The organism is Streptomyces sp. NPDC085596, assembly GCF_044541565.1.
Lineage (GTDB): Bacteria > Actinomycetota > Actinomycetes > Streptomycetales > Streptomycetaceae > Streptomyces.
Genome location: NZ_JBITTC010000008.1, coordinates 1 through 54186 on the forward strand (window position 1 = coordinate 1; position 54186 = coordinate 54186).

Here is a 54186-nt window from a genome sequence, read left to right on the forward strand (position 1 = left end):
GGGCCCCCCCCCGACCCCGGGTGGGGGGCCCCCGCGGGCGCCCGGGGGGCCCCCCGGGGCACCAACGCCCGCGGTGGGGGGGGGGGCGCGCGGGCGGTTTGCCCGCCCCGCCACCAAAAGGGGTGAACGGTCGTAACTTTCGCGGGCGAGCCGCGTTCCGACACGCTAAGAGATCGCGTGGTGACGGTCCGCACGCGAAACGTTACGCCGGGGCGGGCTCCCGCCGGGCCGCCCGGCGCCGGGCGGCCACCTCGGGGTCCAGGGCCGGTACGGCCGCCAGGAGTTGCCGGGTGTACGGGTCGCGCGGGGCCTCGTACACCTCGTCGACCGGGCCGGTCTCGACGATCCGGCCACGGCGCATGACGGCGACCCGGTCGCTGACCTGACGGACCACGGCGAGGTCGTGCGCGATGAAGACGAGCGCGAGCCCGAGCTCCCGGCGCAACTCGTCCAGCAGGGCGACCACTTGGGCCTGGGTGGTGACGTCGAGCGCGGAGACGGGTTCGTCGCAGACGATGACGCGCGGGTCGGCGGCGAGGGCCCGCGCGATGCCGACGCGCTGGCGCTGTCCGCCGCTGAACTCGTGCGGGTAGCGGTCGTGGTGGGCCGCTTCGAGCCCGACCCGCTCCAGCAGTCCGGTCACCCGCTCCCGGACCACCTTGTCGTCCCTCTCCCCCTTTGCGCGCAGCGGGTCGGCGATCGAATCGCCCACTGTGCGGCGGGGGTTGAGGGAGGACGCCGGGTCCTGGAACACCATCTGCACGGACGGATCGACCCCGCGCTGTGCGCGTCCGTCGTACCGGACGGCGCCCGAGGTCGGCTCCAGCAGCCCGACCAGCATGCGGCCCAGGGTGGTCTTGCCGCTGCCGCTCTCCCCCACGATCCCGAGGGTCTCGCCCCGGCGCAGGGTCAGCGAGACGTCGTCCACGGCGGTGAACGCCCCTCGCCCGCGCCCGAACTCCCGCCGCAGGCCGACCGCTTCGAGCACGGTCTCCCCCGCCTCCTCGGCGGGCGCGGTACGGGGTGCGTCCACGCGCGGTACGGCGGCGAGGAGTTCACGGGTGTACGGCTGCTCAGGAGAGGCCAACACCCGCTGCAGCGGCCCGTGTTCGACCGCGCGTCCGTGCCGCATCACCAGCACGTCGTCGGCGCTCTCGGCGGCGACGCCCACGTCATGGGTGACGAGCAACAGGCCGAGCCCGTTCTCCTGGCGCAGGGTGTGCAGCAGGTCGAGGATCTGGGCCTGCACGGTGACGTCGAGCGCGGTGGTCGGCTCGTCCGCGATGAGCAGCTCCGGTTCGCACGCCAACGCCATGGCGATCAGCGCCCGTTGGCGCATGCCGCCGCTGAACTCGTGCGGCCGGGACCGGGCGCGCCGGGCGGCGTCCGGGATGCCGACCCGGTCCAGCACCCGGGCGGCACGCGCGCGTGCGGCCCGCCGGGAGGCGCGGGTGTGCACGCGGTACACCTCGGCGATCTGGTCGCCCACCGCGTAGTACGGGTCGAGGGAGGACAGCGGGTCCTGGAAGACCATGGCGGCCTTGGCCCCGCGCAGCCGCCGTAGCTCGGCGTCGGAGGCGGCGGTCACGTCGGTCCCGGCGACCAGGACCGAGCCGCCGACCCGTGCCCCGGTGTCCCGGTGCAGCCCCAGCAGGGCGCCGGCGACGGTGGACTTGCCGGAGCCGGACTCCCCCACGAGGGCCAGCGCGGCCCCCTTCTCCAGGGTGAAGGAGAGTCCGTCCACGGCGCGCAGGGCGCCGAACTCGACGGTGAGGTCGGTGACTTCGACCAGGCTCATGCGAGGACCACCCGGCGGTCGGCCAGCGCGTACAGGATGTCCGCGACGGCGTTGGCGATGACGACGAAGAAGGCGACGACCAGGACCATGCCGACGACCACGGGCAGGTCCACGACCTTGACCGCGTGCACCAGCTCCTGGCCGATGCCGGGCAGCCCGAACAGGGTCTCGGTGAGGACGGCGCCGCCGATGGCGGAGCCGACGTTGTTGGCGTTGAGCGCGATGACGGGGGCGAGCGCGCCGCGCAGGGCGTGCCGTCCGACGATGGCCCGCTCGCCGACGCCGTAGGCGCGGAAGGTGCGGATGTGGTCCTCGGCGAGGGTCTCCAGCATGGCGGAGCGGGTGAGCCGGGCGAACGCGGCGGCCTCGATCAGGGCCAGCGAGAGCCAGGGCAGCAGCAGGTTCCACGCCCACTGTTCGGGGTCGTCGGCGAAGCGCACGTACTGCGGGAAGGGCAGCAGCTGGAGTTCGCCGCAGACCACGATCATCAGGACCAGGCCGAGCACGAACACGGGCGTGGCCCAGCCGGCCAGGGTGAGTACGGTCAGCACCCGCTCGGAGAGCCGGCCGCGCCGCCAGGCGGAGAGGACGCCGGTGCCGACGCCGATGACCAGCCAGAGCACCATCGCGCCGAGCACCAGCGACAGGCTGACGGGCAGCTTGGTCAGCAGCAGCGCCAGCACCTGCTGGTCGCTCTGGTAGGAGAGCCCGAGGCAGGGCGCCGCGCAGTGCTCGACCGAGGTGCCGGTGGAGTAGTCCTGGCCGGCGAACAGCCCTTCCAGGAAGTGCCAGTAGCGCAGGTACAGCGGGTCGTCGAGCCGGAGCTGGGCCGCGACCTGGTGCACCTGCTCCGGGGAGCAGCGCGGGCCGCAGGTGATCTGGGCGACGTTGCCGGGGGTGGCGTAGAAGACCACGTAGACCAGGACCGAGACGGCGAGCAGGGTGATGGCCGTGCCCGCCGCGCGGCGCAGCAGGAATCCGCCGAAGCCGTTCACGCGGCGTCCTCCTTCCGGGCGCGGCCGGTGCCGATGCGCAGGCGGGAGGCCGCGCGGGGGTCGAGTGCGGTGCGGACGCCGTCGCCGAGGACGGTGAGGGCGAGCACGGTGGTGAACAGGGCGCCGGCCGGGAACAGCAGGTACTGCGGCGCGGCCTGGTACCAGACGTCGGCGGCGGTGATCATCTGTCCCCAGGAGGGCGTGGGCGGCTTCACCCCGACGCCGAGGAAGGACAGGGCGGCCTCGGCGGAGATGTTGGTGGGCACGAGCAGCGCGGCGTAGGTGATGACGGGCGCGGCGAGGCCGGGCAGCAGCTCGCGGCGGGCCACGCGCACGGCGCCCCATCCGCTGAGCCGGGCGGCGGCCACGTAGTCGAGCCCCTTGAGGGTGAGCGTCTGGGCGCGCACGATCTTGGCGACGTTGCCCCAGGCGATCAGGCCGATGACGAGGGCGACCAGCACCGGGCGGGGGAAGCCCGCCGGGACGATGGCCAGCAGCGCCAACGCCATGATCATCAGCGGCAGGGCGACGATGATGTCCGTGACGCGGCTGAGGAGCTGGTCCAGCCAGCGGCTGCCCATGGCGGCGGCCACGCCGACGGTGACGCCGATGAGGACCTGGATGAGGGTGGCCGCGAAGGCGACGCCGAGCGAGACGCGGGCGCCCTCCACCAGCCGGGCGAACAGGTCGCGGCCGGTCTGCGGTTCGACACCGAGCCAGTGCTCGGCGCTGATCCCGCCGAGCGGCCCGATGGGCACACCGCCGCGCGCGGAGTCGATGAGGCCGGGGTGGTACGTGGTCGGGTCCTGCCCCTCGATCGCGGTGAGCAGCGGCGCGGCGAGCGCGACCAGGACGAGGAGCGCGACGACGGCCGCGGCGACCAGGGCGGCCCGCTGCGCGCGCAGCCGCCGCCAGAACTGACGGGCCCCCGAGGCCGCCGGGGCGGTGATGTCCGCCCCGGCGGCCTCGACGGCGACGAGTGCTTCACTCACCGGGTCACTTCACCGAGACCTGGGAGATGTCCAGCACGCCGGTCCAGTCGCTGATCACGATGTTCTTGACGTCCGAGCCGTACAGGCGCTTGTAGACGGGGTGGAACAGCGGGACGACGAGGGCCTGTCCGGCGATCTTCTTGTCCAGCGCGCCCCACCGGGCGGCGGCGGCGTTCAGGTCGGTCAGCTTGTTGATGGCGTCGATCTCGGAGTTGACCGACTTGTCGTTCAGCAGACCGGTGTTGAAGTTGGCGCCGTCCTTGACGATCTGGCGGCCGTCGAAGATCGGGGCGAGGAAGGGGCCGCCGGAGGGCCAGTCGGCACCCCAGTGGGCGAGGAAGAAGCCGGGCTCGGTCTTGATGCTGTGGATCTTGTCCCGGTAGTCGTTGTCCTCAAGTCCCTGGAGCTTGACCGTGATCCCGGCCTTCTTCAGGGCGTCCTGGAGGGCGGTGGCGATCTCCGGGCTGGTCTCGAAGTCCTTGCTGTTGGAATGGGTGAGGGTGACGGTCAGCCCCTTGGCGTGCCCGGCCTCCTTCAGCAGCTCCTTCGCCTTGGCCGCGTTGCCGGACCTGCCCGCCGGGAACAGGTCGTGCGGGGTGTATCCGAAGGACTTCTGGTCGGGCAGGAAGGTGGTGGCCGGCTCTGCCAGGGCGGAGCCGCCGGCCGCGTTGATCACCGAGGAGCGGTCGACGGCGTACGAGATCGCCTGGCGCACCTTCGGGTCGTCGAACGGCTTCACCTTCGGGTTGAAGGCGATGTAGTCGGTGTAGCCGAAGTGGCCGGTGCCCACACGCGCGGCGAGGCTCTTGTCGCCGCTGACGCGGGCGAGTTCGGCCGGGCCGAGGTTGGTGTCGGTGGTGACGGCGGCGGAGTCGGTGCCCTGGGAGGCGGCGAGCCGCTGGTTGATGACGGAGGAGTCGAGCCCGGAGCGCACGTCGACCTTGTCCGGGTACGCCTTGCGCTCGTCGTCACCGCTCCAGTGCGGGTTGCGCTCCAGCAGGACGCGCTCGCCGTCGTTCTGGTTCTTGACGACCTTGTACGGGCCGGAGGAGACCGGGTGCTGCTCGTACTTGGTGCCGGTGTCCTTGGCCCTCGGCACCGGCGCGAACTGCGTCTGGGTGGCGAGGAACGGGAACTCGCCCTCGGGCTTGTTGAGGTGGAAGACGAGGGTCCGCTCGTCCGGCGTCCCGATCGCGGAGAGACCCTTCTTGTCCTTGTACGGGCCCTGGTAGTCGGCGGCGCCGCTCAGCCAGTCCCGCAGGTAGGGCGCGCCACCGGAGAGTTCGGGGGCGAAGGACCGCTCGATGCCGTACTTGATGTCGGCCGAGGTGATCGGCGTGCCGTCCTCGTACTTCAGCCCCTTCTTCAGGGTGTACGTCCACACGGTCGCGTCCTTGTTGGGGCGGCCGGTGTCGGTGGCGAGGTCGGGGACCACCTTGGCGCCCGCGGCGCCGTTCTCGCGGTTGCGGGTGGTCAGGGTGCGGAAGACCAGCGAGGGGACGTTGCCGCCGCCGGAGGTGTAGAGGCGTGCCGGGTCGAAGTCGGTCTGGGCCTCGGCGTTCAGCACGGTGAGGGTGCCGCCCTTGTGGGGCGTGGAGTCGCCACCGGCGCCCTTGGCATCGTTGTCCTCAGGACCGCAGGCGGCGGCGCCCGCTGCCACGGCCAGGCTGACGGATGCCGCTGCCACGCGGCGCGCTATGACGGACGGTTGACGCATCGGAAATGACGACCTCTCGGGGAACCCTCCGGGATTTCCCGAGGGGTGAGACAGGGGTACGAGGAGTGAGACACCTGCGGACAGGTGCCGGCCCCGGCGTCAGTCGTCGAGAGGGCCCGCGACAGAGGTCACGGGCGGCAGGGAGAAAAGGGCACGCATCGACGCGGACGCCAGGGAGGCGGCGTCAGCGACAGTCGATGTCGGCCACGCAGAGGGCGGTCACACCGATGAGCGCCAGCTCGATGGCGGCGCTGCGGAAGACGGCGTGACGGGACCACATGCGCAGAAATATGAACGAACTTGCGACTCATGTCAATGTGACACGAGTCGGCCCCCGTCGCCTCCTGCGTCAACTCTCGCGTCAACTCTTAGGGTACGGCCAGGCGTTGGGCAGGCAGTGGATTCCGTCGTGGTCGAGGAACTTGGTCTGCTGCTGCATCACCGGGGCGATCTCGCCGTCCTTCTCGCACGTCACATGTCCGTGCCCGAGCCGGTGGCCGACCTCGTGGTTGATGAGCATCTCGCGGTAGGCGTAGATCTTTGCGTCCCCGTAGGTGACGCTGCCCTGTGCCCAGCGGTACGCGTTGATCATCACGCGCTCGGTGGCCGCCGAGTCGCAGGAGACGTTGTCCTCGGTGGTGTCCAGGCCCGACTTGGCGCACCACTCGGCCGTCGTACCGGGGCTGGCCAGCGTGATCACGAAGTCCGGCTTGCCGGAGGAGACCCGCTCGAAGGTGCGCTCACCGCCGTGGGCCCAGCTCCGGTCGTCGTTGAGGGTGCGCTGCACGGCGTCGGCGAACAGCACACCGTCCAGACCGAGTCCCCGCTCGACGTCGACCCGGTAGGTCATCCTGGTGCCCTTGCCGGGCGCCTTGGCCGAGCCGGGCACGGTGTCGAACTTCCCGGAACCCTTGAGGGTCGCCCCCAGGGGATAGAGACGGCCCATCTTCTGGGCGTACGTCAGCGGGACGGCGCTCGGCGCGCTGGAGGGGACGGCCTGGGCACCGGCCGGCAGACCGCCGGTGGCGGCCTGGGCCCGTGATTCGCCCTGGGCGCGGCCGTCGGCAACCTGTCCGGCGACGACGACCGCGAGCACGGTGGTCACGGCGGCGGCCGCGACCCCGGTGAAGGCCCGCCCCTTGCCGCCGTGCCGGGGCACGGGCACGGCCGCCGGAGGCGCCCCGCCCTCGCCCGGCGCGGTCCTCGGCTCCGGCACCTCGGCACGCCGGGGCGCCTGCGGTACGGCGCCCTCCGTGAAGGCGTCCAGGTACTCCCTGCGGGGGCCGGGACCCACGTCCACCGGCTCCGCGCGCCGCTGCCGCGGGAACGGCATCGCGGCGGGACGCCGCCCGGGACCCTGAGCGCTCTGGCCCTCGAACTCCCCCCAGCCGCCGCCCACTTCACGCTGCTCGGGGTGACCGCCGCGCGCCTGCCCGAACCCCTCGGCGAAGGCACCCGGCGCCCGGCCACGGGCCCCGTCGCCCTCGCCCCGGTCCCGGCCGGGCGGGACATGCCGTCCGGCACCGCTCACGGTGGCGCCGAAGGCACCCGGACCCTGATGCCCGGCACTCCACGACTCGCCGCTCTGCGGACCCCGGCCACCCGGCCCGGTGCCCCAGGCGTCCTGACCGCCGCCCGGGGGACGCCCCCGCGCGGCGAAGTCACCCGTCCCGGTGACGCCCTCGGTGGTCCCGGTCGCCGTGTTCGTGCCCTCTATGGCCGAGGCGTCCCCCTTGGGAGCCGGTCCTCGGCGGCTGTGTCGTCCCACCCCTGCCCTCAGTTCTCCGCGTTCGTGGCGCCCGATACGGCGCTCTCCGCGAGAAGTTCGCGGAACGCCCTGGCCACCAGCTCCGGATATTCCATCATCGCCACGTGCCCGGCGTCCGGCAGGGACAGCAGACGCGAGTCCCTGAAGGAGCGGGCGGCCTTGGCGGCCATACGGAAGCCGACGAGTTGGTCACGGCCACCGTAGACCAGCAGGGTCGGCGCGAGTACCCGCTCGGCCTGCCGCCACAGCCCCTGCTGCCCGCCCAGGGTGTACGCGTCGACGATTCCGCGCGCCGAGCGGGTCATCGCGTCCCAGAAGTACGGCAGCCTCAAACGCCGTTCCAGTTCCTCCACCGCGTACTGGACCGCCTCCGGCGACACGCTCGCGGGATCGCCGTAACAGAGGGCCATCACGCCGTGCACCCGCTGCTCGGCGGTCCACTCCCTGGTGAACCGGTTGAACAGCGCGGCCACGCCGGGCACGCCCAGCAGCGCCGTGGGGGCCGCGCTGCGCTGGATGCGCAGCTCCGGCAGGGCGGGCGAGACCAGCGTCAGGCTGCGGACGAGGTCCGGGCGCACGGCGGCCACGCGCGTGGAGACCGCGCCGCCGAGCGAGTTGCCGAACAGGTGGACCGGGCCGCGTCCGGCCGCGTCGAGATGGCGGATGACGGCACGCGCGTGCCCGGTGACGGAGTAGTCGCCGTCGTCCGGCGGCGGGGAGTCGCCGAAGCCCGGCAGGTCGACGGCCTCGCCGTCGACGACGCCGTCCAGCTCGGCCATCAGCGCGGACCAGTTCTGCGAGGAACCGCCGAGGCCGTGCACGTACAGCGCGGGCTCCAGGCCCTCCCGCGCGGGCGGCCGGGACCGGACCGTCAGGGTGACCCCCGGCAGTCGCACCGACCTCATCCGCTCGCCCTCGCCCACCCTTACGGGTGCGACCCGGGGGAGCACGCTCGCGGCCGGCACGGAAGGTGACTCGGTCGAAGACATGCGGCAATGTTACGAGACGATCACACCGCGCCTCATGTGTTCGCCCTCACAAGGAGGGGCAGCGGGGACGGGCGTCCATGTCGCTGATGGCGTGGCGTCGCCCTGGGCCGTCTCCTAGGCTCGTATGACAGCGCACCCGCGGGGTACCCGCCCGACCCAGAGGTTCCTGGACGGATGCTGGAAGGAAGGGAGGCCGTCATGGCCCATTACCCCATCGAGCCGGACGAGATCGAGAGCCCCGACGACGGCGACGAGCCGCAGATCGCCGTCGAGGCCCCCGAGCACGACGCCGTCGAGCAGCGCGTCCCCCTCACGGAGGAGCGGGACGAGCCGTTGAGCGAGGTGGACCCGGACCGGGGCAGCGAGGGCGATCTGATCGAGCAGGCACGCGTGGTCAGCACCGACGAGGATGACTACCGCTGACCGAGCGGGCACCGGGCCGGGGGCCACGGCTTTCGCCGTCGTCCGGTACGTGAAATTCTGCGCTCGCACCGCGCACACCACGGTTACCGAAAAGTACGATGGCCGCGCGGCCGACACCGCATGAGGGACGACTAGGGAGGCGGCGTGACAGCCATCGAGCAAACAGAGGCAGCACGCCCGCGCGGCACCCGTCTGCCGCGCCGAGCCCGGCGCAACCAGTTGCTGGGCGCTGCCCAGGAGGTCTTCGTCGCCCAGGGCTATCACGCGGCCGCGATGGACGACATCGCCGAGCGCGCCGGAGTCAGCAAGCCGGTGCTCTACCAGCACTTCCCCGGCAAGCTCGACCTCTACCTCGCGCTGCTGGACCAGCACTGCGAGGCGCTGATCCAGGCCGTGCGCGCCGCGCTCGCCTCGACGACCGACAACAAGCAGCGCGTACGGGCGACCATGGACGCCTATTTCGCGTACATCGAGGACGACGGCGGTGCCTTCCGCCTGGTCTTCGAGTCGGACCTGACGAACGAGCCGGCCGTGCGTGAGCGCGTGGACAAGGTGACCAACGAGTGCGCCGAGGCGATCTGCGAGGTCATCGCCGAGGACACCGGCCTCTCCCGCGCGGAGTCCATGCTGCTCGCCTCCGGCCTCGGCGGACTCGCCCAGGTGGTGGCCCGTTCCTGGCTGCACAGTGACCGCAGCGTGCCCCGCGACCAGGCGGTGCAGCTGCTCGCCTCGCTGGCGTGGCGCGGCATCGCCGGTTTCCCGCTGCACGGCACCGACCACCACTGACGCGGCGTGTTCGCTGATGGCGTTCCCGCCGGAAGCATGCGCGTCCCCTCACCGGGCTAATGTGTGCAGCGTACGGCGCGGCAGATCGCGCACATCACTGACCGTCGGAGGGACATAGCCGTGGAGGTCAAGATCGGCGTGCAGCACGCGCCCCGCGAGATCGTTCTGGAGAGCGGTCAGAGCGCCGAGGAGGTCGAGCGCGTCGTCACCGACGCCCTGGCCGGAAAGTCGCCGCTGCTGAGCCTCGAGGACGAGCGCGGCCGCAAGATCGTGGTCCCCGCGGACCGTCTGGCGTACGTCGAGATCGGCGCGCCGTCCGTTCGCAAGGTGGGCTTCGGCACGCTGTAGGCGCGACACCCGTGAAGGGCCCGGTGGCACTGTGCCGCCGGGCCCTTCACGTGTGCGCGGCGCGCACAGCTCGCGTACACACCGGGCACAGGGGAGGATTGCGACGCGCAGGTCACGGGTATGTCGGGCTGTGACCGTTTGACCACGCCGACGTGGGAGGGACCCCTCGATGATCCTGGAAGTGCTCGGTTCGGCCGCGCTCGGCCTCGTCCTCGCCTTCGCGGCCGCGCACCGTCTGCCGCACCGGCTGCCCACCCGCCCGCTGGTCTTCGTCACCGCGGTCGCGGGCGCTCTTTTCGGGGACTTCGTCACGCACAGCGCCCTGGGCCCGGCCCCGGTCCTGCTCAGCCTGCTCGGCGCGGCCGTCGTGTCCGCCGCGTCCCTGTCGCTGTTGCTGCGCCCGGCCGGGCGGCTCCGCCGGCGATCCGCGCCCGCGTAGCCGCCCCTGACCGGCAGTCAGGCCGCGAGGCCCAGTGCGGCCATCCGCTTGGTGTGCGCCTCGGTGATCCGGGTGAACATCCGGCCGACCTCCGCGAGGTCGAAGCCGTCCGCGACCCCGCCGACCAGCATGGTGGAGAGCGCGTCCCGGTCCGCGACGACCCGCTGCGACTGCGACAGCGCCTCGCCCATCAGCCGCCGCGCCCACAGCGCGAGCCGCCCGCCCACGCGCGGGTCGGCGTCGATGGCCGCGCGGACCTTCTCCACGGCGAACTCCGCGTGCCCGGTGTCGTCCAGGACGGCGAGGACCAGCTCGCGGGTGTCGGTGTCGAGGCGGGCCGCGACCTCCCGGTAGAAGTCGCTGGCGATCGAGTCGCCGACGTACGCCTTGACCAGGCCCTCCAGCCAGTCCGAGGGCGCCGTCTGCTTGTGGAAGCTCTCCAGCGCGGCGACGAAGGGGTCCATCGCGGCGGTGGGCTCCGCGCCGATGTCCGTCAGCCGGTTGCGCAGCCGCTCGAAGTGGTGGAACTCCGCCGAGGCCATCTTGGCCAGCTCCGCCTTGTCCGCGAGGGTCGGCGCCAGCTTGGCGTCCTCCGCAAGCCGCTCGAACGCCGCCAGCTCGCCGTACGCGAGCGCGCCGAGCAGGTCCACGACAGCCGCGCGGTACTGCGGGTCCGCCGCGGCTTGCGCCCAGTCCTGGGCGGCGACACCGGTGGGGCCGTCGGTGGCGGCGCCTGCGTTCTCAGGGTTCTCAGGCTTGTCAGAGCTAGTCATGAGGCGCACAATAGCCCGCTCACCCTGTCCCGGAAGCCCCTGGTCAACCACTGTGACCACCACTACGTGACCAATTCGGCCATCGCGTGTGCGTCAATCCGGGGTATGGTGGTATTGCGCCTGCTGAGCGCGCCGACAGTGTTCGGCATGCTCGGTGCCTTCTGGTAGCGGCGCACGCATGAGGATGCCCGGTCGGTGGCCCGATCGGCTCCGACCTGACAGCCCTCCCCGTCCGTACGGCACCGCGCGTACGACGATCCGGAGGGACATCCTTAGCGGTTCGAGCGCTAGAGCGTCGGCAGAGGTCCCGTGTCATACGGCTTGCCCCAGTTGGTTCGCCCGTGCGGCGACCGACGTCACCGGCACGGTCAGACATGATCCCCGCGCTCGCCTCGTGCCGCGCACACAGAAGAGGCAAAAACCCTGACTACGACATTTCGTGATCTCGGCATTCTTTCCGAGACCGCCGAGGCGCTGGAAGCCGTCGGCATCATCAATCCCTTCCCCATCCAGGAGATGACGCTCCCGGTCGCCCTCTCGGGCAACGACGTCATCGGCCAGGCCAAGACCGGTACGGGCAAGACCCTCGGTTTCGGCCTGCCGCTGCTGGAGCGCGTCGTCGTCCCCGCCGACGTCGAGGCCGGCCGTGCCGCCCCGGAGGCACTGACCAGCGCGCCGCAGGCGCTCATCGTCGTGCCCACGCGCGAGCTGTGCACCCAGGTCACCAACGACCTGCTGACCGCCGGCAAGGTGCGCAACGTACGCGTCCTCGCCATCTACGGCGGCCGTGCCTACGAGCCGCAGGTCGAGGCCCTGAACAAGGGCGTCGACGTCGTCGTCGGCACCCCCGGCCGGCTGCTCGACCTCGCGGGCCAGAAGAAGCTGGACCTCAGCCACGTCAAGTGCCTCGTGCTCGACGAGGCCGACGAGATGCTCGACCTGGGCTTCCTGCCCGACGTCGAGAAGATCGTCAACATGCTGCCGGCCAAGCGCCAGACCATGCTGTTCTCGGCCACCATGCCGGGCGCGGTCATCGGTCTCGCCCGCCGCTACATGTCCCGCCCCACGCACATCCGCGCCACCGCGCCGGACGACGAGGGCGCCACGGTCGCCAACATCAAGCAGTTCGTCTACCGCGGCCACTCCATGGACAAGCCGGAGATGATCGCGCGCATACTGCAGTCCGAGGGCCGCGGTCTGGCGATGATCTTCTGTCGTACCAAGCGCACCACCGCCGACATCGCCGAGCAGCTCGAGCGCCGCGGCTTCGCCTCCGGCGCGGTCCACGGCGACCTCGGCCAGGGCGCCCGCGAGCAGGCGCTGCGCGCCTTCCGCAACGGCAAGGTCGATGTGCTGGTCTGCACCGACGTGGCCGCGCGCGGCATCGACGTCGGGGGCGTGACCCACGTCATCAACTACCAGTCCCCCGAGGACGAGAAGACGTACCTGCACCGCGTCGGCCGCACCGGCCGCGCGGGCAACAAGGGTACGGCGATCACGTTCGTCGACTGGGACGACATCCCGCGCTGGCAGCTCATCAACAAGGCGCTGGATCTGGGCTTCAACGAGCCGGTGGAGACGTATTCGACGTCCCCGCACCTCTTCTCCGACCTCAACATCCCGGCGGGCACCAAGGGTGTCCTGCCGCGCTCGGAGCGCACGCGCGCCGGACTCGGTGCGGAGATGGTGGAGGACCTCGGCGAGACCGGTGCCCGTGGTGCGCGCGGCGGCCGGTCCGGCCGTGGCGGCCGCCCCGAGGCCGCGCCCGAGCAGGAGCGCTCGGAGCGTACGGAGCGCACCCCGCGCCGCCGTCGCCGTATGCGTGGCGGTGCCGCGGTGGAGGCCGGTGTCGCCGCCCCGGCGGAGACCACGGCCGTCGAGGAGCCGCAGGCGCCCCGCACCCCGCGCCGCCGTCGCCGTACGCGCGGCGGGACGCCGGGCGAGCCGGTGACGGCCGCCGTGGAGACGGTGGCGACGCCGGAGGCCCCGGCGGTGCTGGACGCTCCGAAGCAGCCGCGTCGCCGTACGCGGAGCGGTGCGTCGGCCGAGGCCGTCGAGGCCGCTGTCGTCACGGCCGAGGTCACCGAGGCCGTCGTCGAGGCTCCGGCCCAGCCGCGTCGTCGTACCCGTAAGCGCGCGGAGGCGGCTCCGGTCGTGGCCGAGGCCGTCGTCGAGGCTCCGGTCGTGGAGCCGGTCACCGAGGCGCCGGCCCCGAAGCGCCGCATCCGCAAGGCGGCCGCCGCCGTCGAGGCGGTCGTGGACGCCGTGGAGGCCCCCGTGGCCGAGACGAAGCCCCGCCGCACGCGGAAGACCGCCGCCGCCGCCGTCGACACGGCGGAGGTGGCGGAGACCAAGCCGCGCCGCACCCGCAAGGCCGCCGTCGCGACGGAGCCGGTCGAGACCCCCGAGGCCGAGGCCAAGCCCCGCCGCACGCGGAAGACCGCCGCCGCCGCTGTCGACACGGCCGAGGCGACGGAGGCCAAGCCGCGCCGTACGCGCAAGACGGCTGCCGCTGCCGAGGACACCGCGGAGGCCAAGCCGCGCCGCACCCGCAAGGCCGTCGTCGCGGCGGAGCCTGCCGACGCCGCCGAGGCCGAGGTCAAGCCCCGCCGCACGCGCAAGACGGCTGCCGCCAAGGCCGTCGCGACGGAGATCCCGGCTCAGGCCAGCGAGGAGCCGGAGGCCAAGCCGCGCCGCCGCGCCCGCAAGGTCGCCGCCGTGGAGCCCTCCGAGGCTTAAGCGGAACCCGCACCAGCCAGGAAGGCCCGGCCCCCGTCGAAAGGGGGCCGGGCCTTCCTGGCTGTCAGTACTGCGTCTGCAGGTGTTCCCAGAACCCGTCCCGCAGGGACCGGCGCAGGTCGGCCTGGCCGCGCAGGGAGTACTGGAGCAGCCCCTCCGCCTCCACCAGGAGGTCCTGGTCGACCGAGCCGGGCAGGTACGGGTGGCCGGGGAGGAGTTCCATCAGGCTGTCCCGGCCCCGGGAGACCAGCCACTTCGCCGCGATCTGGGCGCCGACGAAGCGCACGTCCTCGCGGGTCGGCCGGTTGCCGGGCGTGGCCTCGTAGGAGGCGGACGTGCGGCGGGAGACGTACGGCTTGCAGAACTCCAGGTCGAAGGTGCGCTGGCTGTCGACCTCCCACAGCAGCGGCTCGGCCTGGTTGCGTCCCTCGGGCGCCTCGATGCCCCACAGGTGGACGCGCGCGCCGTACCCCTGTGCCGCCTCGACCGCCGACACCAGGTCCTCGTCGCCGCCGAGGAGTGCCGCGTCGCTGATCGCGCGGTGGCGGGCCAGGGACTCCAGGTCGGTGCGGATCAGGGAGTCGACGCCCTTCTGCTGGTTGTGGGCGTTGAGGTTGCCGAGGCGGACCTTGACGTCGGGCAGCTCGGCGATCGACTGCTGCTCGGCGGTGTGGATGCGGCGCCGGGCGCCGTCGTACCAGTACACGCGCAGCAGACGGCTGTCGGCGAAGATCGAGCGGGCCTTGTCGATGAGCGCGTCGATCAGGCCCTCGGCGTCCAGGTCGAAGGCGCGGCGGTCCTCGGTACCGGCCACCAGCCGGCCGGCGGCCGCGTACAGATAGCCCGCGTCCACGAAGATCGCGTGGGTGGAGGGTGTTTTCGCCACCTCAGCGAGCATGCGTTGTAGCAGTTCGTTGGTGTGGTCGATGCGGGCACCCAGAGCCGCCAGGTCGTCGTTCATCGGGTCCATTGTCCCGGCCGTCACGCTGCGAACACAACCGGTCCCCGTCAGTCCCGCTGCGAGGTCTTTTTACCGGACAGTAATTAGCCCGTGAAAAAATTTCCTTAGCGTAGGGAATGTTTGCCGTAGGCCGTTCGTTGTCTACACATGTGACACCGCGACAACACGTCGCACACCAGTAGTTCTCCGCAGGAGGATGACCAGACGAAGGGAGAAGCCATGCGCTTCGAGATCATGCGACTCGACGAGGTCGACGGCAGCACCGTGGACAGCACCGTCGTGGACGCCGCCTCCGTCAACCGGATCGTGCAACAGGCGGCCGCCATCGGCCAGCGCCTGTGGATCCGCCCGGCCGACAGCCCGGCCTCATAGGGCGCACGACACACTCAAGCTTTCCGGGGGTGCCGAGGCCGGGCCTCAGCTCCCCCGGATCACCTGAGTGATTCCGTTGATGATCTGCTGCACGGCGATCGCGGAGAGCACCATGCCCGCGAGCCGTGTCACCAGGACGACACCGCCGTCCTTGATGACCTTGATGACCAGCAGCGAGTAACGCATCACCAGCCACAGCACGACATGGATGGCGAGGATCGCCGACCAGACCGAGACCTGCGTGGCGACACTTCCGGCCCTCTGTACGGCCAGGATCACCGAGACGATCGCGCCGGGCCCGGCGAGCAGCGGCATGCCCAGCGGGACGAGGGCGACATTGACGTCCTTGGTCTGCTTGGGCTCGTCGGTCTTGCCGGTGAGCAGATCGAGCGCGATCAGCAGGAGCAGCAGGCCGCCCGCGATCATCAGCGCCGGAACCGAGACGTGCAGATAGTCGAGGATCTGGTGGCCGAGGACGCCGAAGACGGCGATGACCCCGCCCGCCACACAGACGGCCTGGAAGGCCATCCGCTTCTGGACCTTGGCGGGCCGCCCGGCGGTGAGGGCGAGGAAGATCGGGGTGATCCCCGGCGGGTCCATGATGACGAAGAGGGTCAGGAACAGGGAGCCGAAGACGGCGAGGTCGAACATCGTGTGCCTTGCGTGATGGAGCTACCGCCACAGGACGCCCTGAGCCCCCCAGGGGCAGGAATCGGGCGCGCACGGCGGACGGTGCGGGTGATCGGGTGAGGGGAGAAGCAGAGGTGAGGGGAGAAGCCGAGGGGTGGCGCGGGCGCCGGGGGCTCAGGCTCCGCCGGTGCCGGGGACGGGGAACGCGCCGGTCGCCCGGCGGATGATCTCCCCGTAGACCTCGGGGTCGGTGGTGTTCTCGCCGAGGGCGACGGTCTTGCGGGTGCCGTGGTAGTCCGAGGAGCCGGTGACCAGCAGGTCCAGGTCGCGGGCGAGGCCGCGCAGCCGGGTCCGGGTGGCCTGGTCGTGCTCGGTGTGATCGACCTCGAGGCCGTCGAGTCCGGCGGCCGCCATCGCGGCGATCGCGTCCGGCGGCACCGTGCGGCCGCGCTTGGCGGCGGCGGGGTGGGCGAGGACGGTCACGCCGCCCGCGCTCTTCACCAGCCGGATCGCCTCCAGCGGATCGGTCTCGTGCTTGTCGACGAAGGCCCGCCCGCCGTCGGCCAGCCACTCGGGCGTGAACGCGTCGCTCACCGTCGGGACGACACCCAGCTCCACCAGTGCGGACGCCAGATGCGGGCGGCCCACCGTGCCGCCGGCGGCGATCCGCTCGACCTGTTCCCAGGTGACCGGTACGCCGAGCGTGTTCAGCTTGGCGATCATCGCGTGGGCGCGCGGCACCCGGTCGTCCCGGACCAGCTCGCGCTCGGCGAGCAGGGCGGGCTCCTCGGGGTCGAAGAGGTAGGCCAGCAGATGCAGGGAGACGCCGTCGGTCCGGCAGGAGAGTTCGGCGCCGGTGACCAGGGTGAATCCCGCAGGAAGCGCGGCAAGGGCGGCCCGGGCCTCGGCGTGTCCGCGGGTGGTGTCGTGGTCGGTCAGCGCGACCACGTCCAGTCCGGCCCCGGCGGCCGCGCGCATCAGCTCGGCCGGGCTGTCCGTGCCGTCGGATGCGGTGGAGTGGCAGTGCAGGTCGATGCGCACGGCTACTCCAGACAGCTGAGGGGACGGCAGGGAACACCTAAGGGCGGGGAACACCTAAGGATAGCCGCGCGAACGGCATGCCCTGTCACCCCCGCACCCGGGGAGCGCCCCCTACAGCCCCCTAAGGGTTCAGGGGCGCATCAGCCGGGGCGAGAGCGCCCCGCAGGGGACCAGGTCGACCTCGGGGCCCGCGTCCCGCAGATCCGTCAGCACCAGTTCGTCGTACATCAGCAGGCCGGACTGCGCGGGCCAGGTGACCGCCCACAGCCAGACACCGAGGGCCTCGCCGGCGAAGACGGCACGGTCGTCCGGGGTGCCGCTGACATGCCAGAGCGGGGTGGGGCGGCCGGAGGCCAGCACCTTGACCTGCGCCGGTTTCTCGACGTCCAGGCTGGGGCCCGGATCGGGGCCGTCCAGCCCCGCGTACCGCGCGCCGAGGCCGACGCCCAGTTCCTCGGCGACCAGGATCAGCTCGCCCGGACCGCCGAGCGGGCTGGGGCCGGAGCAGGCCACGACGGTGGCCCGGCCGCCGCCGGGGGCGTCCCCCGCGTAGGCGACGCCGGTGAACAGCCAGCCGACCGGCAGCGGCCACGGCATCCACAACGGGACGTCGGTGCGCTGCACCACGGCGGTGAGGGCCTCGACGCTGGGCGGGATCACGGGCTGCAGCGGGTACACCGCGCCGTGCGCGTCGCACTGCCACGTATCGGCGAATAGGCCGGGAGCCCGGACCCGGCCACCACACCTCGGGCAACTGGGTTCGCCCCTCATAGAGCCCCACGGTCCTACCCCGGCCGCCGCACGTCAAGGACGATCACCCGTACGGCCCCGGACCATCACCCGTACGCCCCCCAGGGAGCCGTCAACTGCCCTTGTGTTCAAGGCACTTGGTGAACTTGCTCACTCCGGCGCCGGGCCGAGCGCGACGGAGACGCGGGTGGGGTCGCGCAGGTCGGTGCCGCCTGCGAGCCAGCGCTCCTGGAGCGCCCCCGCGCCGTGCACCCGCTTCCAGGCGGCCTCGTTCGGTGTCATCGGCAGCAGCGGCAGGAAGCGCACGGCATCCAGCGGGGCGTCCAGCTCCAGGTCCTCCACCAGTCCGCCCGGTTCTCCCACCAGTACCGAGGTGAAGGGCGCGCCGGGCCACAGCGGCTCCCCCACGTCCAGCGAGGCACCGGGTGCCACGACCACCCCCTCGACCTGCGGGGACGCGGCGAGCACGGCGAGCGGCCGGAGCACCGGGCCGGTGTCGGTGACTCCCGCACGGACGGAGAGGACCAGCTCGGCACGCGGCCCCTCAATGGGGTCGGCAACCATGGCCGTGGGGTCGGTCATGGGGCGCGCCGACATGCCCAGCGTGGCGTAGCGGACCACGTCCCCCTCCTGGAAGCGGAGCACCTCGATGCGGTCCGCGCCGAGGAAGGTGACCGAGGCACGCGCGTCCGGTTCACCGAGCGCCGAGTTCAGCCGCGCCTCGACCAGAGGAAGAACATCAACCATGCGGTGAGCATAGAACTCGTCAGCGGCGGGCAAAGCCGCGCCTTGACATGATGGGCTGCTGCTACGCTGAGCCGGTGGTTCGGGGCCGCGTGCACATGCTCGCCGTCGAGTCCCCGGCGCCGATGAGACTCCCTTACGAGGGACCGGCCGGAGGAGGTGGGGCTGTCATGGATCGAAGTCGACCGTGCAGTACCACTCGCTCTTCCGGCTGTTGATGTCATTCCTGGCTGGCTGCCACCTTCACGTTCGCTTCGCCGTCCGGAAGAGCACTTCGTTTCGCTTTGCCTGATCTGCCTGATCTGACTCAGTCCTGCATCAGTAGCGAAGTCGCCACCGCGACGGTGCGGTGCTCCCCGCTTTGTGGACGTGCCAAACGCATGCAGTCCGAACGTCCCCATTCCGGGTAGTTCCACCCGTCGCAGGCGCACTTTCGTTGCCCGCCCGCGAAGGAGCCTGCCCATGTCGATGATCCGCGACCTGCGAGCCGTGGTCCGACCGTCCTCCCGCCCCGCCCCGCGCAAGGAGGCGGCCGCTCCTTTCGAGACCGACACCACCACGTCCTCGGCCGTGGTCGACTGCGCCGTCTACCGCGACGGTTCCCGCGTGGAGAGCGGACGCCCCCTCAGCCCGCAGGAGGCGATGCGCGAGGTGCGCCGCGACGGCGGGTTCGTGTGGATCGGCCTGCACGAGCCGACCGAGGCCGAGTTCGCCGGTATCGCGGGCGTGTTCGGGCTCCACCCGCTGGCCGTGGAGGACGCGGTCCAGGCCCACCAGCGACCCAAGCTGGAGCGGTACGACGACTCGCTGTTCACCGTGTTCAAGACCGTCCACTACGTCGAGCACGACCAGCTCACCGCCAGCAGCGAGGTCATCGACACCGGTGAGGTCATGTGCTTCACCGGCCGGGACTTCTTCATCACCGTGCGGCACGGCGGACAGGGTTCGCTCCGGGCGCTGCGCCACCGGCTCCAGGACGACCCCGAGCTGCTCGCCAAGGGCCCCTCGGCGGTGCTGCACGCCATCGCCGACCATGTGGTGGACGGCTACATCGCGGTCGCGGACTCGGTGCAGGACGACATCGACGAGGTGGAGACGGAGGTCTTCTCCCCCGGCCGCAACGGCGGTGTCTCACGCGGTGTCGACTCGGCCCGGATCTACCAGCTCAAGCGCGAGGTACTGGAGTTCAAGCGCGCGGTCGCCCCGCTGCTGCGTCCGATGCAGCTGCTGAGCGAGCGGCCGATGCGGCTCATCGACCCCGACATCCAGAAGTACTTCCGCGACGTCGCCGACCACGTGGCCCGTGTCCACGAGCAGGTCATGGGCTTCGACGAGCTGCTGAACTCCATCCTCCAGGCCAACCTGGCGCAGGCGTCCGTCGCGCAGAACGAGGACATGCGCAAGATCACCGCCTGGGCAGCGATCATCGCCGTGCCCACCATGGTGTGCGGGGTCTACGGCATGAACTTCGACCACATGCCCGAGCTGCACTGGAAGTACGGCTACCCGGTGATCATGTGCGTGACGGTCGCCCTCTGTCTGGGCATCCACCGCACGCTGAAGCGCAACGGCTGGCTCTGAGCGCTCCTGGATAGGCTGGGCGCATGACCAGCGAGCCGCCCGCCCGGGCCCTCTTCGACCAGGCCCTCATCGAGGAGGCCACCAAGAAGTCCGGCCTCATCTGGGTCCGGGGGGCGGACGCGCCCGCCGCGCGCCCGCTGTGGCACGTCTGGCACGAGGGCGCGGCCCTGCTGGTCGGTGACGGTGCCGGTGAGCAGCCGCTGCCCGGCCTCACCGACGGCGGTGCGGCCGAGGTCGCGGTGCGCAGCAAGGACAAGGGCGGCCGGCTCGTCACCTGGCGGGCGACCGCGCACCGGCTGGACCCCGGGTCGGCCGAATGGGATTCGGCGGTCGCGGAGTTGAAGGGCAAGCGGCTCAACGCCCCCGGCGCCGAGGAGATCCCGGCCCGCTGGGCCCGCGAGTGCACCGTGCTGCGCCTGGTCCCCACCGGGGCCGTGGAGCCGCCGCCCACCGGCAGCCTGGCCGAGCCCCCGCTGCCCACCCCGGCCACCACCCGCGAACCCGTACCGCCCGCGCTGCCCAAGCTGCTGGCCAGGCGGCGCAAGCGCGGCTAGGACCCCGGCAGTTGGCCGCCGTAGTCGACCGTTTCGGACTTGGCGGGTTCGGCTGCGGGGAAGTCCTTGCCCCATTCGGAGAAGGTGAGTGTGCCGGCGCCGCCGCCGCGCACCAGGCGCAGCGGGTAGGGCTTGCCCTCCAGGGAGACGTCCAGGGTGCCGCCGGGGCCGCCGTCGCCGGTGACGCGGATCGTGCGGGTGCCGGCCTGTTCGTGGTGGCCGGCCGTGGCGAGCTTGCCGTGCAGGGTGAGCAGGGCGGGCAGCAGCACGTCCTTCTCGGTGAAGCCGCTGAACTTCTTGTACGCCGGGTCCTCCTGGGGGACCTTCACGTACTTGCCGGCCAGCTTGCCCGCGGCCGAGGTGTCCCCGCCGTGGTTCCAGAAGGCGGCGTCGGCCTTCAGATACAGCTCGTCGCCGACCCGCAGCAGCTGGAAGCTGGAGTCCTTGGAGGTCACCGAGCCGCTGCCGCCGCCGGACTTCAGCCGCATGTCCAGCTTGAAGGCGACGCCGCCGGTGACCACGGTCCCGGCCAGGTGCACCGCCGGGGCCGCGTCGGCCGCCGCCCGGCTCTGTGTCCGGATCTTCTGCGCGGGCAGCCGGCCCACCCCGTTGGTCCCGGCGTCCGGGTCCTCCTCGCCGCATCCCGTCAGCATCGTCAGCGCCGACACGGCCAGCACGCACAGCGCGGTCACCCGCACGGCTCGCGCTGCTCTCCAGGTGTGTGCCTGGGGAATCGCAGTCACAGGTGGGGCTGCCTCTCTGCCGGTGCCGAATGGGCGTACGGCAGCGTACCGGGGGCACGCGCCCGGAGCGGAGCCCGTCCGTCCGGACCGCCCGCCGGGGCGTTTCCGATCGGTACGGGCTAGCCTGAAGCGCACACACGTGGCCATATCGGAGCGAATCCGCACCAATCCCGACGCATCCCGAGCACGGCAAAGGAAGCACAGATGGCAGCCGGAGTTCCCCGGATCTTCGTCTCGCACCTCGCCGGGGTCCCCGTCTTCGACCCGGCGGGCGACCAGGTCGGCCGGGTCCGCGACATCGTCGTCATGCTGCGCGTCGGCCGCCGCCCGCCCCGCGTGCTCGGACTGGTCGTGGAGCTGTCCACCCGGCGCCGGATCTTCCTGCCCATGACCCGGGTGACCGGCATCGACTCCGGCCAGGTCATCTCCACCGGTGTGGTCAACGTCCGCCGCTTCGAGCAGCGGCCCACCGAGCGCCTGGTCTTCGGGGAACTGCTGGACCGCCGGGTGAAGCTGGTGGAGACCGGCGAGGAGGTCACCGTCCTCGACCTCTCCGTGCAGCAACTGCCCGCGCGCCGCGAGTGGGAGGTGGACCGGGTCTACGTCCGCAAGGGCAGGAAGGGCGGCGCCTTCCGGCGGGCCAAGGGCGAGACGCTGACCGTGGAGTGGTCGGCCGTCACCGGGTTCTCCCTGGAGGAGCACGGGCAGGGCGCGGAGAACCTGCTCGCCACCTTCGAGCAATTGCGCCCCGCCGACCTCGCCAACGTCCTGCACCACCTCTCCCCCAAGCGGCGCGCGGAGGTGGCCGCCGCCCTGGACGACGACCGGCTCGCGGACGTGCTGGAGGAGCTGCCGGAGGACGACCAGATCGAGATCCTCGGCAAGCTCAAGGAGGAGCGCGCCGCCGACGTCCTGGAGGCCATGGACCCCGACGACGCCGCCGACCTGCTCGGCGAGCTGCCGGAGGAGGACCAGGAGCGCCTGCTGAGCCTGATGGAGCCCGAGGACGCGGCGGACATGCGGCGTCTGATGTCGTACGAGGAGCACACCGCGGGCGGGCTGATGACCACCGAGCCGATCGTGCTGCGCCCGGACGCCACGGTCGCCGACGCGCTCGCCCGGGTCCGCAACCCCGACCTCTCCCCCGCGCTCGCCGCCCAGGTCTACGTCTGCCGCCCGCCGGACGAGACCCCGACCGGCAAGTACCTGGGCACCGTGCACTTCCAGCGGTTGCTGCGCGACCCGCCTTACACCCTGGTCAGCTCGCTGGTCGACGACGACCTGCTGCCGCTCGACCCCGACGCCGCGCTGCCGGTCATCGCCGGGTTCTTCGCCACGTACGACATGGTCGCCGCGCCCGTGGTGGACGAGTCCGGGTCGCTGCTGGGCGCGGTCACCGTGGACGACGTACTGGACCACATGCTGCCCGACGACTGGCGCGAGACGGAGTTCCACCTGGACGAGGTGCCGGAGGAGGGCGCCGCGGGCGCCGGGCGGGGGGCGGGCACGCATGGCTGAGCGCGACGGCGGCCGCGAGGGCCGCGACCGTTCCCCGGCGGGCGCCACGGCCTCCCGGCCGCGCGGGTTCCGGCTGGACCAGCCGCGCCCGCCGCGCCGCCGGGTGGTGCCGGAGTGGGACCCGGAGGCGTTCGGCCGGCTGTCGGAGAGGATCGCCCGGTTCCTGGGCACGGGACGCTTCATCGTCTGGATGACGGTCGTCATCATCGTCTGGGTGGTGTGGAACATCGCGGCACCGGACGTGGTGCGCTTCGACTCCTACCCCTTCATCTTCCTGACGCTGATGCTGTCCCTCCAGGCGTCCTACGCGGCGCCGCTGATCCTGCTCGCGCAGAACCGGCAGGACGACCGCGACCGGGTCAATCTGGAGCAGGACCGCAAGCAGAACGAGCGGTCCATCGCGGACACCGAGTACCTGACCCGCGAGATCGCCGCGCTCCGGGCGGGCCTCGGCGAGGTCGCCACCCGCGACTGGATGAGGTCCGAGCTGCAGGATCTCGTCCGGGAGCTGGAGGCGGACCAGCGCACCGACGGCGGGCCGGGCCGGGCCGCTCAGCGGGCATTCCCGGTGGAACGGACAAGCCGCCCGCCGGGGCGTGACGCAGACGACCGCTGAGGGGCTACCCGCAGGCCCCCGGCAGCGCCGTACCATCGTCCTATGGCTACGGAAGACGCGGTGCGCGAGGCGCTGTCGACGGTGAACGACCCCGAGATCAACCGACCCATCACCGAACTCGGGATGGTCAAATCGGTGGAGATCGGTGCGGACGGAGCGGTCGCGGTCACGGTCTATCTGACGGTCTCCGGCTGCCCGATGCGCGAGACGATCACCCAGCGGGTGACCGACGCGGTCTCCGGCGTCGAGGGCGTCACCCGGGTCGACGTCACGCTGGACGTGATGAGCGACGAGCAGCGCAAGGAGCTGGCCAGCGCGCTGCGCGGCGGGCAGGCCGAGCGTGAGGTCCCGTTCGCCAAGCCCGGCAGCCTCACCCGCGTCTACGCGGTCGCCTCCGGCAAGGGCGGCGTCGGCAAGTCCTCGGTGACGGTGAACCTGGCGGCCGCGATGGCCGCGGACGGCCTGAAGGTCGGTGTCGTGGACGCCGACATCTACGGGCACAGCGTGCCGCGCATGCTGGGCGCGGACGGCAAGCCCACCCAGGTCGAGAACATGATCATGCCGCCGTCGGCGAACGGCGTGAAGGTCATCTCCATCGGCATGTTCACCCCCGGCAACGCCCCGGTCGTCTGGCGCGGCCCGATGCTGCACCGGGCGCTCCAGCAGTTCCTGGCGGACGTGTACTGGGGCGACCTGGACGTGCTGCTGCTGGACCTGCCGCCGGGCACCGGTGACATCGCCATCTCGGTGGCGCAGCTGATCCCCAACGCGGAGATCCTGATCGTCACCACCCCGCAGCAGGCGGCGGCGGAGGTCGCCGAGCGCGCGGGCTCCATCGCGGTGCAGACCCACCAGAAGATCGTCGGCGTGGTCGAGAACATGTCCGGGCTGCCCTGCCCGCACTGCGACGAGATGGTGGACATCTTCGGCACCGGCGGCGGCCAGCTCGTCGCGGACGGCCTGACCCGCACCACGGGCGCCACGGTCCCGGTGCTCGGCAGCATCCCGATCGACGTGCGGCTGCGCGAGGGCGGCGACAACGGCAAGCCGGTCGTGCTGACCGACCCGGACTCCCCGGCGGGCTCGGCCCTGCGTGCCATCGCGGGCAAGCTGGGCGGCCGTCAGCGCGGCCTGTCGGGGCTGTCGCTGGGAATCACCCCGCGCAACAAGTTCTGAGCCCGGGTACGACGAGAGGGGGCGCCGGCGGATTCGCCGGCGCCCCCTCTCGCGTGTCTCAGGCGTAGGCGCCGATGTCCTTGACGACGGCGAAGCCAAGACCGTAGGCGCTCATGCCCCGGCCGTACGCGCCGACATGGACGCCCGCCTCGGTGGCACCGGCGAGCACCCAGCCGAACTCCGACTCCCGGTAGTGGAAGGGCGTCGCCACGCCGTCCACGGGCAGGGAGAGCCTGGACCACTCGGCGCCGTCGAGGTCGTCGGCCAGCGCCCACGCGGTCTCGGTCTGCTGGTCCAGCCAGTCGTCGCGCAGGGTGTGGTCCATCTGGCCCGGCCAGGTGACGGACAGCAGCCCCACCCCGGCCAGCCAGGCCGCCGAGGAGACCGAGGTGGCCTCCAGCAGCCCGGTGCCGTCCGCGCTGCGGCGGGAGGGGTTCGCCGGCACGGTGACGACGACGGCGAACTTCTCCCTCGGCTCGTCCGAGGAGTTCGCGCTGTGCTCGCCCCGCACGGAGGGCTCGTCGCCGTGCCCGATCGAACCGTGCTCCACCGCTCCGTCGGCCGCCAGGCCGACCTGGAGCAGCCAGCGGGGGCCCGTGAACGCCTCGTCGAGGCCGTACCAGGGGAAAGGCGCCCGCAGATAGCCGTCGACCGTCCGGCCGCCGAGGTGGCCGCGCCGGCCGCTCTCGTTGGCCGGCGTCTGCGCGCTTACCCGACTTGTGGTCTCCATCTGCCCGGACGCCTCCTCGTTCTCGTCGGACCGGGGCAAGGCCCGCCCCCCTTCGGGCGTACGCGCCCGGTCCGCACAACAACTCGGCAGCATATCCACACCGCTGAGGGCAGCCGGGAAGGCGGCGGGCGCGTGGGGCGCCGGGGACGGCCGATCACGCGATGTTCGGCAGGTACGCGCGACGAAACCCGCCCAGTGAGGCGGGTTTCGGGGCGTGTCGTGATCTGTGGCCGCTGCCGGAGCGCGGCGGGGCCGACCGGGTGACGCGGAGGCTGTCCGGTACGGGCGTCAGGTGGCGTCGGCGTCGAAGGGCGGGCGCTCGTCCTTCGGCGGCTCGGGCTTCTTGGTCATGTCGACCCGGCCGCCGGACGCGGCGGGAGCGGACGGGGCCGAGGAGGTCGGCCCGGGCAGGGCCGGCGCGGTGTCGTGGCCGTTCACGGAGTCCGTCAGCTCGGCCATCTCGCGCTTCAGGTCGAAGGTGCTGCGGATGTCCTTGAGCCCCAGCTCGTCGTTGTCGAGCTGCTTGCGCAGGAATGCCTTGGGGTTGAGGTCCTCGAACTCGAAGTCCTTGAACTCCGGGCCCAGCTCGCTGCGGATGTCGTGCTTGGCGTTGTCCGAGAACTCCCGGATCTTCCGCAGCGTGCGCGTCACGTCCTGGATGAACTTGGGGAGCTTGTCCGGACCGAAGACGAGCACGGCGAGGACGATGAGCGTGACCAGCTCAAGCGGCCCTATGTCATTGAACACCTGAAAGCTCCTTGCGTGTCCTCGGTCGCTCAACGGTACCCGGCACACCCGCGGGACCGGTACCGCCCCGAGGTGAGACTTGCGTCAGTTCTGTCCGGACGCCCCCAGCTTCAGCGTGACGGTCCGCTCGGCACCGGCCCGCCCGACGGTGAGGCGGAGCCGGTCGCCCGGGCGGTGGGCGCGGATCTTGACGATGAGTTCCTCGCCCGAGTGCACGGGATGCCCGTCGACTCCGGTGATCAGGTCACCCGGCTTCAGCCCGGCCCGGTCGCCGGGGCCGCCCTCGAGCACCGCGGAGCCACCCGCACCGCCCTTGGCGTCGATACGGGCGCCGTCACCCGCGTAGTCCATGTCGAGGGTCACGCCGATCACGGGGTGGGTGGCGTGCCCGGTGTCGATCAATTCCTCGGCGACCCGGCGGGCCTGGTTGACGGGGATGGCGAAGCCGAGGCCGACGGAGCCGGACTGGCCCTCGGTGGAGTCGGCGTCCCGGCCGGCGGAGCGGATGGCGGAGTTGATGCCGATCACGCGCGCGTGGGAGTCGAGGAGGGGGCCGCCGGAGTTGCCGGGGTTGATCGGCGCGTCGGTCTGGAGCGCGTCGACATAGCTGACGTCGGTGCCGTCGCCCTTCTCGCCGCCCGCCGTGATGGGGCGGTCCTTGGCGCTGACGATGCCCGAGGTGACGGTGTTGGCCAGGTCGAAGGGGGCGCCGATGGCCACGACCGGGTCGCCGACCCGTACGCCGTCGGAGTTCCCGAGGGGCAGTGGGGTGAGGCCCTGGACTCCCTCGACCTGGACGACGGCCAGGTCGTAGCCGCTGTCCCGGCCGACGACCTCGGCCTCGGCGGTGTCGCCGCTGCTGAAGGTCACGGTGATGTCGCCGCCTCCGGAGGCGGGGGCGACGACGTGGTTGTTGGTGAGGATGTGCCCCCGGCCGTCGAGCACGAAGCCGGTGCCGGTGCCCGCCTCGTCCGCGCCCCGCACATGCAGCGTGACCACGCCGGGCAGCGCGCGGGCGGCTATCCCGGCCACGCTGTCCCTCGCCCGTCCGTCGGGCACGGCCCCGGCCTGCGGCAGCCGCACCTTGGTGGTCCCCTCCCGCTCGATCCAGGCCCCGGTGAACCCCCCGATCCCGCCCGCCAGGAGCGAGATGCCCAGGAAAGCGGCGGCAAGAGTCCCCGAGGCACGCCGCTTGCGCTGCTTCTCGGTGAGGGCGAGGGGGGCGCCCGTGTTCTGGAGGGGTGCGACCTGCTGGGAGGGGGGCGCGGGGTTCCAGGGGTCGTAGCGGGGAGTGGGAGGCGCGGCGGGGGTCTGCTGGAGTGCCGGGTCGGGGGCGGCTTCCGGGGACTGGGCGGGGGCCGGGACGGTGGGCTCCGCCGGGGCGGGCGGTACGGCTCCGGACGGGCTCGGCGGGGCCGGTACGGGCGCCTCCGTGAGGGGCGTGCCGTGGGCCGGGGTCGCCATGGGGTGCTGGACGGGCGGCGCGGGGGCCCAGGGGCCCGGCCCGCCGTAGGGAGGGGTGCTGTAGGGGTCGGGGTCGTGCAGCGGCTTGGAGCGGCCGGTGGCGGCTTCGTCCGTACGCGGGTCGGCTGGACGGGCGTCGGCGACACCGCCCGCCTCGGGCCCGGTCACGTCGGCGGCAGCCGTCGGCCTGGCCAGTTCGAAGTCGCCGTCGGTCCCGGCCGGGGACGGGTCCGGCGTCGGGTTCCCCTCGTTCATGCTCTCCCCAGTCGCGTGTGTCGCGGCCGTGCGGGCACGACCTCACAGGATTCAACCAGGGATCGGCCTGTCAGGGGGCCGAGGCGGAGGGGGAGTTCGTCGGCGCGGCCGCCGCGGTGGTCTCGGCGGCCGGTGGCGCGAGGGGCCAGGAGTCCAGGGAGAAGGGGGTGGTCTCGCCGAGCGGGCGTATGAGCGGGGAGACGGCGGCCGCACCGGCCATCACCGGCATGGCCAGGTCCCGCGCGGTGTCCTGCACCGTTGCGTCGACCGGGGCCGGAATGCCCGGCAGCAGGGGCGCCGAGGCGGAGACCGGAGCCGCCGGGGTGCGGTTGACCGCACCGCCGCCCTGCGCGAGCAGCGGGGAGGCCGAACGGCGGCGCTGGGTGTCGGGGGCGGCCGTGCCGGTGGCGGTGCCCGTGCCCGTGCCCGCCGAGCGGGACGGCGCGACATTGCTCCCGGCGCCGGAGCCGCCGCGGGCGTCGGCGGTGAGGTCGCCCGGCAGGGCGGTGGTGACTCCGCCGAGGGCGACGGCCGCGAGGGACACCGCTCCGGCGGCCGCGGCCGCGAACCGCAGCCCGCGCGAGGAGGGGCGGTCGGCGACGGGGTGGATACGGAAGCCGCGCTGCTCGGGGGCGTGCGCGGAGGCGGCCGGGACATGGCCGAACGCGAACCGCTCGCCGTCGCGCACGCCGAAGACGCCGTCGCCGGAGCCGCGCCCGAAGGGGCCGTCGGCGTCGCCGCCGGGGAGGCCCTGGAGGCGGGCGAGGAAGGACTCGGAGGGCGGGGGCGGGGCGGCCTCCGCGAACACGTTCTTCAGCCGCCGCTGCGCGTCCGCCTCGGCCCGGCACCGGCAGCAGGTGGCCAGGTGGGCGAGGACGCGGTCGCGCGACTCATGACCCAGTTCTCCGTCCACCAGGGCGGAGAGCCGGTCTCCCAGATGCTGTTCCGCGAGGTGGGTCTCCGCGGGGTTCGGTCCGGTTCCACTCACGCGGGCGAGCCCCCTCCCCCCAGCGCGGGCACCCGGGGCATGAACGAACGGCGTTCGGCCTTGCGGGCCTCGGGAGAACGGTGGGCGAGGGCCTTGCGGAGCTGCGAACGGCCCCGGTGGATACGGGAGCGGACGGTGCCGAGCTTGACGCCGAGGGTCGCGGCGATCTCCTCGTACGACAGCCCCTCGATGTCGCACAGCACCACGGCGGCGCGGAACTCGGGGGCGAGGGTGTCCAGGGCCTGCTGGACGTCGGCGTCGAAGTGGGCGTCGTTGAAGACCTGCTGCGGGGACGGCTCGCGGCTGGGCAGGCGCTCGGCCGCGTCGTCGCCCAGGGCGTCGAAGCGGATGCGCTGCTTGCGCCGGACCATGTCCAGGAACAGGTTGGTGGTGATGCGGTGCAGCCAGCCCTCGAAGGTGCCCGGTGAGTACGTCGACAGCGAGCGGAAGACGCGGACGAAGACCTCCTGGGTGAGGTCCTCGGCGTCGTGCTGGTTGCCCGTCAGGCGGTAGGCGAGGCGGTAGACGCGGCCGCTGTGGGTGCTGACGATCTCCTCCCAGGTGGGCGGAGTCCACGCCTGCCCGTCCGCGTCGGTGGCGAAGGTCGCGGTCTGGGCCTCGCCTGCGGCGGGAGCGGTGGCGTGGTGGTCAGCAGCGGTGTCGGTCACGGATTTCGGCCTGCCCGACCCGAGAAAGCGCCGCAGCACTCCTCCTCGGTCCTCGGGTGCGGCCGCACCTCCCCTGTCGGCTCTGGTGGTGTCCAGTGGAGCCCCTACCATAGCCACCTCGCCCGTTAGCTCCGGATAAGCGGTTTTACGAAAATTTGACACGCGCTGAGCCGGCTCATCCGCCCGCGTCAGCTTGTGCTCCACACCCTGCGTCACCCCTTACCCCCCGTCCTGTGCCCACCGCGCCGCCCGGCGTCGGCTCTCCCCTGTGAACGCTCGGTCCCATCAGCGGGTTCCCGGCGCAACGGATACAGTCACGCCGAGGCAATCACGGGGACAGGAGAGGGTCATTACCGGCAACCGGCAGACGAGCTGGGCGTTCGCCGACGCCTTTGTCGCCGAGGACGAAGCACTGCGCTGGGCCCGTGACCGTGCCCGCGACGCGGGGCTGCGCTCGGTGGCGCCCAGCACGGGCGCCGCGCTGCGACTGCTCGCCGCCTCCGTGGACGCCAAGGCGGTCGCGGAGATCGGTACCGGCTGCGGGGTGTCCGGAATCCATCTGCTGCACGGAATGCGCCCCGACGGCGTGCTGACTACCGTCGATCCGGAGCCGGAGCACCAGCAGTTCGCCCGGCAGGCGTTCCGCGCCTGTGGCTTCGCCAGCAACCGGGCCCGCTTCATCCCGGGCCCCGCCCTCGACGTACTCCCCCGGCTCGCGGACTCCGGCTACGACCTCGTCTTCTGCGACGGCGACCGGCTGGAGTACTCCGACTACCTCGCTGAATCGTTGCGTCTGCTGCGGCCGGGCGGGCTGGTGGTCTTCGAGGGCGTCTTCGCCAGCGGCCGCACGGTCGACTCCGGCCCGCAGCCCACCGAGGTGGTCCGGCTGCGCGAGCTGCTGCGCACGGTGCGCGAGAGCCCGGAGCTGGTGACCTCGCTGCTGCCGGTCGGCGACGGCCTGCTCTGCGCCGTCAAGCGCTGAGCCCGTACGCCCGCGAGCCGAGCCCGTACCCCCGGCCCACCGGCCCACCGGCCCACCGGCCCACCGGAAAGATCACCGGACACGCGACTGCCCCGGCACCTCGCGGGTACCGGGGCAGTCGGGAGGAAAAGATCGCTGCGCGTCAGACGACGACCTTCTTCAGGGCGTCGCCGAGTGCCTCTGCCTCGTCGGGGGTCAGCTCGACGACGAGTCGACCGCCGCCCTCGAGCGGAACGCGCATGACGATGCCCCGCCCCTCCTTGGTCACCTCGAGCGGGCCATCACCCGTCCGCGGCTTCATGGCCGCCATGCTCGTACCCCTTCCTGAAACCAGGCTCATCGTCTGCCGACGACCCCACGAAGGGCACCCGCGGTCCAGGAGGGACACGCGACACCGGCATCGAACACATTGCTTCCAAGCCATTATCCCGCATCTCAGGACCCGATGACCAACATCGGTCCGCATCGCTTGGGCAACGCACGCGAGCAAAACCACTCAATTCGGGGATGTGCCTGCGATACTGCGCCACCCTCGGCACATCTACCGGCCGGCTTCGTGCCGCATTTGTTAGACGCAGGTCACACGTCCGGTGCGACTGCCGGGCCGAGATCTCCGCCATGCTGTCCCCGGACAACGGCGTACCGACCGGTACGTCATCAGCCGCGAAACGGAGGGGAAGCGCCATGGCCGACACCGTGCTCCACGAGGTGAACGACGGGCTCGCCACGATCACCCTGAACCGCCCGGAGGCGATGAACGCGCTGGACATCGCCACCAAGAACGCCCTGCGCGAGGCGGTCGAGGCCGCGGCGGCGGACGACGCGGTGCGGGCGATCCTGCTGACCGCGGCGGGCGAGCGGGCGTTCTGCGTGGGCCAGGACCTCAAGGAGCACATCGGGCTGCTCGCCGCCGACCGGCAGGGCGAGGGCGGCGGGAAGACGATGAGCACCGTCAAGGAGCACTACAACCCGATCGCGCGGGCGCTGGCCGGGGCGAAGAAGCCGGTGATCGCGGCGGTCAACGGCGTGGCGGCCGGGGCGGGCTTCGGCTTCGCACTCCTCGCGGACTACCGGCTGGTGGCGGACACGGCCGCGTTCAACACTTCTTTCGCGGGCGTGGCGCTCAGCGCGGACTCCGGCATCTCCTGGACGCTGCCCCGCGTGGTCGGCCCGAGCCGCGCCACCGACCTGCTGCTCTTCCCCCGCACCATCGACGCCCGCGAGGCGCTGGAGCTGGGCATCGCCAACCGGGTCGTCCCGGCCGCCGAGCTGCGCGCCGAGGCCGAGAAGGTGGCGCGGGCGCTGGCCGAGGGGCCGACCGTGGCGTACGCGGCGATCAAGGAGGCGGTGGCCTACGGGCTGACGCACTCGCTGGAGGAGTCGCTGGAGAAGGAGGACGAGCTCCAGGCCCGCGCGGGCGCCTCCGAGGACCACACCATCGCCGTGCAGGCGTTCGTGCAGAAGGAGAAGCCCACGTACCTGGGCCGCTGACCTCTCCGAACGGCCGGGCGGGGCAAGCCTGTTGGGCCCCGCGTCGGCCGGTCACCTCAGCCGCGGGCGCCGGCGCCCCGGCTGACGCAGGCTTCGAGGTGGTCGTCGACCAGGCCGCACGCCTGCATCAGCGCGTACGCCGTGGTGGGGCCGACGAACTTGAGGCCCCGCTTCTTCAGCGCCTTGGACAGCGCGGTGGACTCCGGGGTCACCGCGGCCACGTCGGCCAGCACCTTCGGCACGCTCCGCCCGGCCGGGTCGGGGGCGTGGGACCAGATCAGCTCGTCCAGCTCGCCCTCGGACCATCCGGCGAGCACGCGCGCGTTGGCGAGCGTGGCGTCGACCTTGGCGCGGTTGCGGATGATGCCGGGGTCGGCGAGAAGGCGCTCGCGGTCCTCGTCGGTGAAGGCGGCGACCTTCTCGATCCGGAAGTCGGCGAACGCGGCCCGGAAGGTGGGCCGGCGGCGCAGGATCGTGATCCAGGACAGGCCGGACTGGAACGCCTCCAGGCTGAGCCGCTCGAAGAGGGCGTCGTCGCCGTGCACCGGGCGGCCCCACTCGTCGTCGTGGTACGCGACGTAGTCCTCGGTGGAGAGCGCCCAGGGGCAGCGCAGCGCGCCGTCCGACCCGGCGAGGGCCTCCCCGGTGCTCATCGGCCGTCCTCCGCGCCGGGCTCGTCCGGCCGGGGGTGCGCGGCGCGGGCACCGGCGAGCGCGCTCTGGAGGTCCGCGATCCGGGCGTCCCGCTCGCCGAGCTCGGCGGCGAGGCGGCTGAGCGCGTCGTCGACGTCGGCCATGCGGTAGCCGCGCGCGGCGAGGGGGAAGCGCAGGCTCTCCACGTCGAGGCCGTGCAGCGGGCGGTCCGCGGGCAGCGGGTCCTGGAGCCGCTCGGGCGCGGCGTCCTGGAGCGGGGCGCTCTCGCCGCCGCCCACCACGGCGAGTGTCACCGCGCCGACCACGACGGCCAGTGCGAGGACCAGGAACAAGAACATCAGCATCGCCAGGGTTCCCCAAGCTCGATGTGCCGGACGCCGGCCCCTTCGGACCCCGCGTCCGGAAGCCGGATGTGTCTGGGTCCGATCGTGCCATGCGAGGCTGACAGTCCGGGCCTTGAGGCGCCGGACGTCCGAGGTACGAGGAGAGGTCACGAGGGATGCTCAGGCTGGGCAAGCGGGAATTCGGGGCGCGCGAACCGGTGATCATGGCGATCGTGAACCGGACCCCGGACTCCTTCTACGACCGTGGGGCGACGTTCGCCGACGACGCCGCCCTCGCGCGCGTGGAGCGGGCGGTGGCCGAGGGCGCGGCCATCGTCGACATCGGCGGGGTGAAGGCCGGGCCGGGCGAGGAGGTCACCGCCGAGGAGGAGGCCCGGCGCACGGTCGGCTTCGTGGCGGAGGTCCGGCGCCGCTTCCCCGATGTGATCATCAGCGTGGACACCTGGCGGGCCGAGGTCGGCGCGGCGGTGTGCGAGGCGGGCGCGGACCTGCTGAACGACGCGTGGGGCGGTGTGGACCCCGGCCTGGCGGAGGTCGCCGCGCGCTACGGGGTGGGCCTGGTGTGCACACACGCCGGCCGCGCCGAGCCCCGTACCCGCCCGCACCGGGTGGCCTACGACGACGTGATGGCGGACATCCTCGACGTGACCGTGGGGCTGGCGGAGCGGGCGGTGGCGCTGGGGGTGCCGCGCGAGTCGGTGCTGATCGATCCGGGGCACGACTTCAACAAGAACACCCGGCACAGCCTGGAGGCGACCCGGCGGCTGGACGAGATGGTGGCGACGGGCTGGCCGGTGCTGGTGTCGCTGTCCAACAAGGACTTCGTCGGGGAGACGCTGGACCGCCCGGTGAAGGAGCGGCTGATCGGCACGCTGGCGACCACGGCGGTGTCGGCGTGGCTCGGGGCGCAGGTGTACCGGGTGCACGAGGTCGCGGAGACCCGGCAGGTGCTGGAGATGGTGGCGTCGATCGCGGGCCACCGGCCCCCGGCGACGGCCCGGAGGGGTCTCGCCTGACAGGGGTTCCGCCTGACAGGGGTTCCGCCTGACAGGGGTTCCGCCTGACAGGGATTTCCCCTAGGGAGCGGCCGTCGGGGGCCGTCCCCTAGGGGAAACAGCCGGGCCTTACCGAGCCGCTTCCTTGGAGACCAGCACGACCGCCTCGTCCACGTCGTCCGTCACGTGGAACAGCAGCAGATCCTTCTCGTTCGCCTTGCCCTGGGCGACCAGCGTGCCCCGCAGCCAGTCCATCAGCCCGCCCCAGTACTCGCTGCCGAACAGCACGATCGGGAAGCGGGTCACCTTCTGGGTCTGCACCAGCGTGAGCGCCTCGAACAGCTCGTCCAGCGTGCCGAGCCCGCCGGGCAGGACGACGAAGCCCTGCGCGTACTTCACGAACATCATCTTGCGGACGAAGAAGTACCGGAAGTTGAGCCCGATGTCGACGTACTGGTTCAGCCCCTGCTCGAAGGGCAGCTCGATGCCGAGGCCGATCGAGAGGCCGCCCGCCTCCAGCGCGCCCTTGTTGGCCGCCTCCATGGCGCCGGGACCGCCGCCGGTGATCACCGCCCAGCCGGCCTCGACCAGTCCGCGCCCGAGCCGCACGCCCGCTTCGTACTCGGGCGAGTCCACCGGGGTCCGGGCCGAGCCGAACACGCTGATCGCGGGCGGGATCTCGGCGAGGGTGCCGAAGCCCTCGATGAACTCCGACTGGATGCGCAGCACCCGCCAGGGGTCGGTGTGCACCCAGTCGGTGGGGGCACGCTCGTCCAGCAGCCGCTGGTCCGTGGTGCTGGACTGGACCTGGCCCCGTCGCCGGAGCACCGGGCCGAGACGCTGCTCGTCCGGTGGGCGCTTCTTCCCCTCGGGGTTTCCGGTAGCCATGTGCGCTCCCTCCGCTTGCCGGTAGTTCGTCCTCAGCCTAGATCCGCATCCGTTACGGAGGGGGGACGTGAGCATGTCCGGAACGCGGCGCCGCGTGGTGCGGGCATCACGCGGTGAGCCAGGCGCGCAGCCGCTCCTCGCCCGCGAGGACCTTCGCCACCTCGACCCGCTCGTCCCGCTTGTGCGCCAGGTGGGGGTTGCCGGGGCCGTAGTTGACGGCCGGGATGCCGAGGGAGGCGAAGCGGGAGACGTCCGTCCAGCCGTACTTGGGCATCGGGGTGCCGCCGACCGCCTCGATGAAGGCCGCGGCGGCCGGGTGGGACAGGCCGGGCAGGGCGGCGCCGCTGTGGTCGTCGATCACGAACTCCTCCACCCCGCAGTCCGCGAACACCTCGCGGACGTGCGCGACGGCCTCCTCCTCGGTGCGGTCGGGGGCGTAGCGGAAGTTGACCGTGACCACGCACTCGTCCGGGATGACGTTGCCGGCCACTCCCCCGCCGACGCGGACCGCGTTCAGGCCCTCGCGGTACTCCAGTCCGTCGATCACCGGCCACCGGGGCTCGTAGGAGGCGAGGCGGGCGAGGATGGGGGCGGCGGCGTGGATGGCGTTGGAGCCCATCCAGCCGCGCGCGGAGTGGGCCCGCTCGCCCTTGGTCTTCAGCAGCACCCGGAGCGTGCCCTGGCAGCCGCCCTCGACCTGGCCGTCGGAGGGCTCCAGCAGGACCGCGAAGTCGCCCTGGAGCCACTCCGGGCGGGCCTCGGCGAGGTGCTTGAGGCCGTTCAGCTCGGCGGCGACCTCCTCGTTGTCGTAGAAGACGAAGCTCAGGTCGCGGTTGGGCTCGGGGACGGTGGCCGCGATGCGCAGCTGGACCGCGACGCCGGCCTTCATGTCGCAGGTGCCGCAGCCCCACAGCACGCCGTCCGCGTCGAGGCGGGAGGGGACGTTCTCCGCGATCGGGACGGTGTCGATGTGCCCGGCGAGGATGACGCGTTCCGTGCGGCCCAGCCGGGTGCGGGCGATCACGTTGTTGCCGAAGCGCTCCACCGTGAGGTGGGGCAAAGCGCGCAGGGCGGTCTCGATCGCGTCCGCGAGGGGCTTCTCCGTGCCGCTCTCCGACGGGATGTCCACGAGCCGGGCGGTCAGCTCGGCGGCGTCCAGCGTGAGGTCAAGGGTGGTGTCGGCCATGCTGGTGACCCTAACGCCCGCCCGGCCGGAGCCCGCCGCACCACCGGGCGCGGGCCCGCGGCGGGGGCGATCCCGGGCTCCAGTACCTTGTACGCGTGCCAGAGCCGTCCCCTCGCCCCCAGTCTCGCCCCAAGCGTCGCGGCCGTGTGTTCCGGATCGGTGCGGCCCTGCTCGTCCTCGCCGGTGTCGGCGCGTACCTCGTGGTGCAGTACGTCACCGGAGGCGTCGGCACGCGCGGCTGCACGGTGGTCTCCGCGCGGGACGACACCAAGTCGTACGAGTTCACGCCCGAGCAGGCCGTGAACGCGGCCACCATCGCGGCCGTCGGCACCGGGCGCGGCATGCCCGAGCGCGCGGTGACCATCGCGCTCGCCACCGCGCTCCAGGAGTCGGGGCTGCGCAACATCGAGCACGGGGACCGGGATTCGCTGGGCCTGTTCCAGCAGCGGCCCTCACAGGGCTGGGGCACCGAGCGGCAGATCATGGACCCGGCGTACTCGGCGGGCATCTTCTACGCGCACCTGGCCCGTGTGCCGGACTACTCCGGACTCCCGCTCACCGTCGCGGCGCAGAAGGTGCAGCGCAGCGGCTACCCGGAGGCGTACGCCAAGCACGAGCCGGACGCCGTGCTGCTGGCCGCCGCCCTCACCGGCCGCTCGGCGGCCACCCTGACCTGCGAGGGCCGCCCGTCGCGCACCGCCGAGGCGACCGGTCCGGACGCGGTACGGGCGGCGCTGGTACGGGACTTCGGGCGCGACGCGCTCCAGGAGACCGGCGCGGTGGTGGGCGGTACGGCCGTCCCCTCGCCCTCTCCCTCCCCCAGCGTGACCGCCACGGCGCACGGGCGGACGGTGACCGTGCCGGTGACGCGGGGCGCGAAGGGGGGCACGGCCGGGAGCACCGAGCGGGAGCGGGGCTGGCAGCTGGCGCAGTGGGCGGTGGCCAACTCCTCGGCGCTGCGCATCGCCCGGGTGGCGTACGAGGGACGGGAGTGGACCGCGTCCAACGGCGGCCACGACTGGCACTCCGTGCCGAAGAGCGGGGCGTCCGGGGCGGGCGGGGCCGAGCGGTCGGCGGGGTCCGTCCGGATCGTCACCGGGCCCACCAGGCCCTGAGATCCCTACCCCGAGGCCCCTCAAGGGGGTACCGGACAGCAGTGCGGGGGTGCCCCCGTAAGGGTTGCGGGGGCGTGCGCGGGGCGGTTTCCGGGACAGAGTGGGGCCGGGGGTCGGACGGCCATGGGAATCAAGGGACGTAAGGATTCTGCTGGCAGGGTTCTGGACGGTCTTTGCCCGTTTTTATCCACACCTGATAATGCGATGCGTTATCCAGTCTTTACCTTCCGCGTCCGCAACCTTCGGCGGGTTCGAGCGGTAGTCACGGCGTCCGGGCTCGGACACCACACCGTTCTCTCCTGTCGAATGGAGCATCATGTCCCTCCCCCTGACTCGTCGGATCGCCCGCGCCGCGCTGCTCGTCGCCGCGGGGGCGGCCGCCGGGGTCGGCGCCGCCGGCACCGCCGGTGCGGCCACCAACCAGCCCGCCGTGCCGGACCTCGGCGGGCTGACCAAGCTGGACGGCGCGACCCACGTGGACAAGACCGTGGGCGGGCTGGCGGGCAGCAAGGCCGTGAAGAAGGCCGTGCCGGCGCCTGCGGCGGGCAAGGCGGCGGGGAACGTCCTGGGCGGACTCCCGCTGAAGGGGCTCCCGCTGGGCTAGTCACCGCATGACGAAGGGGTCCAGGGCGCTGCCCTGGACCCCTTCGTCATGTACCTACGCGGTCAGACGCGCGACCGCTTCATCGATGCGCTCGTCCGTCGCCGTCAACGCCACGCGGACGAACTTCTCCCCCGCCTCGCCGTAGAAGTCACCCGGTGCCACGAGGATGCCGAGGCCGGCGAGGTGGGCGACGGTGTCCCAGCAGGACTCGTCCCGCGTGGACCAGAGGTAGAGGCTGGCCTCGCTGTGCTCGATACGGAAGCCGTGGGCCAGCAGGGCCGCGCGCAGCCGCTCACGGCGGCCGGCGTACCGCTCGCGCTGGAGGCGTACGTGCTCGTCGTCGCCGAGGGCGGCCACCACCGCGGCCTGGGTCGGCGCGGAGGTCATCATGCCGCCGTGCTTGCGGATCTCCAGCAGCGGCATCAGCACCGCCGGGTCACCCGCGAGGAAGGCCGCGCGGTAACCGGCCAGGTTGGACCGCTTGGAGAGGGAGTGGACGGCCACGATGCCGTCGTAGGAGCCGCCGTTGACGTCCGGGTGGAGGACCGAGACGGGTTCGGCCTCCCAGCCGAGTTCGAGGTAGCACTCGTCGGAGACGATCAGCACGCCGTGCTCGCGGGCCCAGGCGACGATCCCGGTCAGCTCCTCCTTGGAGAGGACCTTGCCGGTGGGGTTGGACGGCGAGTTGAGCCAGAGCAGCTTCAGGTTCGCGGGGTCCAGGTCGCGCGGGTCGTCGTAGACCTCGTAGTCGGCGCGGGCGAGGCGGGCGCCGACCTCGTAGGTCGGGTAGGCCAGGCGCGGGTAGGCCACCTTGTCGCCGGGGCCCAGGCCCAGCTGGGTCGGCAGCCAGGCGACCAGTTCCTTGGAGCCGACGATCGGCAGGACATGGCGGTGGGTGACGTCCCGGGCGCCGAGGCGGCGCTCCAGCCAGCCGGTGATCGCGTCGCGCAGCGCCGGGGTGCCCCAGACCGTCGGATAGCCCGGCGAGTCGGCCGCGTCGACCAGCGCCTTCTGGATCAGCTCGGGCACCGGGTCGACCGGAGTGCCGACCGACAGGTCGACGATGCCGCCGGGATGCGCGGCGGCGGTCTTCTTGTAGGGCTCCAGCTTGTCCCAGGGGAAGGCGGGGAGCCGGTCGGAGACTGCGGACACGGGACTTGCTCTCTTTCCTGGCTGAGGCACTGAGTACGGCAAACGCCTCGGTCCCGTACGGCGACGATCAAGACGATCGGGGCGTACGGGACCGAGGCGGCGCGCTCATGCGGGCCGCTGGACCGTCTGGACGGTCACTCGCCCTGCGGCGGCAACGCGGCGATGAAGGGGTGGTCGCGCTCGATCAGACCCAGCTTGCTGGCGCCGCCGGGGGAGCCCAGCTCGTCGAAGAACTCGACGTTCGCCTTGTAGTAGTCCTTCCACTCCTCCGGAGTGTCGTCCTCGTAGAAGATCGCCTCGACCGGGCAGACCGGCTCACAGGCTCCACAGTCGACGCATTCGTCCGGGTGGATGTACAAGGACCGCTGGCCCTCGTAGATGCAGTCGACCGGGCACTCCTCGATGCACGCCTTGTCCTTGACGTCGACACAAGGCTGCGCGATGACGTAGGTCACGCTGTCGTTCCTCCTCGATAGGGCGCCGGCGGGCCTCCTCAGGCTCCGCCGCCTGGCGCGCGGGAGCGCGGCGTCGTCGATGCCCGCACCTAGTATCTCCGTTCCGGAGCGTGATCCGAACAGGAGGGGTGGAGCGACCCGTGGAAATCTCGGTGACAGGACTGCTCAAGGTCCTCATCACCCCAGCAGACGTGGGCAAAAGGGTATCTGTACGGCAGTTGACGGGGTCGGGTGCGGCGGGCGAGAAGTTCACCGACACGGTAGGCGTTCTCACATCCTGGGACGACGACGGCGTGCTCATGATCACACGACGGGATGGCCGGGTGGTCAGGGTAGAGGCGTCGTCGCTGGTCGCGGGCAAGGTCGTCCCGTCCGCCCCGGCGCGTCGCCGTGGTCCGACGGCGGGGTACGAGGAGCTGGCGAAGGTCGCCGCGCGGGCATGGCGGCCGCTGGAGAGCGAGCGGCTCGGCGAGTGGGAGCTGCGGGCGGCGGGGGGCTTCACCCGGCGCGCCAACAGCGTGCTGCCGCTCGGTGAGCCGGGGCTTCCGCTCGACGCGGCCCTGACTTCCGTAAGAGGCTGGTACGGCGAGCGCGGACTGCCCGCCTACGTGCAGACCGCCACCGGTGCCGAGGGCACGCAGGAGCTGCTGTCGGCGGAGCTGGAGCGGCGCGGCTGGACGCGGGAGGTGACGGCGGAGCTGTGGACCGGGGCGCTGGCGCCGGTCGCGGACCGGGCCGAGGGTGCCGGTGTGCTGCTCTCCCGCGAGGCGGACGAGGCGTGGCTCGCGCGGTATCGGCGCGAGGGAGTGAGCGAGGTGGCCCTGCGGGTGCTCGGCAGCGGGCGGTCGGTGTGGTTCGCCCGCGTGCCCGGCGCGGCCGGCGAGCCGCCGGCGGCCGTCGGGCGGTGCGTGGTGGACGGCCGGTGGGCCGGGTTCGCCGCCGTCGAGGTCGATCCGGTCCGGCGGCGGCAGGGGCTGGCCACCGAGGTGATGGCGGCGCTGGCCCGCCGGGCGCTGGACGAGGGCGCCTCGGCGGCGTGGCTCCAGGTGGAGGAGGACAACGAGGGCGCGCGGCGGCTGTACGACGGGCTCGGCCTCGCCCCGCATCACGCGTACCACCATTACCGGGAGCCGGACGAGGCCGGCCCCGGGCGGTCGTAGGGGCCCGTCGTGAGCGCCCAGGAACCGGCCCGGCGGCCCGCTTTCCCGCCCCCGTACCCGCCTCCGGCGAAGCGGTCGGCGGAGCTGCGGCGGCGGTTCGCCGAGGAGGCGCGGTCGCAGTGGCCCGACCTGTCCGCGCTGTGCCTGCTGATCGGCGCGGAGGCGGACGGCTCGCTGGACGAGGCCGGGATCGACGCGGCCCAGATCGAGCTGGACGAACTCGCCGGGCGGCTGCCGTACCGGCCGGGCGGGCCGCTGGCGTGCGCGCGGGCGGTGGGCCGGCTCCTGGGCGGGACCCACGGGTTCTGCGGTACGGGCGGGGAGTACGAGCGGCTGGAGTCCTCGCTGCTGCACTCGGTGCTGCGGCGGCGGCGCGGGCTGCCGATCCTGCTGTCGGTGGTGTGGATGGAGGTCGCCCGGCGGGCGGGCGCCCCGGTGTACGGCGTGGCGCTGCCGGGTCACTTCGTGGTCGGCTTCGGCACGGCCGGCGACCGGGTGCTGGCGGACCCCTTCGACGGCGGCCGGGTCCTCAGCGGCATGGACACCGAGCTGCTGGTGGCCGGCGCCACGGGTGCGCCCCTGGAACCCTCGATGCTGGTCCCGGCGGCCCCTCTCCAGGTCATCCAGCGCATCCTGAACAACGTCCGCGCCTGGGCCACGGCCCGCCCCGAACGATCCGACGTGGCCCTGTCGGCCGTCGAGCTGGCCATGCTCCTCCCCTCCCGCCCGGCGCACCTGCGCTACGAACGCGCCCGCCTGCTGGTGCAGCGCGGCGAGTTCACCGAGGGCGCGGCGGAACTGGAGGCGTACGCGGAACTGGTCGCGGTGGTCGACCCGATGGCCGAGGAGAAGGCCCGCGCCCAGGCCCACGCGGCGAGAGCGCTGCTCAACTGACCGCCCGGCTCAGAGCCAGCCCTTCTCGCGGGCGATGCGGACCGCTTCCGCCCTGTTGCGTACCGCGAGCTTCTGGATGGCGGTCGAGAGGTAGTTGCGGACCGTGCCCTGGGAGAGGTGGAGGGTCTGGGCGAGTTCGGCGTTGGTGGAGCCGTCCGCGGCCGCGCGCAGGATCTCGCGCTCGCGGTCGGTGAGGGGGTTGGCGCCCCCGGCGAGGGCGGCGGCGGCCAGGGTGGGGTCGATGACGCGTTCCCCGGTGAGCACCTTGCGTACGGCGGCGGCGAGTTGGGCGGCGGGGGCGTCCTTGACGAGGAAGGCGTCGGCGCCCGCTTCCATGGCGCTGCGGAGGTAGCCGGGGCGGCCGAAGGTGGTGAGGACGACGAGCTTCACGCCGGGGTGCGCCCGGTGGACCCGCGCGGCGGCCTCGATGCCGGTGCAGCCGGGCATCTCGATGTCGAGCAGGGCCACGTCCACCCCGTGCTCGGCGACGGCGGCCAGCACCTCGTCACCGCGCGCGACCTGCGCGACGACCTCGATGTCGTCCTCCAGCCCGAGCAGCGCGGCGAGCGCCTCGCGGACCATCGACTGGTCCTCGGCCAGGAGGACCTTGATCGTGCTCGTCATGCCCCGGATACTACGTCCGCGACGGCGGCCGACGGGACGCGGGCGACCACCCGGAAGCCCTTGGCGGACCGGCCCGCCTCCAGTGTGCCGCCCGTGTCGTGGAGCCGTTCCGCGAGGCCGGTGAGGCCGTTGCCGGGCCCCTTCCCCGGGCCGCCGGAGCCGTTGTCCTCGACGGAGAGTTCCAGCACCGGCCCGTCCAGGGTGTGCCGGTGCAGCAGTTCCACCGCGCACCGCTCCGCCCCGCTGTGCCGGACCACGTTGGTGACGGCCTCGCGCAGCGTCCACGCGAGCGCGGCCTCGGCCTCCTCGGGCAGCCCGGCGAGGTCGGGCTCGGCGGGGATCTCCGCGATGACCCCGGCGGCCGTCAACGCGACCTGCGCGCCCGCGAGTTCGGCGGCGAGCCGGGGCCGCCGGTAGCCGGTGACGGCCTCGCGGACGTCGACCAGCGCCTGCCGGCTGACCCGCTCGATGTCCGCGACCTGCTGGGCCGCCTGCTCCGGCCGGCCCGGCAGCATCCGCCCCGCCAGCTCGCTCTTGAGGGTGATCAGGGACAGCGAGTGCCCCAGCAGGTCGTGCAGGTCGCGGGCGAGCCGCAGCCGCTCCTCGTTCGCGGCGAGCTGCGCCACCGTGGCCCGCGCCTTGCGCAGCTCGATGGTGGTGCGGACCAGCTGCCGTACGCCCGTCATGGCGAAGCCGATCAGGACCACCAGCAGCAGGAGGTTGCGTGCCTCCTCCTCGCCGGAGTGCAGTCCGACCAGGTACATCAGGGCCGCCGAGGCCGGGATCGCCCAGTAGGTGGCCTTCGTCGGCAGGGTCGCCCCGCAGGCCACCGAGAGGTAGACGAACAGGCCGAGCCAGGCGCTGCCGAGGGTGTAGGCGAGGAGCGGGGCGAGAATCCCGAGGATCAGCAGGAGCACGACGACGGACGGCCCGGAGAAGGTCCGGCCCATGTTGCGGAAGACCAGTCCCAGGTAGACCGCGACGAACGCGATGAGCCCGGCCGCTCCGGCCCAGGTGGCCGCCGTGCCGTGGCCGCCGCTCACCAGGTCGTGGACGGGCGAGCTGAGGAAGACCAGCCAGACGCCGATCCACAGCAGCTTCGCCCACAGCTCGCGCCGGCTCCGCGGCGGTCGCCCCACGGGGGTGTCCGTCACGGTCCCGGCGTACCGGTCCTTGGTCATCGCGTTCACGCCTTCAGCGTGTCCTTCCGGTACAGCCAGGCCGCGCCGCCCGCGAAGAGGACGAAGTACACGGCGAGGACGGCGACGTCCCGCGCCTGCGGGGCCTGGCTCTGTTCGACCGCGCGTCCCAGGGCAGCGTACGCGTACGTCGGCAGCCACTCGGCGATGTCCTGGAGCCACCTCGGGAACCCGGCCGAGGGCATCCACAGGCCGCCGAGGAGGGAGAGCGCGAAGTAGACGATCATCGTGATGGGGCGTACCGCGTCGCCGGAGGCGAGGTAGCCGATGGCGACGCCGAGCGCGGCGAAGACGAGGCTGCCGGCCCAGATGACGCCGGTGAGGGCGAGCCACTGCCAGGCGTCGAGACGTACGTCCTTCACGACGGCGGCCACGATGAACACCATGACGATGGACGGCAGGCTGACCACGGCCGCGCTGGCGGTCTTGGCGAGGACGTACCCGTGGCCGGGCAGCGGGGTCAGCCTCAGCTGGCGCACCCAGCCGCTCTCGCGCTCCTTGGCGATGCGCTCGCTGTTGCCCATCAGCACGGCGGTCAGGGCGCCGAAGGAGGCCATGGAGACCATCAGGTAGGTGGCGACGGTCAGGCCGGTGCCGTCCACCTTCTCGTCGGTGCCCGAACTGCCCGCGAAGATCAGGAAGATGATCGAGGGGTAGAGCACGGAGAAGAACAGGAACTTGCGGTTGCGCAGGGCACGGGCGAGTTCGAGCTTGATCAGGGCCCGTGAGGCGAGGATGCCGGTCATGCGCGCTTGGCCTCCTCGGCCTCGGTGATGGCGACGAAAGCCTGCTCCAGGCCCAGCCCGGCGACTTCCAGATTGCGGGGGTAGAGGCCGAGCCCGTAGACGGCGTGGACGGTGGCGTCGGCGTCGGACGACTGGATGCGGACGGTCTGCCCGGACACGTCGAGCGAGGTGAGCGCGGGCAGGGCGGCGAGCGCGGTCTCGTCGATGGCGCCGTCCAGGTCGAAGGAGACCCGGCGGGCGCCCGCGCGGGCCTTGATCTCGGCGGCGGTGCCGTCGGCCAGCAGCCGGCCCCGGTGCAGGACGAGCACGCGGTCGGCGATGGCGTCGGCCTCTTCGAGGTAGTGGGTGGCGAAGAGGACCGTACGGCCCTGGTCGGCCTGCTCGCGCATGGTGGACCAGAACGCGTGCCGGGCGGAGACGTCCATGCCGGTGGTCGGCTCGTCCAGCACGATCAGGTCGCTGTCCCCGGCGGTGGCCAGGGCGAAGCGGACGCGCTGGGCCTGGCCACCGGAGAGCTTGTTGACCTTGCGGTCGGCGATCTGCGCGATGCCCGCGCGGGCGAGCACCTCGGAGGCGGGGTGCGGGCGGGGGTGCAACGAGCAGGCGAGACCGACCAGTTCGGCGACCGTCACGTCCTCCATCAGCCCGCCGCTCTGGAGCATGGCCCCGACCCGCCCGGCGACGATGGCCTCGCGCGGACTGGTCCCGAACACGGTGACCTGCCCGGCGTCGGGCTGCTTCAGGCCGAGCAGCAGGTCGAGCGTGGTGGACTTGCCCGCGCCGTTGGGCCCGAGCAGGGCGACGGTCTCGCCGGGCCGCAGGGCGAGCGAGAGTCCGTCGACCGCGCGAACGCTGCCGTACGTCTTGCTCACCTGGTCGAACCCGGCCACCACCGGCGCGGCGGTCGCGGGCGGTGCCGCTGTCGTTGTCATGCCGTCCATGCTGGCGGGGAGGGGGGTGGCGGCGGCAGTGCCGTCGGTCCTGAGTGCCGGATGACAGATGTCATACGACGGTGAGGGCACCCGGAGCGTCTCCGGATGCCCTCACGATGCCGTGCCCGACTAGTTCGGCTTGGTGTCGATGACGCCGGTGCGCTCCGCCGTGGTCTTGCCGACCAGGGCCTTGCGCAGGGCCGCCACGACGTCCTGCGGGAGGATGTCGCGCTTGCCGGTCGCGCTCTCGACCTTCACGCCGTCGAAGGTGGTGCCGTACGCCTGCTTGAGCGCCTCAAGGTTGTACGTGTCGGTGAGCTTGCCGCCCACCGCCTTGAACCCGAGGATCTTCGGCAGCGACTTGGGCCCGAACTTGATGCTGTGCGCCGCGTCGACCTGGACGGTGACGAGGTCCGACATCGCGGGTTCCGCGAACGCCTTCATCTCCCTGTCGACCTCGGCGTTCGGCACCGTCGGCTGCCTGGTGGTCGTGGGCACCGTGACCGGGGTCGCGGTGCCGGTCTCGATCAGCGTGCGGTACGCCTGCTCGACCGCCTTGCCGGAGCCGGCCGCGTCGATGGCCTTGCCGGGCTTGCCGTAGACCGCGACGGCCTTGCCGGACTCGAACCTGATGCCGCCCTCGACGACCGAGCCCGAACCGCCGCCCGCCTGCTGGAGCGCGACCTGGAGCTTCTCCTCGTCCACCGGGGTGACCGGCTCGACGACCCGCTTCTGCCCGAAGAGGGAACCGATCACGGAGAGCGGGTTGTAGTCGCTCTTGGCGGCGTCGGCGACCGTGGCCTGGTAGTCGAACTGCAGGCCCGCCTTGTCCGGGGTGAGGGCCACGTCGCCGCCGCCCACGGAGAGCTGGAGCGGCTTGTTCACCCGGTCCCGGAAGGTGTCGTCGAGCTTCTTGACCGCGTCGTCACGGGTGCCGCCGCCGATGTCCAGACCGAGCACGGTGGTGCCCTTGGGCACGTCGGTGCGGTTCATCAGCAGTCCGGCGCCGTAGGCACCGCCCACGACGACGACCACACCGGCGACCAGCAGCATCAGCTTGCTGCGGCCCTTCTTCTTCGGCTTCGGCGCGGCCTTCGCCTGCGGGGCGGGCGGCTTGGGCGCCGTGTACGCCGGGCGGTCCCCGGCGGGGCCGAACGGGTCGGCGGCCTCGTCGCCCGGGAAGACCGGGATGCCGCTGGCGACGGTGTGTCCGGAGACGCCGCCGTGCGGCGCGCGGCCGGGGGCGTTCGGGGCGGTGGCGAGCTGCTGCGGGGTGAGGATCGCGGTGTCGTCACCGAGGGGGTTCCCGGCCTGCGGGGCGCCCTGGGGGCCGCCCTGCGGACCCTGGGCGCTCTTGGGCGGGCCGCCGCCGGGGGCGCGGAACGCGGGCGGGCCGTCGAAGGGCTCGCCGGGCTCCATGCCCCGCATGCCGGGGGCACCCGGAGCGCCGGGGGCGGTGCCGGGCACCGGGCGGGTGGGCAGCGGGCCGTCACCGGTGACCGGGCCGCCCGTCGGGCCCGCGGGGCCCTTCGGGCCGGGGGCACCCTGGCCGCCGGGGCCGTTGAAGCCGCTCGGACCGCCGGGGCCGCCACGGCCGTTGGCGCCGGGGGCACCGGGACCACCGGCCGGGGCGCCGCCGTTGTCGGAGAAGAACGGCAGGTCGTCACGGGCGGGCTCGCCGGGGCGGGCGCCACCGCGCGGGCCGGCGGCCAGCGCCTCGGTGACGTCGAAGGAGCCCGTGCCGCCGCCGTGGCCCGGCGCGACGGGGCCACCGGTGGCGCCGGACATGCCGGAGCCGTTGGTGCCGCCAGGGCGGGGGGCGCCCGGTGCGGGGGCGCCGGCGGGGCGCGGGGCGGAGGGGCCGGGGCCCAGGGCCGGGGCGCCGGGCCGCGGCCCGCTCGTACCGGCGGCCGAACCGCCCGGCAGTCCGGCGCCGTTGGTCCCGTTACCTCCCGAACCGCCCTTGGGGCCGCCGGACTTGCGGGGAGCGAACCATTCGCTGGTCTTCTCCTCCGCCTGCGGGGCGGGCTCGGCGGCCGGTTCGGGGGCGGGCGCGGGTGCGGCGGCGGGCTCGGGCCGCGCGTCGACGCCCGGCTCACCCCCGGCGCTCTCGCTCTCCCCGACGGTCTTGCGTACGACGACCGGCGGAATGGGCCGCGACCCGGGGATGTTGATCCGGATGCGCGTGGTCAGCGTGGTCTCGGTCCTGCGCTCCTCGGGACGCGCGTCCGGACTTCCCGCGCCGGTCCCGTCGCCGGAAGCCACGGGGGTCCCGTACGGCGGGGTGCCGGAGGGGTACGCGGCTCCGCCGCGCCCGTTGGGCCCGGAGGACGGAGTGTCAGTTTCACGACTCAAGGCAAGTTCTCCCGGTTGGCTCCGCCGCCCGTCACGACCTCAGCGGGCATCTCGGCGGCGCGCACCACCATACTGGCCACCTCTGGCGCGATTCCCACGACCGCCGGGGAAATCCGCACCGGACCCGCACGAGGGTCACGCGAAGTGGTACGTCACTTGCCAAGTCGGTCGGAGCCGTCGACGGGTTGCCGCCCGGGAGCCAAGGTGGCACAGATCACAGCGAGAGCCATCCCGCCGAGCAGAAAGACGTACGAGCCGCCACCCGCGCCGAACAGGAAGTCGCCTTCCGGGCGGCTGGCGGTGAGCAGGATGACGGCGATGATCCAGCCGAGCACCGGCGCGACCGCCCCGGACCGTCCGCGCAGCGCGTAGCCCCCTCCCAGGAACACTCCGCCCGCGCCCGCGAGCGCGAGCAGCAGGCCGAGCGGGAACCAGGCGGCCTGCACCAGCGCCCCGGCGATGCCGACAACCGCGCCGAGCACGCACAGCCCGAGCAGCGCGGCCATCCGGCCCAGCGAGGGGCGTTGCAGCGGCTGGGCGAGCATCGAGCCGTGTCCGGGGCCGCTCATGACGCCACCTCCACTCCGGCGAACAGGTCGCTCTCGCCGGGCTCGGCACTGCCGTGCACCAACTCGTAGTACTCGGTGGTGAACAGCGGCTGGGCCTGGTCGTTGGAGAGCGCGAAGTAGTCGCCCGCGACGGTGATCTGGGTGGCGTGGGCGCGCATCGCGGCGGCCTTGGCGGCGGCGTACGCGCTGCCGTCGACGGCGGTGGTGATCCGCTCGTCCGGCACCACGCCGGGCAGGTCGGCGATGTCGGCGCTCTTGCCGAACGGCAGGCCGGGCAGCTCGTCGGCGAGCCGCGCGAAGGCGTCCTCGACGACCGAGCGGGGCATGCGGTTCCAGTAGACCTTGGCCACCCGGTGGCCGCGTCCGGCGGCCAGCTCGACGGCGCGCATGGCGACGCGGTGGGCCTGGATGTGGTCGGGGTGGCCGTACCCGCCGTTGTCGTCGTACGCGACGAGCACCTGCGGCCGGACCTCCAGGATGACGTCCACGAGCGCCCCGGCGGCCTCGTCGAGGCCGGCCTGCCAGAAGCAGGCGGGGTCGTCGTTGTCGGGGAGCCCCATCATCCCGGAGTCCCCGTACCGCCCGGCGCCGCCGAGCAGCCGCACGTCCGTGACCCCCAGCTCGCGGAGGGCGGCGTCCAGCTCGCCCCGCCGGTACGCCCCGAGCGCGGCGCCCTCCAGATGTCCCAGCTCCGGCGGGATCACCTCCCCCCGCTCCCCGAGCGTGCAGGTCACCAGGGTCACGTGCGCCCCCTCGGCCACGTACTTGGCCATGGTCGCGCCGTTGTTGATCGACTCGTCGTCGGGATGCGCGTGCACGAGCAGCAGACGCCGGGCGGGCAGTTCGGTCATGGGGTCCAGCGTACGAGGGCAGGGGCGACGGTTCAGGACGCGCCCTGCGCGGTGCTGTCGTCGGCGTAGCGCGGCAGGCCGTCCGTCGGGATGGTCCAGTCCGCGATGGTGACGTCCTCGCCGTAGCCGAAGTCCTTGCGGGTGGCGTAGCGCGGGCCGGCGGGGGTGGGGTGGATGTCGGTGAAGACGGCGCCGGAGCCGGTGCGGGGGTCGAAGATCGCGTAGACCGGGATGCCCAGCAGCGGGTAGTCGCGGATCTTGCCGACCCAGTCGTTCTCCGGGTTGGAGCGGGAGACGATCTCGACGGCGGCGACGAGCGTGCGGGGGTCGAACGCGCCGTCCCCCTCCATGTCGGCCTCGGCGATCACCATCACGTCGGGGTGCCGCATGATGCCCTCGAAGAAGTCCTCGACGTCAGGTGCGCCCATATGGGCCACGATTCCATCCGGCAGCAACTGATCCAGCCGTTCACGGACGTACAGCGCGGTGAGCTGGTGTGGCCTCACCGGCGCCATCAGGTCGTGGACGATTCCTTCCCGCGTGACCTCGAACTGGCCGGGGAGAGTGTCGTCCAAGGACAGCACGAAGTCCCGCATGATCCGGTACAGGTGCGACATCCTAGGCATCCTCCTGGGGAGCGGTTCGGCAGTCTCGGCAGGGGCCCGGAGCCGGGGCGCGGAAGACTCGTTCGCAGCCGTCGCAAGTCTGGAAGGGGTGCCGCACGGGAGGCGGGGTGGCGGCAGGCCGGACGAACGGGGGTGGGGGCGGGAGGTAAGCGGTCAGACGGTGGGCCAACAGGGCGGCGGGGCGGTGCAGCGGCTCCGTCGGCAGTCCGTCGATCAGGGCTCCGCGTACTGCTGCCGGGGCGACGTCCCGCTCCAGCCAGGCGGCGACGCCGGGGGCGAGGTGGGCCGTGTCGGCGGCGGAGAGCAGCAGACGGGTGTCATGGCGGCGCAGGTCCGCGAGGACGTCGGTGGCGGCCTGGAGGAGTGCGGGGGCGGAGCAGGAGGGGGACGGCACGGCGGAGAGAGCCTTGCGACGGGGTCCCGGCGGACAGTCGCTGGGGGCAGGGGCGGGGGTGGGCCGCACCGGGTGGTCGCTCCCGCGCTCGTGGTTCGCGGGCTCGCGGTCCGCGCTCTCGTGGTCGGGCCGGTGGCGGCGGGCGGCCGGGGGCTGGTTGCAGGAGATCGTGCGGGTGATGATGCGGCCGCCGGGGACCCGTTCGCGTACGCGCCGCAGGTAGCCGTGTTGCTCCAGCTCACGCAGGGCGGCGGCGATACGGGTGACCCCCTCCGGGAACCGTACCGCGAGCGTCTTGATGTCGATTCGGACGCCCGGCGGCAGCGACTGGATGTGCGTGCCGAGCCCGATCGCCAGGAGGGAGAGGTCCGCGTGCTGGGCGAGGTGGTTGCCGATCACCGTGAAGCGGGCGGTGTGACGGGAGTTGTCGTGGATGAGACCACCCCGGTTCGGGTGGTCTTGACCCGCAATGCGGGACCGGACGCGCGAGGGCGCGCTAGGGTTCTGGGTACCCATCGGGAAGCTCGATTCTTCCTTGATGGTCAGGCCCTCGCACTGGGATGCCACTCCCGGCGGGGGCCGACGTATGTCTGCGGTTGTCTTGCGCTGAGCCTAGAGCCGCCCAGGGTGGCAATTGCCAGCGGAAACAGGGATGTTCACCCACCCGAGTGAGGCTGCCGCCGTGGGCAGCCACGGGCGGGAGGGGTGGGGCTTGGTGGGGGTGTTTTCCCCCGTTTCTTTGCTCTCTTACTGACCACCTCCGGCACCGGAGCGCGACCGCCCGGGTTCCGGTGCGGCGAAGTCCAGTTCAGCCCAAACGATCTTGCGCGGAAACCGGTCGTCCGCCACGCCCCAACGGTCGGCCAGGGCAGCCACGAGCAGCAGCCCTCGCCCACCCTCGTCCTCCACCCCCGGCTCCCGGCACACCGGGCGCCGGTCACCGCGCGTGTCCGTCACCTCGATACGGAGGGTGCCGTGCGCGGCGTGCAGCGCGAGCCGGAAACTCCTTCCCGGCAGCCGCCCGTGGGTCGCGGCGTTGGCCGCCAGCTCCGCGACGATCTGACCGGCCTCCTCCCACGGCAGCCCCCAGCTACGAAGCTGCTCAGCGGCGAGCAGCCGCGCGAGTCGGGCACCTCGCGGGGTGGAGGAGAACAGCACGCTGAAGTCGCGTGCACGAGCATCGAGTTGGGCCGCAGCCCCGGCGTTTTCCTGATTCACATCACCCAGGGTGTCCGTCCCGCCCTACCGTGAAGAGTGATCGCACCGTTGCGTACGGTCACTGTCGGCGGGTTGTCCGGTGGTGTCCGCGCTGTCGGCAGAGGCAGGGAGGAGTGCGGATGTCGGTGGACGGCGAGTTGGTACGGCTCGCATCGGAGACGGACGAGTCCGGCTGGGAGGTCGAACCGGACGACGACTGGGGCGCGGCGGTGATCGCCACGGTGGGCCGCCAGTTGAAGCTACGCCGCGAGGCAGCGGGGCTCCGCGCCGCTGAGTTCGGCGCGCTGATCGGGTACGGGGAGGACCTGGTCTACAAGGTGGAGGCCGGAAAGCGGATTCCGCGGCAGGAGTATCTGGACAGGGCGGACGAGGTGTTGGACGCGGGCGGTCTGATCTCGGCGTCGTGGGAGGACGTGAAGAGGGTCCGGTACCCCAAGAGTGTCCGGGCGCTTGCGGAGTTCGAGGCCAAGGCCGTCGAGATCGGTGTGTACATGGGGCTGAGCGTCCATGGGCTGCTTCAGACTCCGGACCATGCCCGAGCGCTGTTCGAGGTCTACCAGCCGCCGTACTCGGAGGAGGAGGTAGAGCATCTGGTCTCCGCGCGGATGGCCCGGAAGGCGGTTTTCGCGCGGTCGCCCGCCCCTGCTCTCAGCTTCGTCCTGGAAGAGGCGACGCTACGTCGGCGCGTTGGAGGCACAATGGTGTGGCGTGAGCAACTCGAACACCTTCTGGATACTGGGCGTTTGCGGAACGTCACGCTGCAAGTGATGCCGCTGGCCGCAGGGGCCCACCCTGGACTGGACGGCAGGATCGAGGTACTGAAGTTCGCTGACGGCACGGCGGCAGGCCGTTCGGACGGCGCGTTCAATAGTCGGCCAACCTCCGACCCGAGGCAGCTCCGCATCCTTGATCTGCGGTATGGCACCATCCGAGCCCAGGCGCTCTCGCCAGAGAAGTCGCTGGCCTTCATCGAGCAAGTGCTGGGAGAAAAATGATCCGCAAGGTCTCTGCCGGGGAAACTGCCCAACTGGCCTGGTTCAAGAGCAGCTACAGCGATGGCCCGGACGGCAACTCCTGCGTCGAACTCGCCGTCACCCCCAGCACCATCCACGTCCGCGACTCAAAGCACACCGCAGGCCCTCAGCTCGCCCTCACCCAGGCAACCTGGACGGCGTTCGTCGCAGGCGTGCGCGACTGACACCTGACGGCCCCGGCACAGCCACGCCGGGGCCGCCCCCTGAGGACTCCATGCATGCCCGCACCACAAATATGGGCGGCCTTTGCAGAACAAAGGCAGGGAGCCCCATGAGCGAAAACCTCACCACGCTGAAGTGGTTCAAGAGCAGCCACAGCGGGGGAACCGACGGCAACTCCTGCGTTGAGGTCGCGCCCACACCACGCTTGGTCCACATCCGCGACTCGAAGCACGCGACCGGCCCACAGCTCGCCCTCGCCCACGCCTCCTGGACAGCCTCCGTAAACGGCCAGCCGCCCGAGCTGACCTGGTTCAAGAGCAGCCACAGCGGGGGAACCGACGGCAACTCCTGCGTAGAAGTCGCGCTCGCGCCCCGCATGGTCCACATCCGCGACTCGAAACACACCGCAGGCCCGCAGCTCATCCTCACCCAGCAGACCTGGACAGCCTTCGTCACCGGCGTCCGCGACTGAACGCTGACGGCCCCGGCACAACCACGCCGGGCCCGCCCGCATGCCCGCACCACAGACACGGGCAGCCCCCACCGGCACACCGTAGGAGTGGCCTGATCAGCCGGGAGACTCTCCGTCGTCGGCGTTGGTCATCCGTTCGTTCACCCACCGCTGGGCCTGCGCGAGGTTCGCGGCGGTGCCTGCGGGCTCGTACGAGAATCCGTTCCACTCTTCCAGTGCCCTCGGTTCGCCAGGGCGGACGTGACCGCCGCCACCATGCAGCGGCCGGTGCCGACGCTGGACGTCCAGGGGAGCCCGGCGCCGCTTCTCGTACGCGGCCAGCGGGTCGTCCGTGCCGGGTCGCGGGACAGCGCGGGACGGCTGGTTCGGTGGTCCTGGTCGGGAATGCCTACCCATGATGTCGATGCTCTCAGGCCGCGACCGTGGTCGGGCGGGATGCGGAGCAGGGGCCTCCACGGCTACGCCCGTGTTCTGCTGACCGTGAATGGCGACGGCTCTGCCGAGGGCCAACTGCTGGGCGGCACCGTCTCTTTCATGTCCGCGCGCACGCACGCGGCGCCGGCGTTCGGCAACCCTGCCCACTGGGCCGCGGGCCTTCCCGACACCGGCCGGGAGGCTCGGCACGCCCCGGAGCGGATCACAGCGGCGACCGAGGAGGCGTTTCACCTGAGATTCCTCGCCCAGTGCGCTGTGCCGGACGCACAGATGACGACCGTGGGCGACGTCACGTACCTGGTCGACGTGGTCACCGGCTCCGCCGCTACCCTCACCCCCACCGAGGGCCGGTGGGAGGTGCGCGAGGGCGGTCCGGTGCGGCTGTGGGAACGGATCGAGGCCGTGCTGTCCGCGTACGACGCGGCAGGCCGGCCGGGGCCGGAAGCGTTCACCCTGCACGTCGATGACGGCAGGCAGCAGCTACGCCACAGGCAGATGCCCAGCCTGCCGCTCCCCCGGCCCTGAAGAAGGCGCAGAGTCCAGGCGTCCCGGCGGTGAGCGTGACGGCCTCCGCCCGGGCGCCTGACCGTGGTCCCCGCACCCACTTGTGATCGCCGTCCGCGTCCCCCTTGACGCAACCCCCCGCACCGGTACAGTGCAATGAGCGGCATACCCGCGCCCCACATCCGGCGCCGGTGTCGTGTTCCTCTCTCAGCCCTCGTGCCGATGGTCTTCGACCAGGCCGGGCTTCTTCCCAGAGACACCTCTTGACCAGGGCTTTCATCGCCCCGCCAGTGGTGTCGTTCCCCTCGCCCGGAGGCAGGCGTGTCCGCCCCTCCGTGATCTGCGGCGGCCCTTCCTCTTCCCTGCCGTTTTCCGTCCTGAAAGGACACCTCGACCGTGACCACCACCCTCGAACCCCCCACCAAAGTCACAGCAAGCACCCCAGCCACCCGCACCCGCACCCTCACCGGCGTCCTCGACATCGACGCGCACGGGAAGGGCCACCTGCGGGCCGCCGCGAGCCTCCTGCCCTCCCCCGCCGACCCGCAGATCCCACCCGCGCTGGTCCGCCGGTACGGGCTCCGCAAGGGCGACCTCGTCGAAGGCGTCAGCGGAGCGCAGCGCGCCCTCACCGAGGTCACCGGCGTCGATGGCCGCGACCCCGGAGAACGTCGCAGAAACTTCCGCGACCTGACCCCCCTGCACCCCCACCAGCGCATGCGTCTCGAACACCCCGCCTCCGGCCTGGCCGGACGCCTCACCGACCTGCTCGCCCCCGTCGGCAAGGGCCAGCGCGGGCTGATCGTCGCCCCGCCGAAGAGCGGCAAGACCGTCCTGCTCC

Annotated in this window: 59 protein-coding genes and 1 pseudogene (1 of these 60 only partly in view); 23 read left to right on the forward strand and 37 right to left on the reverse strand. The window is 72.4% G+C overall.

Features of this window, described 5'->3' with window-relative positions:
• Positions 1–202: 202 nt before the first annotated feature.
• From ACIGA3_RS22660 to ACIGA3_RS22690, 7 genes are all read right to left on the reverse strand, one after another.
• Entirely contained in the window at positions 203–1798 is a 1596-nt protein-coding gene (locus ACIGA3_RS22660; RefSeq protein WP_399718541.1) for a dipeptide ABC transporter ATP-binding protein, read from the reverse strand.
• Positions 1795–2793, reverse strand: coding sequence for an ABC transporter permease (locus tag ACIGA3_RS22665; protein WP_399718544.1), 999 nt, complete (start codon positions 2791–2793; stop codon positions 1795–1797). Before ACIGA3_RS22665 ends, ACIGA3_RS22660 begins: the two co-directional genes overlap by 4 nt.
• Positions 2790–3785 carry an ABC transporter permease gene (locus tag ACIGA3_RS22670; RefSeq protein ID WP_399718546.1) on the reverse strand — a complete coding sequence of 332 codons (996 nt, stop codon included), beginning with the start codon at positions 3783–3785 and terminating at the stop codon, positions 2790–2792. Before ACIGA3_RS22670 ends, ACIGA3_RS22665 begins: the two co-directional genes overlap by 4 nt.
• Positions 3786–3789: 4 nt before the next feature.
• Positions 3790–5502 carry an ABC transporter substrate-binding protein gene (locus ACIGA3_RS22675; RefSeq protein ID WP_399718548.1) on the reverse strand — a complete coding sequence of 571 codons (1713 nt, stop codon included), beginning with the start codon at positions 5500–5502 and terminating at the stop codon, positions 3790–3792.
• 184 nt (positions 5503–5686) lie between these two features.
• Positions 5687–5782, reverse strand: a complete 96-nt coding sequence (locus ACIGA3_RS22680) for an Ms4533A family Cys-rich leader peptide (protein WP_324608470.1) — start codon at positions 5780–5782, stop codon at positions 5687–5689.
• Positions 5783–5863: 81 nt separating this feature from the next.
• A complete protein-coding gene (locus ACIGA3_RS22685) occupies positions 5864–7270 on the reverse strand; it encodes a DUF3152 domain-containing protein (RefSeq protein WP_399718551.1) in 1407 nt (468 codons plus the stop codon).
• Positions 7271–7278: 8 nt separating this feature from the next.
• A complete protein-coding gene (locus ACIGA3_RS22690) occupies positions 7279–8259 on the reverse strand; it encodes an alpha/beta fold hydrolase (protein ID WP_399718554.1) in 981 nt (326 codons plus the stop codon).
• Between the two features lie 198 nt (positions 8260–8457).
• Here ACIGA3_RS22690 and ACIGA3_RS22695 point away from each other — a divergent pair, with 198 nt between their 5' ends.
• The 4 genes from ACIGA3_RS22695 to ACIGA3_RS22710 all read left to right on the forward strand — a co-directional run bounded on the left by ACIGA3_RS22695 (position 8458) and on the right by ACIGA3_RS22710 (position 10255).
• Positions 8458–8682 (forward strand): hypothetical protein, encoded by a 225-nt coding sequence (locus ACIGA3_RS22695; protein WP_399718557.1) that lies wholly within the window; start codon positions 8458–8460, stop codon positions 8680–8682.
• Between the two features lie 144 nt (positions 8683–8826).
• Positions 8827–9468, forward strand: coding sequence for a TetR/AcrR family transcriptional regulator (locus tag ACIGA3_RS22700; protein ID WP_399718559.1), 642 nt, complete (start codon positions 8827–8829; stop codon positions 9466–9468).
• A 120-nt stretch (positions 9469–9588) separates the two neighbouring features.
• Positions 9589–9816, forward strand: coding sequence for a DUF3107 domain-containing protein (locus tag ACIGA3_RS22705; RefSeq protein ID WP_399718561.1), 228 nt, complete (start codon positions 9589–9591; stop codon positions 9814–9816).
• A 169-nt stretch (positions 9817–9985) separates the two neighbouring features.
• Positions 9986–10255: a hypothetical protein gene (locus ACIGA3_RS22710; protein ID WP_399718563.1), complete on the forward strand. Its 270-nt coding sequence runs from the start codon at positions 9986–9988 to the stop codon at positions 10253–10255.
• Positions 10256–10272: 17 nt separating this feature from the next.
• Here ACIGA3_RS22710 and ACIGA3_RS22715 read toward each other — a convergent pair whose 3' ends face one another.
• Entirely contained in the window at positions 10273–11028 is a 756-nt protein-coding gene (locus ACIGA3_RS22715; protein ID WP_399718566.1) for a ferritin-like fold-containing protein, read from the reverse strand.
• 516 nt (positions 11029–11544) lie between these two features.
• Between ACIGA3_RS22715 and ACIGA3_RS22720 the strand changes: the two genes are divergently transcribed.
• Positions 11545–13767: a DEAD/DEAH box helicase gene (locus ACIGA3_RS22720; RefSeq protein ID WP_399718569.1), complete on the forward strand. Its 2223-nt coding sequence runs from the start codon at positions 11545–11547 to the stop codon at positions 13765–13767.
• Between the two features lie 64 nt (positions 13768–13831).
• Here the strand turns inward: ACIGA3_RS22720 and ACIGA3_RS22725 are convergent, their stop codons facing one another.
• Positions 13832–14728 carry an NYN domain-containing protein gene (locus tag ACIGA3_RS22725; RefSeq protein WP_399718572.1) on the reverse strand — a complete coding sequence of 299 codons (897 nt, stop codon included), beginning with the start codon at positions 14726–14728 and terminating at the stop codon, positions 13832–13834.
• 219 nt (positions 14729–14947) lie between these two features.
• Between ACIGA3_RS22725 and ACIGA3_RS22730 the strand changes: the two genes are divergently transcribed.
• Positions 14948–15100: a hypothetical protein gene (locus ACIGA3_RS22730; RefSeq protein ID WP_399718574.1), complete on the forward strand. Its 153-nt coding sequence runs from the start codon at positions 14948–14950 to the stop codon at positions 15098–15100.
• A 45-nt stretch (positions 15101–15145) separates the two neighbouring features.
• On the opposite strand, the gene ACIGA3_RS22735 is transcribed toward ACIGA3_RS22730, so the two are convergent.
• The 4 genes from ACIGA3_RS22735 to ACIGA3_RS22750 all read right to left on the reverse strand — a co-directional run bounded on the left by ACIGA3_RS22735 (position 15146) and on the right by ACIGA3_RS22750 (position 18268).
• Positions 15146–15751 carry a MarC family protein gene (locus tag ACIGA3_RS22735; protein ID WP_399718577.1) on the reverse strand — a complete coding sequence of 202 codons (606 nt, stop codon included), beginning with the start codon at positions 15749–15751 and terminating at the stop codon, positions 15146–15148.
• Positions 15752–15904: 153 nt separating this feature from the next.
• A complete protein-coding gene (locus ACIGA3_RS22740; RefSeq protein ID WP_399718579.1) occupies positions 15905–16771 on the reverse strand; it encodes a PHP domain-containing protein in 867 nt (288 codons plus the stop codon).
• A gap of 129 nt (positions 16772–16900) precedes the next feature.
• On the reverse strand, positions 16901–17542 hold the full coding sequence (locus ACIGA3_RS22745; RefSeq protein WP_399718582.1) for a DUF6758 family protein: 642 nt from the start codon (positions 17540–17542) through the stop codon (positions 16901–16903).
• 129 nt (positions 17543–17671) lie between these two features.
• Positions 17672–18268 carry a suppressor of fused domain protein gene (locus tag ACIGA3_RS22750; RefSeq protein WP_399718584.1) on the reverse strand — a complete coding sequence of 199 codons (597 nt, stop codon included), beginning with the start codon at positions 18266–18268 and terminating at the stop codon, positions 17672–17674.
• A 459-nt stretch (positions 18269–18727) separates the two neighbouring features.
• Here ACIGA3_RS22750 and ACIGA3_RS22755 point away from each other — a divergent pair, with 459 nt between their 5' ends.
• Together ACIGA3_RS22755 and ACIGA3_RS22760 are read left to right on the forward strand one after the other, a co-directional pair.
• Positions 18728–19846 carry a magnesium and cobalt transport protein CorA gene (locus tag ACIGA3_RS22755; protein ID WP_399718587.1) on the forward strand — a complete coding sequence of 373 codons (1119 nt, stop codon included), beginning with the start codon at positions 18728–18730 and terminating at the stop codon, positions 19844–19846.
• A gap of 23 nt (positions 19847–19869) precedes the next feature.
• On the forward strand, positions 19870–20400 hold the full coding sequence (locus ACIGA3_RS22760) for a hypothetical protein (protein WP_399718590.1): 531 nt from the start codon (positions 19870–19872) through the stop codon (positions 20398–20400).
• Here the strand turns inward: ACIGA3_RS22760 and ACIGA3_RS22765 are convergent.
• Positions 20397–21143 (reverse strand): hypothetical protein, encoded by a 747-nt coding sequence (locus ACIGA3_RS22765; RefSeq protein WP_399718593.1) that lies wholly within the window; start codon positions 21141–21143, stop codon positions 20397–20399. The two genes, ACIGA3_RS22760 and ACIGA3_RS22765, sit on opposite strands and share 4 nt — an antisense overlap.
• Positions 21144–21347: 204 nt before the next feature.
• Between ACIGA3_RS22765 and ACIGA3_RS22770 the strand changes: the two genes are divergently transcribed.
• The 3 genes from ACIGA3_RS22770 to ACIGA3_RS22780 are packed head-to-tail and all read left to right on the forward strand — an operon-like array spanning position 21348 to position 24453.
• A complete protein-coding gene (locus ACIGA3_RS22770; RefSeq protein WP_399718596.1) occupies positions 21348–22661 on the forward strand; it encodes a magnesium transporter MgtE N-terminal domain-containing protein in 1314 nt (437 codons plus the stop codon).
• Positions 22654–23277 carry a DUF1003 domain-containing protein gene (locus ACIGA3_RS22775; RefSeq protein ID WP_399718599.1) on the forward strand — a complete coding sequence of 208 codons (624 nt, stop codon included), beginning with the start codon at positions 22654–22656 and terminating at the stop codon, positions 23275–23277. Before ACIGA3_RS22770 ends, ACIGA3_RS22775 begins: the two co-directional genes overlap by 8 nt.
• 42 nt (positions 23278–23319) lie before the next feature.
• Entirely contained in the window at positions 23320–24453 is a 1134-nt protein-coding gene (locus ACIGA3_RS22780) for an Mrp/NBP35 family ATP-binding protein (RefSeq protein WP_399718601.1), read from the forward strand.
• A gap of 58 nt (positions 24454–24511) precedes the next feature.
• On the opposite strand, the gene ACIGA3_RS22785 is transcribed toward ACIGA3_RS22780, so the two are convergent.
• From ACIGA3_RS22785 to sigE, 5 genes are all read right to left on the reverse strand, one after another.
• Complete coding sequence (locus tag ACIGA3_RS22785; RefSeq protein WP_399718604.1) at positions 24512–25183, reverse strand: hypothetical protein; 672 nt, start codon at positions 25181–25183, stop codon at positions 24512–24514.
• A 288-nt stretch (positions 25184–25471) separates the two neighbouring features.
• Entirely contained in the window at positions 25472–25930 is a 459-nt protein-coding gene (locus ACIGA3_RS22790; protein ID WP_399718607.1) for a sec-independent translocase, read from the reverse strand.
• Between the two features lie 84 nt (positions 25931–26014).
• Positions 26015–27649, reverse strand: a complete 1635-nt coding sequence (locus ACIGA3_RS22795) for a trypsin-like peptidase domain-containing protein (protein WP_399718610.1) — start codon at positions 27647–27649, stop codon at positions 26015–26017.
• A gap of 70 nt (positions 27650–27719) precedes the next feature.
• Positions 27720–28637, reverse strand: a complete 918-nt coding sequence (locus ACIGA3_RS22800; RefSeq protein ID WP_399718613.1) for an anti-sigma factor family protein — start codon at positions 28635–28637, stop codon at positions 27720–27722.
• Positions 28634–29416, reverse strand: a complete 783-nt coding sequence (gene sigE, locus ACIGA3_RS22805) for an RNA polymerase sigma factor SigE (RefSeq protein WP_399718616.1) — start codon at positions 29414–29416, stop codon at positions 28634–28636. Before sigE ends, ACIGA3_RS22800 begins: the two co-directional genes overlap by 4 nt.
• Before the next feature lie 157 nt (positions 29417–29573).
• Here sigE and ACIGA3_RS22810 point away from each other — a divergent pair, with 157 nt between their 5' ends.
• Entirely contained in the window at positions 29574–30287 is a 714-nt protein-coding gene (locus tag ACIGA3_RS22810; RefSeq protein WP_161149001.1) for an O-methyltransferase, read from the forward strand.
• Positions 30288–30429: 142 nt separating this feature from the next.
• Here ACIGA3_RS22810 and ACIGA3_RS22815 read toward each other — a convergent pair whose 3' ends face one another.
• Positions 30430–30597 carry a DUF3117 domain-containing protein gene (locus tag ACIGA3_RS22815; protein ID WP_018544333.1) on the reverse strand — a complete coding sequence of 56 codons (168 nt, stop codon included), beginning with the start codon at positions 30595–30597 and terminating at the stop codon, positions 30430–30432.
• Positions 30598–30971: 374 nt separating this feature from the next.
• Between ACIGA3_RS22815 and ACIGA3_RS22820 the strand changes: the two genes are divergently transcribed.
• Positions 30972–31778, forward strand: a complete 807-nt coding sequence (locus ACIGA3_RS22820) for an enoyl-CoA hydratase/isomerase family protein (RefSeq protein WP_399718618.1) — start codon at positions 30972–30974, stop codon at positions 31776–31778.
• Between the two features lie 56 nt (positions 31779–31834).
• Here the strand turns inward: ACIGA3_RS22820 and ACIGA3_RS22825 are convergent, their stop codons facing one another.
• A complete protein-coding gene (locus tag ACIGA3_RS22825) occupies positions 31835–32431 on the reverse strand; it encodes a DNA-3-methyladenine glycosylase I (protein WP_399718621.1) in 597 nt (198 codons plus the stop codon).
• Complete coding sequence (locus ACIGA3_RS22830) at positions 32428–32775, reverse strand: DivIVA domain-containing protein (protein ID WP_399718624.1); 348 nt, start codon at positions 32773–32775, stop codon at positions 32428–32430. The genes ACIGA3_RS22825 and ACIGA3_RS22830 overlap by 4 nt, the downstream gene beginning before the upstream one ends.
• A 155-nt stretch (positions 32776–32930) precedes the next feature.
• On the opposite strand from ACIGA3_RS22830, the gene folP reads away from it, so the two are divergent.
• Positions 32931–33791, forward strand: coding sequence for a dihydropteroate synthase (gene folP, locus ACIGA3_RS22835; protein ID WP_399718626.1), 861 nt, complete (start codon positions 32931–32933; stop codon positions 33789–33791).
• 108 nt (positions 33792–33899) lie between these two features.
• On the opposite strand, the gene ACIGA3_RS22840 is transcribed toward folP, so the two are convergent.
• Both ACIGA3_RS22840 and dapE read right to left on the reverse strand, forming a co-directional pair.
• The gene (locus ACIGA3_RS22840) at positions 33900–34658 is read right to left on the reverse strand and encodes a TIGR00730 family Rossman fold protein (protein ID WP_399718629.1); all 759 of its coding nucleotides are present in this window, start codon (positions 34656–34658) and stop codon (positions 33900–33902) included.
• Between the two features lie 106 nt (positions 34659–34764).
• Complete coding sequence (gene dapE, locus ACIGA3_RS22845; protein ID WP_399718631.1) at positions 34765–35844, reverse strand: succinyl-diaminopimelate desuccinylase; 1080 nt, start codon at positions 35842–35844, stop codon at positions 34765–34767.
• Positions 35845–35990: 146 nt separating this feature from the next.
• Between dapE and ACIGA3_RS22850 the strand changes: the two genes are divergently transcribed.
• Together ACIGA3_RS22850 and ACIGA3_RS22855 are read left to right on the forward strand one after the other, a co-directional pair.
• Positions 35991–36959 carry a heavy metal transporter gene (locus ACIGA3_RS22850; RefSeq protein WP_399718634.1) on the forward strand — a complete coding sequence of 323 codons (969 nt, stop codon included), beginning with the start codon at positions 35991–35993 and terminating at the stop codon, positions 36957–36959.
• A gap of 316 nt (positions 36960–37275) precedes the next feature.
• Positions 37276–37563 (forward strand): hypothetical protein, encoded by a 288-nt coding sequence (locus ACIGA3_RS22855; RefSeq protein ID WP_376117765.1) that lies wholly within the window; start codon positions 37276–37278, stop codon positions 37561–37563.
• Positions 37564–37617: 54 nt separating this feature from the next.
• Here ACIGA3_RS22855 and ACIGA3_RS22860 read toward each other — a convergent pair whose 3' ends face one another.
• Entirely contained in the window at positions 37618–38715 is a 1098-nt protein-coding gene (locus tag ACIGA3_RS22860) for a bifunctional succinyldiaminopimelate transaminase/glutamate-prephenate aminotransferase (RefSeq protein WP_399718637.1), read from the reverse strand.
• A 134-nt stretch (positions 38716–38849) separates the two neighbouring features.
• Positions 38850–39170: a ferredoxin gene (gene fdxA / locus ACIGA3_RS22865; RefSeq protein WP_018561461.1), complete on the reverse strand. Its 321-nt coding sequence runs from the start codon at positions 39168–39170 to the stop codon at positions 38850–38852.
• Between the two features lie 140 nt (positions 39171–39310).
• Between fdxA and ACIGA3_RS22870 the strand changes: the two genes are divergently transcribed.
• Complete coding sequence (locus ACIGA3_RS22870; protein WP_399718639.1) at positions 39311–40330, forward strand: GNAT family N-acetyltransferase; 1020 nt, start codon at positions 39311–39313, stop codon at positions 40328–40330.
• 9 nt (positions 40331–40339) lie between these two features.
• The gene (locus tag ACIGA3_RS22875; protein ID WP_399718641.1) at positions 40340–41224 is read left to right on the forward strand and encodes a tetratricopeptide repeat protein; all 885 of its coding nucleotides are present in this window, start codon (positions 40340–40342) and stop codon (positions 41222–41224) included.
• Between the two features lie 9 nt (positions 41225–41233).
• Here ACIGA3_RS22875 and ACIGA3_RS22880 read toward each other — a convergent pair whose 3' ends face one another.
• The 10 genes from ACIGA3_RS22880 to ACIGA3_RS22925 form a co-directional block, all read right to left on the reverse strand.
• A complete protein-coding gene (locus tag ACIGA3_RS22880; RefSeq protein ID WP_399718644.1) occupies positions 41234–41848 on the reverse strand; it encodes a DNA-binding response regulator in 615 nt (204 codons plus the stop codon).
• Positions 41845–43029 (reverse strand): sensor histidine kinase, encoded by a 1185-nt coding sequence (locus tag ACIGA3_RS22885; RefSeq protein ID WP_399719248.1) that lies wholly within the window; start codon positions 43027–43029, stop codon positions 41845–41847. Before ACIGA3_RS22885 ends, ACIGA3_RS22880 begins: the two co-directional genes overlap by 4 nt.
• A gap of 5 nt (positions 43030–43034) precedes the next feature.
• The gene (locus ACIGA3_RS22890) at positions 43035–43793 is read right to left on the reverse strand and encodes an ABC transporter permease (protein WP_161202907.1); all 759 of its coding nucleotides are present in this window, start codon (positions 43791–43793) and stop codon (positions 43035–43037) included.
• Positions 43790–44725 (reverse strand): ABC transporter ATP-binding protein, encoded by a 936-nt coding sequence (locus ACIGA3_RS22895; protein WP_399718648.1) that lies wholly within the window; start codon positions 44723–44725, stop codon positions 43790–43792. Before ACIGA3_RS22895 ends, ACIGA3_RS22890 begins: the two co-directional genes overlap by 4 nt.
• Before the next feature lie 129 nt (positions 44726–44854).
• Positions 44855–47080, reverse strand: a complete 2226-nt coding sequence (locus ACIGA3_RS22900) for a hypothetical protein (RefSeq protein ID WP_399718651.1) — start codon at positions 47078–47080, stop codon at positions 44855–44857.
• 152 nt (positions 47081–47232) lie between these two features.
• Entirely contained in the window at positions 47233–47649 is a 417-nt protein-coding gene (locus ACIGA3_RS22905) for a DUF6113 family protein (protein WP_399718653.1), read from the reverse strand.
• Positions 47646–48500 (reverse strand): N-acetyl-1-D-myo-inositol-2-amino-2-deoxy-alpha-D-glucopyranoside deacetylase, encoded by an 855-nt coding sequence (gene mshB / locus ACIGA3_RS22910; RefSeq protein ID WP_399718656.1) that lies wholly within the window; start codon positions 48498–48500, stop codon positions 47646–47648. Before mshB ends, ACIGA3_RS22905 begins: the two co-directional genes overlap by 4 nt.
• A 32-nt stretch (positions 48501–48532) precedes the next feature.
• On the reverse strand, positions 48533–49126 hold the full coding sequence (locus ACIGA3_RS22915; RefSeq protein ID WP_399718658.1) for a Uma2 family endonuclease: 594 nt from the start codon (positions 49124–49126) through the stop codon (positions 48533–48535).
• Positions 49119–50036, reverse strand: a complete 918-nt coding sequence (locus ACIGA3_RS22920) for a helix-turn-helix domain-containing protein (protein ID WP_399718661.1) — start codon at positions 50034–50036, stop codon at positions 49119–49121. Before ACIGA3_RS22920 ends, ACIGA3_RS22915 begins: the two co-directional genes overlap by 8 nt.
• Positions 50037–50267: 231 nt before the next feature.
• Complete coding sequence (locus ACIGA3_RS22925; RefSeq protein ID WP_399718664.1) at positions 50268–50738, reverse strand: ATP-binding protein; 471 nt, start codon at positions 50736–50738, stop codon at positions 50268–50270.
• Positions 50739–50857: 119 nt separating this feature from the next.
• On the opposite strand from ACIGA3_RS22925, the gene ACIGA3_RS22930 reads away from it, so the two are divergent.
• From ACIGA3_RS22930 to ACIGA3_RS22940, 3 genes are all read left to right on the forward strand, one after another.
• Positions 50858–51733 (forward strand): helix-turn-helix domain-containing protein, encoded by an 876-nt coding sequence (locus ACIGA3_RS22930; protein ID WP_399718666.1) that lies wholly within the window; start codon positions 50858–50860, stop codon positions 51731–51733.
• Entirely contained in the window at positions 51730–51936 is a 207-nt protein-coding gene (locus ACIGA3_RS22935; RefSeq protein ID WP_399718669.1) for a DUF397 domain-containing protein, read from the forward strand. The genes ACIGA3_RS22930 and ACIGA3_RS22935 overlap by 4 nt, the downstream gene beginning before the upstream one ends.
• A 107-nt stretch (positions 51937–52043) precedes the next feature.
• Positions 52044–52406, forward strand: a complete 363-nt coding sequence (locus ACIGA3_RS22940) for a DUF397 domain-containing protein (RefSeq protein WP_399718672.1) — start codon at positions 52044–52046, stop codon at positions 52404–52406.
• Between the two features lie 96 nt (positions 52407–52502).
• Here ACIGA3_RS22940 and ACIGA3_RS22945 read toward each other — a convergent pair whose 3' ends face one another.
• Entirely contained in the window at positions 52503–52802 is a 300-nt protein-coding gene (locus ACIGA3_RS22945; protein WP_399718675.1) for a DUF6087 family protein, read from the reverse strand.
• Between the two features lie 54 nt (positions 52803–52856).
• Here ACIGA3_RS22945 and ACIGA3_RS22950 point away from each other — a divergent pair.
• Together ACIGA3_RS22950 and rho are read left to right on the forward strand one after the other, a co-directional pair.
• Positions 52857–53366 (forward strand): annotated as a pseudogene (locus ACIGA3_RS22950) (SAM-dependent methyltransferase); the annotation flags it as partial.
• A 375-nt stretch (positions 53367–53741) separates the two neighbouring features.
• On the forward strand, positions 53742–54186 hold the 5' portion of the coding sequence (gene rho / locus ACIGA3_RS22955; RefSeq protein ID WP_399718678.1) for a transcription termination factor Rho. The gene runs 704 nt beyond the window's last position; 445 of the gene's 1149 nt are visible here — the first part of the coding sequence; the start codon lies at positions 53742–53744; its stop codon lies off the right edge, out of view.

Excerpts from the sequence above, each read along its gene's own strand:
- ACIGA3_RS22755 (WP_399718587.1), top strand. The coding sequence starts at position 18,728 with ATGTCGATGATCCGCGACCTGCGAGCCGTGGTCCGACCGTCCTCCCGC.
- ACIGA3_RS22880 (WP_399718644.1), bottom strand. The coding sequence starts at position 41,848 with ATGACGAGCACGATCAAGGTCCTCCTGGCCGAGGACCAGTCGATGGTC.
- ACIGA3_RS22730 (WP_399718574.1), top strand. The coding sequence starts at position 14,948 with ATGCGCTTCGAGATCATGCGACTCGACGAGGTCGACGGCAGCACCGTG.
- folP (WP_399718626.1), top strand. The coding sequence starts at position 32,931 with ATGCTCAGGCTGGGCAAGCGGGAATTCGGGGCGCGCGAACCGGTGATC.
- ACIGA3_RS22795 (WP_399718610.1), bottom strand. The coding sequence starts at position 27,649 with ATGAACGAGGGGAACCCGACGCCGGACCCGTCCCCGGCCGGGACCGAC.
- ACIGA3_RS22750 (WP_399718584.1), bottom strand. The coding sequence starts at position 18,268 with ATGGTTGATGTTCTTCCTCTGGTCGAGGCGCGGCTGAACTCGGCGCTC.
- ACIGA3_RS22760 (WP_399718590.1), top strand. The coding sequence starts at position 19,870 with ATGACCAGCGAGCCGCCCGCCCGGGCCCTCTTCGACCAGGCCCTCATC.
- ACIGA3_RS22840 (WP_399718629.1), bottom strand. The coding sequence starts at position 34,658 with ATGGCTACCGGAAACCCCGAGGGGAAGAAGCGCCCACCGGACGAGCAG.
- ACIGA3_RS22690 (WP_399718554.1), bottom strand. The coding sequence starts at position 8,259 with ATGTCTTCGACCGAGTCACCTTCCGTGCCGGCCGCGAGCGTGCTCCCC.
- ACIGA3_RS22710 (WP_399718563.1), top strand. The coding sequence starts at position 9,986 with ATGATCCTGGAAGTGCTCGGTTCGGCCGCGCTCGGCCTCGTCCTCGCC.
- ACIGA3_RS22785 (WP_399718604.1), bottom strand. The coding sequence starts at position 25,183 with ATGGAGACCACAAGTCGGGTAAGCGCGCAGACGCCGGCCAACGAGAGC.
- ACIGA3_RS22720 (WP_399718569.1), top strand. The coding sequence starts at position 11,545 with ATGACGCTCCCGGTCGCCCTCTCGGGCAACGACGTCATCGGCCAGGCC.
- ACIGA3_RS22935 (WP_399718669.1), top strand. The coding sequence starts at position 51,730 with ATGATCCGCAAGGTCTCTGCCGGGGAAACTGCCCAACTGGCCTGGTTC.
- mshB (WP_399718656.1), bottom strand. The coding sequence starts at position 48,500 with ATGACCGAACTGCCCGCCCGGCGTCTGCTGCTCGTGCACGCGCATCCC.
- ACIGA3_RS22930 (WP_399718666.1), top strand. The coding sequence starts at position 50,858 with ATGTCGGTGGACGGCGAGTTGGTACGGCTCGCATCGGAGACGGACGAG.
- ACIGA3_RS22885 (WP_399719248.1), bottom strand. The coding sequence starts at position 43,029 with ATGACCAAGGACCGGTACGCCGGGACCGTGACGGACACCCCCGTGGGG.
- ACIGA3_RS22945 (WP_399718675.1), bottom strand. The coding sequence starts at position 52,802 with ATGGGTAGGCATTCCCGACCAGGACCACCGAACCAGCCGTCCCGCGCT.
- ACIGA3_RS22775 (WP_399718599.1), top strand. The coding sequence starts at position 22,654 with ATGGCTGAGCGCGACGGCGGCCGCGAGGGCCGCGACCGTTCCCCGGCG.
- ACIGA3_RS22820 (WP_399718618.1), top strand. The coding sequence starts at position 30,972 with ATGGCCGACACCGTGCTCCACGAGGTGAACGACGGGCTCGCCACGATC.
- ACIGA3_RS22920 (WP_399718661.1), bottom strand. The coding sequence starts at position 50,036 with ATGGGTACCCAGAACCCTAGCGCGCCCTCGCGCGTCCGGTCCCGCATT.
- ACIGA3_RS22745 (WP_399718582.1), bottom strand. The coding sequence starts at position 17,542 with ATGAGGGGCGAACCCAGTTGCCCGAGGTGTGGTGGCCGGGTCCGGGCT.
- ACIGA3_RS22660 (WP_399718541.1), bottom strand. The coding sequence starts at position 1,798 with ATGAGCCTGGTCGAAGTCACCGACCTCACCGTCGAGTTCGGCGCCCTG.
- ACIGA3_RS22905 (WP_399718653.1), bottom strand. The coding sequence starts at position 47,649 with ATGAGCGGCCCCGGACACGGCTCGATGCTCGCCCAGCCGCTGCAACGC.
- ACIGA3_RS22780 (WP_399718601.1), top strand. The coding sequence starts at position 23,320 with ATGGCTACGGAAGACGCGGTGCGCGAGGCGCTGTCGACGGTGAACGAC.
- ACIGA3_RS22890 (WP_161202907.1), bottom strand. The coding sequence starts at position 43,793 with ATGACCGGCATCCTCGCCTCACGGGCCCTGATCAAGCTCGAACTCGCC.
- ACIGA3_RS22830 (WP_399718624.1), bottom strand. The coding sequence starts at position 32,775 with ATGCTGATGTTCTTGTTCCTGGTCCTCGCACTGGCCGTCGTGGTCGGC.
- sigE (WP_399718616.1), bottom strand. The coding sequence starts at position 29,416 with ATGGTAGGGGCTCCACTGGACACCACCAGAGCCGACAGGGGAGGTGCG.
- ACIGA3_RS22940 (WP_399718672.1), top strand. The coding sequence starts at position 52,044 with ATGAGCGAAAACCTCACCACGCTGAAGTGGTTCAAGAGCAGCCACAGC.
- ACIGA3_RS22725 (WP_399718572.1), bottom strand. The coding sequence starts at position 14,728 with ATGAACGACGACCTGGCGGCTCTGGGTGCCCGCATCGACCACACCAAC.
- ACIGA3_RS22695 (WP_399718557.1), top strand. The coding sequence starts at position 8,458 with ATGGCCCATTACCCCATCGAGCCGGACGAGATCGAGAGCCCCGACGAC.
- ACIGA3_RS22770 (WP_399718596.1), top strand. The coding sequence starts at position 21,348 with ATGGCAGCCGGAGTTCCCCGGATCTTCGTCTCGCACCTCGCCGGGGTC.
- ACIGA3_RS22735 (WP_399718577.1), bottom strand. The coding sequence starts at position 15,751 with ATGTTCGACCTCGCCGTCTTCGGCTCCCTGTTCCTGACCCTCTTCGTC.
- ACIGA3_RS22825 (WP_399718621.1), bottom strand. The coding sequence starts at position 32,431 with ATGAGCACCGGGGAGGCCCTCGCCGGGTCGGACGGCGCGCTGCGCTGC.
- ACIGA3_RS22675 (WP_399718548.1), bottom strand. The coding sequence starts at position 5,502 with ATGCGTCAACCGTCCGTCATAGCGCGCCGCGTGGCAGCGGCATCCGTC.
- ACIGA3_RS22715 (WP_399718566.1), bottom strand. The coding sequence starts at position 11,028 with ATGACTAGCTCTGACAAGCCTGAGAACCCTGAGAACGCAGGCGCCGCC.
- ACIGA3_RS22895 (WP_399718648.1), bottom strand. The coding sequence starts at position 44,725 with ATGACAACGACAGCGGCACCGCCCGCGACCGCCGCGCCGGTGGTGGCC.
- ACIGA3_RS22815 (WP_018544333.1), bottom strand. The coding sequence starts at position 30,597 with ATGGCGGCCATGAAGCCGCGGACGGGTGATGGCCCGCTCGAGGTGACC.
- ACIGA3_RS22680 (WP_324608470.1), bottom strand. The coding sequence starts at position 5,782 with ATGTGGTCCCGTCACGCCGTCTTCCGCAGCGCCGCCATCGAGCTGGCG.
- ACIGA3_RS22855 (WP_376117765.1), top strand. The coding sequence starts at position 37,276 with ATGTCCCTCCCCCTGACTCGTCGGATCGCCCGCGCCGCGCTGCTCGTC.
- ACIGA3_RS22915 (WP_399718658.1), bottom strand. The coding sequence starts at position 49,126 with ATGCCTAGGATGTCGCACCTGTACCGGATCATGCGGGACTTCGTGCTG.
- dapE (WP_399718631.1), bottom strand. The coding sequence starts at position 35,844 with ATGGCCGACACCACCCTTGACCTCACGCTGGACGCCGCCGAGCTGACC.